Raw genomic sequence first — 57,408 nt, forward strand, 5'->3', positions numbered from 1 at the left:
CCCGGGATGATGACGTTGCCGCTCTGGGGGTCGTTTCGGGACGAGCGCCAGAAGCAGAGCTCCCGCCCGCGCCCGAGCCGCAGCCGCCGCTTGTGGAGTTCGGCGCGGCGCAGCAGCAGGCGAAAGTCGAAATTCACCACGTTCCAGCCGATGACGAGATCGGGATCGTGCAGGCTGAACCAGCCCTCCAGGGCAGCGAGCAGGGCGGGCTCGTCCGCCACCCACTCGACGGGGGTCTCCCAGTCCTGCGAGTCCGGCTCCGGGGCACCAATCATGATGACCCGCGCGTCCTCTTCGCTATGAAGCCCCACCGAGAAGAGAGTGCCATCCATGGCGCACTCCACGTCCAGGGAGACCCAGGAGAGGGTCGGCGTCACCGCCTGCGGCGCACAGCGCGCCTCGTTTACCTCCCAGTAACCCTGCCTGCCCCCCTTGCGCCTCGCCTTGCCGTCAAAGCGCATCCCGGCGGTGATGAAGCGCTCCATGAGAAAGCGCTCGGGCAGGCGGATATCCGCCTCGAAGTGCTCCAATCCGCGGATGAGCAGCAGCTCGATGGCGCGGTGAAAGGCGCTCAGGGTGGCAAAGTAGCAGCCCACCACCCGGCTCCCCTCGAAGGTGTGCATGGGGAGGCGGCGAAAACGCCCCCTCACCCCGGCCCCCTTGAAGAGCTCTGCCGCCTCCTCCAGGTGGCGTTCCGGCAGGAAGAAGACCGGCTCCTGCCCCGGCACCACCACCCGTACCGGTCCCTGTGCGCTCCAGAGCCACATCACGATCTCGGTACGCCCCTGCACATCCCGACCATGGCGGGTCAGGATGAAGCCGTCGAGCGGCGGGGTCACGGGAGGGAGGGGCTGGATGTCGGTCATGCAGGTGGTCGGGCTCAAGAGTGGGATGGGACTATTGTACGTTCATACAGTACCCGGCTGCAATTGCCGGGCTAGGCCCTCAGGGCAGGCGCTGTGCCCCGTCTTTGCCATCCGGCGCCGGATTGGGGCATAGTAACCTCGGCATCACCCACCGGCACCGGGCGAGACGGCATGTCCAACTCCCGGCAGACGCTGCGACCTGCGCGCGCGTGCGCCAACCTTTTCCTCGACAAGGAGCACCCCATGACACAACAGTGGCAACGCATTGCCTCCCGCCTCACCGATGTGGGCGGCATCCCGGTGGCTCGCGCCATCCCGGTCAAGGAGCGGCGCACCATCGGGCCCTGGTGTTTTCTCGATCATATCGGCCCGACCCGCTTTGCCCCCGGCGCCCCCGGCATGGATGTGGGGCCCCACCCCCACATCGCCCTGCAGACCTTCACCTGGATGCTGGAGGGGGAGATCCTCCACCGGGACAGCCTGGGCAGCAAGCAGGTGATCCGTCCGGGCCAGGTGAACCTGATGACCGCAGGACGGGGCATCGCCCACACGGAGGAGTCGGTCCCGAACCAGCCCGATCTGCACGCCGCCCAGCTCTGGATAGCCCTGCCCGAGGCGGATCAGCATACCCCGCCACGCTTCGATCACTACCCGACGCTCCCCCGCTGGCAGCAAGGGGAGATCACCCTCACCCTGCTCATCGGCGAGCACGGCAGCCGGCGCGCCCCCACCCTGCACTTCTCCCCCATTCTGGGGCTGGATCTGCACGCCCCCGAGGGAGGCGAGATCACCCTCCCCCTGGATCCCGCCTTCGAGCACGGCCTCTTTCCCCTCGCGGGGGAGACCATCGTCGCAGGGGAGGCCCTGGCCCCGGAGCAGTTGCTCTATCTGCCCCCCGGCAACCGGGAGGTGGTGCTGACCCTGCGCCCGGGCGCCCGGCTGCTGCTCATCGGCGGCGAGCCCCTGCCCAGACCGCTGCAGATCTGGTGGAACTTCGTGAGCGTCGACAAGGAGGCCATTCGCACCGCCGCCGCCGACTGGGAGAGCGGTCATCCGCGCTTTGGCGAGGTGACGGGTTACCAGGGGCCCCGTCTCAAGGCGCCGCCCCTGACCGGGCTCTGAGCCAGGGTTCCAAAACAAAAGAGCGCCCATGGCGCTCTTGTTGATTGGGATGAAGGCCCGTCAGGACTCCTCTTCCTGCTCCGCCTGCAACCTGGCCCGACGGGCCATGGCCTCCTCCTGGGCACTCTCTATCTCGTGCAGCACGCCATCCAGATCGATGGCCTCCCGGCTCTCTTCGAACAGGCCGGTGAGCTCGGTCTCGGGGCCCAGCTTGCCATCCTCGAACAAGGACCACATCTCCCGGGCATACCGGGTCTTGAGCAGCTCGGGGGCATACATGCCGTAGTAGTTGCGCATGTTGTCGACATCCCGCTCCAGCATGGCCCTGGCCTGGTTGTTGGCGGCGGCATCCACCACCTGGGGCAGGTCGATGATGACGGGCCCCTCTTCGTCCACCAGCACGTTGAACTCCGAGAGATCCCCGTGAATGAGGCCGGCGCAGAGCATGCGCACCACGTAGCGGATCACCTTGCCATGATCCACCAGGGCCTGCTCACGGGTCAGGGCCACGTCGTTGAGACGAGGAGCGACGTTGCCGTCGGCGTCGGTGATGAGCTCCATCAGCAGCACGCCATCGAGGCAGACATAGGGCCTGGGCACCCGCACCCCGGCCGCCGCCAGCTTGAACAGGGCATCCACCTCGGTGTTCTGCCACACCTCTTCGTGCTGCTTGCGACCGTACTTGGAGCCCTTCTCCATGGCGCGGGCATCGCGGCTGCTGCGCACTCGCCGCCCTTCCTGATAGACCACGGCCTGCTTGAAGCTGCGCTTTGACGCCTCTTTGTAGACCTTGGCGCAGCGGATCTCGTCGCCGCAGCGCACCACATAGACGTCGGCCTCTTTGCCGCTCATCAGCCGGCTGATGACATCGTCCACCAGGCCGTCATCAACCAGAGGTTGGATTCGATTTGGAATTTTCATGACCGCCCTTTTACCCTATTTGCACCTTGTTTGCACCTGTTTGCTGGTGGCCTGCCACCCCTGTCAGAAACGGCCCGCAAGGGGGCCGTGTCGATCAAGGTTCCGGTGGCAGCCCCTGGCGGATGCGGCGGATCCCCGCCTCGTAGAGACCGTCTTCGCCCTGATCGTGCTCCTGGGTTTCGAAGATCTTGAGAAACCACATGTACTGCTCGGGGAAGCGGCCAAGCTGCTGCTCCACCATGCGGTTCATCTGGTTGACGTCCGCCACCAGATCCGCGGTGGGATAAGGGTCGAACGGCGCCTCGATCTCCAGCCGGTAGCACCCCTCGTCCTCGTCGTAGCAGGCCAGAATGGGCACGGCGCGGGCACCGGTCAGCTTCACCAGCTTGGGCAGGGCCGGCAGGGTCGCCTTGGGGTGGTTGAAGAAGGGCACGAAGAGGCTCGCCTCCCGGCCGTGATCCTGATCCGGCAGATAGAAGAAGCTGTCGCCGCTGCGCAGGGCCTTGATGGCGGGCTTGATGCCGACGCTGCGCTCGTAGATACGCCCGCCCTTGCTGCGCTCGCGGTTGATGTACCAGTCGAACACCGCATCCTTGGGGCTTTTCATCATGGTGCACATCTTGATCCCCTGGAGGGGGAAGAAGCGGCCAATCATGTCCACCGCCCAGGTGTGGGGCACCACGAAGATCATGGGGCGACCGGCTGCCCGCTCCGCCTCCACGTGCTCCCAGCCGCTCACCTTGACGCGCCCCTTGAGGAAGTCGGGGCTGCGCCAGGTCAGCTCGCCAAAGCCCAGGAAGGTCTTGAGCCCCACCCGGATGGATTTCAGCAGCAGGGCCTGACGGCCCGCCTCGTCGAGATGGGGGAAGCAGATCTTGAGGTTGGTGTCGGCGATGTAGGCCTGCTTCCTGGAGACGCGCAGCAGCAGGGGGGCCAGGTAGTCGGCCAGCTTGTCCCGTGCCCTTGCCGGCACCCAGGCCAGCAGGGAGAGCAGGGCGACGGCCAGCCAGCTGCCCCACAGACGGGGGTGCAGCAGGCGCGGATGAAAAGAGGTATCAAACACCGGATCTTGTGCGGACATGGTCGCCATCGAATCATCAAAACAGACCGTCATTTTAGTGATCCTGACAACTTTTTCTACCCTGCCCTGCACAGCGCCCCCGCGCCAAGTCACTGATCAGACAAGTTAGAAATAAAAAGTGGCCCGCTTGGGGCCACATTTTTGCACCGGGTGAGCGCAAGGCTCAGGGGTGAGGAGCAAGGCCCCGGCGGATGCGCCGGATCCCCTCTTCGTAGAGGCCATCCGGCCCCACCTGATCCTCACGGGTGTCGAAGATCTTGAGGAACCACATGTACTGGCCCGGGTGGCGGCAGAGCTGGCGCTCCACGCTGTCGTTCATGCGGCAGGTATCCGCCATCAGATCCCCGCTCGGGTAGTCGGCGTAGGGAGCCTCGACCTCCAACCGGTAGCCGTGCGCCTGCTCGTCATAGCAGGCCAGCACCGGCAGGGCCCGGGCACCGGTCAGCTTCACCAGCCGTGGCAGGGCCGGCAACGTCGCCTTGGGGTGGTTGAAGAAGGGGGCGAACAGGCTCGCCTCCCGGCCGTGATCCTGATCCGGCAGATAGAAGAAGCTCAGACCGGATTTCACCGCCTTGATCACCGGCTTGATGCCGGCGCTGCGCTCATAGACGCGGCAGCCGTGCCGGACCCGCGCGCCGTTGATGTGCCAGTCGAACACCGGGTTGCGGGCGCTCTTCATCATGGTGCACATGGGCAGGCCCCGCTGGGCGAAGTAGTAGCCCGCCGCGTCGATGGGCCAGCTGTGGGGCACCACCAGGATCACCGGTCGGCCAGCGGCCTGCTCCGCCTCGATATGTTCCCAGCCGCTGACCTGGATCCGCCCCATCACGTGGGCGGGGCTGCGCCAGGTGAACTCGCCAAAGCCCAGCAGGCTCTTGAGGCCGACCCGGATGGAGGTCATCAGGATGGCCTCCCGCTCGGCCTCGCTCTTCTCCTTGAAGCAGATGGCGAGGTTGGTCCTGGCGATGTAGATCTGCTTCTTCGAGATGGCGCATACCAGGGGCGTCAGAGCATCGGCCAGGCGATCCCGCCAGCGCGGGGGCACGAAGGCGAGCACACCGATGGCGCCGAGGGCGAGCCAGCTCAACCAGTAACGGGGGTGCAGCAGACGAGGCTGGAATCGGGCGTCAAACACGGGATCAGATGAGGACATGGGGCACGACAAAACAGTGGGAAGATAAAGTGGCGCGCATCGTGACAGGTATTACCAGTTAACGCCAACTGAATGTCGCCTGTATGGGCAACTATTTAAGCCACTTCACGGATTGACAAAAATAATCTGCTTCATTTGATTCCTCTCTGTGTCACTGCATCACGAACGGCAGACCCCGCACGGGCGGGGTCGATGACGAGGGGGGATGAAAACCTTGTGCCTAGCGGCGTGCGGGCTGCCCCGGCAGGTCATCCTGCACGGCCGGCAGGAAGAACATCAGGTAACGCAGGGCCACGTAACCCACCACCAGGGTGGCCACCCCCAGCTCCAGATAGGCCAGCTGATGGAGCTGCTCGGCATAGCGGGCCGCCTGTGGCCACTGCGACAGCAGGTGACTCACCTTGAACAGGGCGGTGGCCCCGATCACCAGGGGGAAGGTGAAAGCGGCGTAACCCGGCGAGAACGGCAGGCGCAGCAGCTTGATGAAGGCCAGGTAGATGATGCCGGTCATCAGCACGGCGATCCCGAGCAGCACCGCCACCAGCAGCAGGGAGGGATCCTGGCTCACGGTGAGGTAGCCGGCCAGCGACAGGCTCGCCGGGGCGGCCAGGATGGCGATGGTGGGCTTGGCGGCATCCGGCACCTCGTGGCTGAAGATGAGGCGATAGAGCATCAGCGGCAGCATCAGGCCGTAACAGGCCATGCCGAACCAGAGCAGGCCGGTGGCCAGGGATGCGAAGGGACCGCCCGGGTAGGCCACGTCAGCCACGATGATCCCCACCGGCGGCACGAACCAGCTCGGCACCATGTGATGGATTTCAAACGCTCTGGCCCTGTGCCAGACGAAGGTGGCGAGGAAGACGAGGTGGATGATGACCGCAAACAGCCAGAGCCCCTGCCCCAGGGTCGGGGCGAGCAGGCCGACCGCCTTGGAGACCACCATGGTCCCCATGGCGTAGGTGGGCACCACGCTGCCCACCACGGGATGGGCGAGATCCTGCCACAGCAGGCGCGGGTGGATCAGAAACTTGAAGGTCAGGACGAGGAGCAGCACGGCGGCGATGGCGGCCCCTAGCAGTTGCAGACGGCCATCGAACTGACCGGCATTTTCCCAGCACCAGCCGAGGCTGGCGATCCCCAGAGCCAGACCGGCCATGGGGGTCGGGGCGGCGGCCAGGGAGCGGCGGGTTCTTGCGATCATGGCGAATACCCTCTTGATGATGACGATGGGCATAGGATAAAGGGGGTCTATCGTTTACGATATCTAAATGAATTGAACTTAGCGTTTAGGAAAATCAAACGATATGAAGCTCACCCTGCAACAACTCAAGGTGTTTGCCACCATTGCCCGCCACGGCAACCTGGGGGGCGCCGCCAATGAACTCTGCCTGAGCAAGGGGGCCGTCTCCCAGTCGCTGCAGGAGCTGGAGCGCCAGCTCGCCACGCCCCTGTTCGACCGGGTGCACCCGAGGCTCCAGCTCAACAGCGAGGGGCGCCTGCTGCAACCGGCCGCCGAGGAGCTGCTGACCCGAATGCAGGAGATAGAGCAGCTCTTCAGCCCCGATGCCGAGCCGAGCGGCCAGCTGCACCTCGGGGCCAGCCAGACCATCGGCAACTACCTGCTGCCCGCCCTGCTGGCGGAGGGGGCCCAGGAGCTGGGGGCCGCCCCCAGGGTAACCATCGCCAACACCCACCTCCTGTGCCATGCCCTCGCCCACTTCGAGCTGGATCTCGCCCTCATCGAGGGGGAGAACCACCACCCGGACCTGGTGAGCGAACCCTGGCTGGAGGACGAGATGCTCATCATCGCCGCCCCCGGTCACCCCCTGGCGGATCAGCTCGAGCTGCCCCTGCGCCGGCTTGCCGGGGAAACCTGGGTGCTGCGCGAGGCGCAATCCGGCAGCCGCGAGCAGTTCGAGCAGCAGCTCCAGCCCCACCTGCCCCGCTGGCAGGCGGGGATAGAGCTCAATACCCTGGAGGCGGTGATGCTGGCGGTGGAGAAGGGGCTCGGTATCTCCTTCATCTCCCGCCTCGCGGTGGCGGACCGACTGGCACAGGGGCGCCTGGTGGCCCTCACCCCGAGTCGCCGCTTCCCACGCCAGCTCTCCCTCGTCTGGCACAAGCAGAAGTTCCACTCCGCCGCCCTGCGCCGCTTCCTGGCCTTCTGCCGCGCCCAGACCCTGGCGTGAGAACCCCTTCGGATACGACAAGGGCGCCATTGGCGCCCTTGTCGTTCAAGCGATGAGCCCCCCGGCCCTCAGCCCTTCCCCGGCCTCAGCTTGCGAGTCCCCCTTCAATCCAGCCGAGCACCTGCCGGGTCACGGCCTGGGGCACCCAGGGGGAGTCCAGCAGCCGGTGGCGCAGGCAATCGGCGAAGTGATCCGCCTCGTGCTGCATGCCGCCCCCCTCCACCGGCAGGTAGATGTCCGCCGGCCAGATGACGGGGGCAGGCCCCCCTTGCCAGCGAATGTGCTGGGGATTCCACCACTTGCCCTCGATGACCAGGCTCCACCCCTCCCCGGACAAGGACGCTTCCCGCTCGAGATCCTCGATGATGGAGGCCCCGAGTTCGGCCCGAAACGGCTCATCGAACGTGAAGCTGGCGGCGAGATCCACCTCCCCCGGAGCCCGCGTCAGCGTCACCTCGGGGGCGGGGCAGCCCAGCCCCAGCCGATGGCAGAGGGCGGCATGGAGCCAGAGGGGATAGACCCCCACGTCCCAGGCAGCGCCGCCATCCAGCGCCGGATCGAACAGCTTGCCCACCTTCGGCTGGGCCGAACCGAACGCCGCCCGCAGCTCGCGCGGCGGCGGCAGCAGGGACAGGCGCTGCAACAGGGCGCGCATGGCGGGGAAGCACATCACCTTCATGGCCTCGAGCAGCAGCAGGCCCCGTGCGTGGGCGAGCGCCACCAGGGCGTCCCAATCCGCCACCCGGGTCACCGCCGGTTTCTCCACCAGTACGTGCTTGCCCGCCAGCAACATCTGCCTCACCAGGCCCGCGTGCTCCGGGTGGATGACCGCCACATAGACGGCCTCCACCTCGGGGCTGGCGGCCAGGGCCTCATAGCTGCCATAGGCGTGGGGCAGCCCCAGATCCCGGGCGAACTCGTCCGCCCGTCCCTGGTCCCGGGCGGCGATGGCCACCACCTCGGCTCCCCTGGCGTGCCCGTTCACATCGCGGCAAAAACGCCGGGCGATGGCCCCCGCCCCGGCAATGCCAAAGCGCAGGGGCGCCCTTGTCTCGTCGTGCATCGTCTCTCCTTGCTACCCAATGGTGGACCCCGGCATCACGCCGGGCGCGGGCTCCCGGCCAGGCTGCGCAGCCAGCTTATCTCCTCGCCCCAGATGGACTCGTCGATGGTCTCGAGGATAAGCGGGATGCCGTCAAATCGGTCGTCGTTCATGATGTGGTGGAACACCGCCTCGCCGAGGTTGCCCTCCCGCAGGCTGTGGTGACGGTCGACCCGACTACCGAAGGTACACTTGGCGCCGTTGATATGCATCCCCTTGAGGTACTGGAACCCCACGATGCGGTCGAAGTCGGCAAACACCGCCTCGCACCCCTCGGGGGTACGCAGATCGTAACCGGCGGCGAAGGCGTGGCAGGTGTCAAAGCAGACGCCGACCCGACTCTTGTCCTCTACCCCGTCGATGAGGGTGGCCAGATGCTCGAACGACCAGCCGAGGTTGGTGCCCTGACCTGCGGTATTCTCGATCACCGCCGTCACCCCTTCACTGCGCTCCAGCGCCCAGTTGATGGACTCGCTCACCAGCTTGAGGCTCACCGCCTCGGGGATCTGCTTGAGATGGCTGCCCGGGTGGAAGTTCAGGTAGCACAGCCCCAGTTGCTCGCAGCGCTTCATCTCGTCCAGGAACGCATCCCGGGACTTGGCGAGGGCATCGGGGTCGGGATGACCCAGGTTGATGAGGTAGCTGTCGTGGGGCAGGATCTGCTCGGGGCGAAAGCCCTCCTTCTCGCAGGCGGCCTTGAAGGCGCGAATGCTGGCCTCGGAGAGGGGCGCCGCCTGCCATTGGCGCTGATTCTTGGTAAACAGGGCGAAGGCGTTGGCCCCGATGGCTTTGGCCCGGGCGATGGTGTTTTCCACCCCGCCCGCCGCACTGACGTGGGCTCCGATAAATTTCATCTCATCTCCTGTGCACTGTGACCGGGTGCCTGCCGCGCTGGCCACCGCACCCGTTGCCGGGGCGCCATTATGCCCAAGCCAACCCCTTGCGCCAAACCGGGATTGTCGATGGGGGCAATGGAAAAGGCGCCCGAAGGCGCCCAGGGACACTCTCTTCCCTGCCCTCGCCGGGCCTTCGCACTAGCCGGGAGTGAATTCCACCCGGTTGCGGCCTCGCCGTTTCGCGGCGTAGAGGGCATCATCCGCCCGCTTGAGAAGGGTGCTGAGGGCGCCGTCTTCAGGTGAGGAGGATGAATACCCGATGCTCGCGGTCAGCCTGATGGACTCGCCCTCGTACTCGATCACCTGGGCCTCGATGAGGGCGCGAAGGCGGTCGAGCACGGAAAACGGGGGCTCGCTGTCCCCCCCCGTCATGATCATGGCAAATTCCTCTCCCCCGATTCGGGCGAAGATATCCTCCTGCCTCATGTTGCGCTTGACGAGGCTGGCCACCGCCTTCAATGCATGATCCCCGGCGACATGACCATATCGGTCATTGAGACGTTTGAAATGGTCCAGATCCAGAATGGCGATGATAAAAGGGGTGTCCGTCAGCCTGGACAATATCAGCCGCCGTTCCCCCTCATTCATGAAGGCCCGGCGATTGGCGGTCTCCGTCAGATAATCCGTGCAGGCCTGCTGCTCCATGTCGGCGATTTGAAGGTGCAGCTGGATATTGAGGGCCAGCCAGTTCGCCAGACATTGCAATACCATGGCGTGGTCGGCGGTGTAATAGCCCTTCTCGTGGTGGGCGACATTCAGGGTCCCGATACTGACCGTTCCCTGAATCATGGGGGCATCCATGCAGCAGCCCATGCCGTGCCGGGAGAGCATCTCGCAATCGAGATCCGCGGACTGGGCCAGGTCGTCGCATATTCTCAGCATGCCGGTCGAAAATACCCGGCCCACCATGGTCCCTTGAATGGGCACCAGAAAATCCATGGGAATGGCATTGTTGCCCATCACCGAATAGAGCGTCAGGGAGTCTTCATTCTCCTTGATGGTGATGCTGACCCGTTCGGCAGAAAAAAGATGGAATATCCACTTCGCCATCACGTTCAATACATCCTGAAGGGACGCGGCCCTGGTCAGGTCCTGAATAAAGGTGACCGGGATGGTGATTGTCTTGCCGGGCCCCAGGCTGGACAAAAAATCTGGATCAAATATTTTTTCGTTATTGTGATGGTGCATAGCTACCTCGCCCATTTTTATTATTGCCGCCCACGCTGTCCGATATGCCGGCCGCCAGGTGTCCAGATATTATTTGCCAGTGCCCCTCTCATGGGTGCCCAGAGTATAACAACCGGGCTGGTTCTGAAATGCTCCTCATCTGGACCACATACTCTCCCACCAGCAGCGCTGGCCAACAGGCGTGGCCATCACCACCGCCCCATGAAAAAGGCGCCCGAAGGCGCCTTGATGAGAGACAGAACATCCCTGTCCGTCAATAGGCCAGACCGGCCCCGTAGGGATAGAGCGGACTTTGTGAGTCCTTGGCCACGTCCGGGGACTGGGCCAGCACCGCCTGCCAGCTGGAGGGCAGCTCGAAGGGGAGCTTGCCGCGTGCCTTCTGGGTGCCGCTCATGACATCGAACAGGGCCTGATCCAGGGCGCCGAAGTTGGCGAGCAGCACCCGGGCCGCCGGGGCCACCTCGGTCAGGATGGCGGGCCTGTCCAGATAGACGGAGAGCACCAGAGGCACCCCGGCCTGCTCGATGGCCTGGATGGCGGCATAGTCATCCGCGCCGCGGTAGACCCCTTCGTGGGCCGTCTCCTGCACCACCTGATCATTGCTGGCAAAGCCGAGCTGGCCGAAGTGGATGCTGCCAAACGGGAAGCGGGGATCCTGCTCGCCCGGGGCGTTGACCCGCACGATGGCAAGCTCCGCGTCGGCCAGGTTCGTCACCACCGTATAGCCGTTGGCCCTGGCCACCTCGGCGTTGACATTGTGCAGATAGACCCGCTTGCCGTCCGCCTTCAGCGGCAGCAGGGCCCCCTCGTTCTTCAGCAACACGTGAGACGCCGCCTGGGCGGCCTGGGCCTCTTGCTGGAACTCGGTCTTGCCCACCAGGGCCACCGCGGCCTCGGCATCCACATAGGGATTCTCGAAGAGCCCGAGGGCAAACTTCTGGGCCAGGATCCGCTCGGCCGAGGTGGTGATGGCCGCCTCGGTCACCAGGCCGCTCTGCACCGCCGCCAGCAAGGGAGCGGGATCTTCCACGCCACCAAACTGATCCACCCCGGCGTCGATGGCCTTGGCATAACGCTCGGCCTTGGTGAGCTTCTCCACGCCCCAGGACATGCCAAAGGGCACGGTCCAGGGGCTCACCCCGGCATTGACCTCATCCTGGGTCAGCCCCTGCTCGCAACGGCTATCACAGTCGTTGACGATGCCCCAGTCGCTCAGCACCACGCCGTCAAACTTGAAGTGGCCCCGCAACAGATCCGTGATGATCTGGCGGTTGAAGCCAAACCCCACCTCCTCGACGGGCTGCCCATCCTGGGTCAGGCCCAGGGGCATGGCGTAATAGGGCATCACGGCCCCCACCCTGGCCTCGAAGGCGCCCTCGAAGGGCACCAGGTGGTAGGCGAACTGGCCGCCGGGGTAGACCTGCTCCTTGCCCCAGGGGTTGTGGGCATCCAGCCCGTCCTTCTGGGGACCGGCCCCGGCGAAGTGCTTGACCACGGTGACCACGCTCTCCTTGCCTATCCCCTCGCTCCCCTGCTGGAAGCCCTCGATGTAGGCCTTGACCAGGGACTTGGCGAGCAGGTTGTCTTCCCCGAAGGTGCCGTTGATGCGCCCCCAGCGCGGCTCGGTCGCGAGATCCGCCTGGGGCGAGAGGGCCTCGTGGATGCCGACGGCCCGGTACTCCTGACGGGCGATGTCGCCAAAGCGCTGCACCAGGGCGGCATCGCCGATGGCGGCCAGCCCCAGGGTTTCGGGCCACTGGGAGAAGGCCCCGGCACCGATGCTGGTGGCGTTGGGATCATGGGTGAAGTGGTTGCGGGGATCCGTGCTCACCGTCATGGGGATGCCGAATCCCACCCCTTCCAGCAGGGCCTGCAGGGTGTTGTTGTCCGCGGCGATGGCCGCCGGATCACCGGCCATGCGGGTGATGAAGGTGTTGACCCCGTCCTCGCGCAGCATCTTGTCCATGGCCGCGAGGTTCACCCGCCCCGCCCCGTCCAGCACCAGGGTGCCGTGCATCATCAGCCCTGCCTTCTGGGCCAGGGTGAGCCTGCCCACCAGATCCCGGGCTCGCTCGGCGGCGCCGAGGCGCCAGTCCTCGTAGGGGGTCAGGGTGCCGCTGCCATCGAGATCCTTGAATTGCAGGCCGTCCTGCTCGATGAGGGTGACAGTGCGGTGGCCCAGGACGGGCTGCTCGGGCTTGGGGGTGGAGTCGTTGTCGTTGCACCCTGCCAGCAGCAGGGCCCCGATGGCGAGGGCGACACGGGTTCGGGAGAGCGAGTGGTGTTTCATTGTTGTTATCTTCCTTGTGTGTGTAGGAGTCGCCACTCTATGCAAAAGCGGCCCCTCTCACTTGCCCGTCGGGTGCAGGAAGTTGCCGGTTGGGAGCAGGATTGAAAAGTGTGAAAAGGGTTGCAGGGTTACCCTTGGTTACAAATCTGAAACATGAAAGCGGCGCTGGCTCACGGCAATCCGCCGCCGTTGGCCGATGATGGTGGGCCACCGCTGACAAGGATTTTTGCCGTGAAGACCGTCTCCAACCGGATTGCCCTGCACTGCCTCAACCACTGGCAGGCCCGCGGGCGGGATCCTGCTGCCCTCCTGCACCCCTGCGGCATCGCCCACGAAGAGCTGCTGATCCCCCAGGGGCGGCTCGACACCGGGCGCCACTTCCGGCTGCTGGCCGGGGCAGCCCCCCACGTGGATCTGGCCCTCGACTGGACGCCCCCCGCCCTCCCCGGTCTCTTTGCCGATTTCATGTCGCTGGCGAGCCTGTGCTGCAACGCCGCCACCCTGCGCCAGGCCCTGCACTTCTTTCTCGCCTACCGCCCCCTTATCGGCGAGAGCGACGAGATCCGCCTGCAAGAAGAAGAGGGACAGGCCAGGATCAGCTACCACTCGGAGTCCGATCATCCGGACGTCATCACCCTGAGCAGCCTGGCCAACCTCTGCCACCTCTATGCCCTGCTCCAGTTCTACCACCCGGGCCAGGGGCTGCTGGTGCTGCCCACCCCGGTACGCCCCAGACTGTGGCGTGAGCTGGCAGGCTGGCTGGAAGGGCGGTTGCAACAGGGGGCGGCCTTCGAGCTGCGCTTTCCCGCCGCCTTGCTCGATCTCGCCCACGGGCAGTGCAACCTGCCCCTGCAACCCCTGCTGCTCGGGGAGCTCGACCGGCAGATGGCCCAGCTTCGCCCAAGCAGCCGCTACCGGGACAGGGTGATGACACTCATCCGCCAACAGCTGTGGCAAGAGAGCGCCGAGGCCTCCTCTCTGCTCGATGGGGTGTGCGAGCACCTCAAGCTGACCCGCTGGACCCTCAACCGCCATCTGCGGGAGGAAGGGTGCCACTTCTCGGGCCTGCTGGAGCGGGTGCGCCGGGAGGAGGCCTGCCGCCTGTTGCAGGATCCCGCCCTCCCCCTGCAGACAGTGGGGGAGCGCCTGGGTTTTGCCCGCCAGAGCAGCTTTACCCGCTTCTTTCGCGAGGCGTTTGCCCTCTCGCCCCGCGAGTTTCGCTCAAGGCGCAGCCGCCTCTGAGGCGCCCCCGAGATGGGCGGCGAGCAACCCCGCCAGCCAGTGGATGAAGAGCTGGACCCTGGGGGCCAGTTGGCGGCGATGGGCATAGAGGGCGTGGATGGGGAGCGGTGGCGGCTGCCACTGGGGCAGGATGCTCACCAGCTCGCCCCCCGCGAGCAGGGATTCGACCCCCACCCGCGGCATCTGGATGATGCCAAGCCCCGCCAGCGCCGCCGCCAGGTAGGTCTCGCTGTCATTGACCATGAGGGCCCCCGCCATGGGCAGCAGGGCGCGGCGGCCATCTTCCGCCAGGTATTCAAAGCCGGGTTCGCTGCGCCCCTGCCCGGCACCAAACCCGGGACCATAGTGCACCAGCCGGTGGCCCGCCAGATCCCCAAGGGTGCGGGGCACCCCGTGGCGAGCCAGGTAGCCTGCGCTGGCACAGTTGATCTGGCGATAGTGACCAAGGGGCCTGGCCACCAGGCTGGAGGGCTCAAGCGCCCCGACCCGCACCACGCAGTCAAACCCCTCGCGCACCAAATCCACTCGCCTGTCCGTGCTGCTCAGCATCAGTTGCAGGGCGGGATGCTGCGCCAGAAAGTCCGGCAGGGCCGGGATCACCAGGTGGCGGGCCATCCGGCTTGGCATGTCGACCCGCAGTTGTCCCGAGATCTGCCCCCCCTGGCGAAACAGGCCGTCAAACTCCTCCATGTCCCCCAAAAGCTCCCGGCATCTGGCATAGCAGAGCTGGCCGTCCGTGGTGAGCTGCACCCGCCGCGTGGTACGCAGCAGGAGCCGGGTCCCCATGCGCTCCTCCAGCCGGCGGATGGCGGCAGAGAGGGTCGCCTTGGGGATGCCCGTCTGCTCGGCACAGCGGGTAAAACTCTCCAGCTCGGCAACCCGCACGAAGGCTCTCATCGCATCCAGTTGATCCATGGTCTGATTGTCTCGACAAACGGAACAGTGATTCTATTATCACGCTATTTATCCAGTTTAAAAGGAACAATACAGTGATCCGGTCGGCTCGTATCGAGCCTGTGTCAGCCACCCTGACAGGAGTCATACCATGACCAGACCCATCGCCCTCATCACCGGGGCCAGCCGCGGCCTTGGCAAGCACGGGGCCCTGGCCCTCGCCGCCAAAGGCGTCGACCTCATCATCACCTACCGCAGCCAGGCCGCAGAGGCGGAGGCGGTGGTGACCCAGGCCCGCGCCCTCGGCGTCCGGGCCCACGCCCTGGCACTGGACGTGGGCGAGAGCGCCACCTTCGCGGCCTTTGCAGAGGAGGTGACGCAACTGCTCGCCCGAGAGTGGCAGCGCACCCATTTCAACTTCCTGGTCAACAACGCCGGGATCGGCATTCATGCCAGCTTCGAGCAGACCACGGAGCAGCAGTTCGACACCCTGCTCAACATCCACCTCAAGGGGACCTTCTTCCTGACCCAGGCGCTCCTGCCCCTCCTGGCAGACGGCGGTCGCATCCTCAACCTCTCCACCGGTCTCACCCGCTTCGCCATGCCGGGTTATGCCGCCTACGCCGCCATGAAGGGGGGCGTCGAGGTGCTCACCCAGTATCTGGCCAAGGAGCTGGGCCCCAGGGGCATCGCGGTCAACGTGCTGGCCCCCGGCGCCATCGAGACCGATTTTGGCGGCGGCGTGGTGCGCGACAACAAGGGGGTCAACGACTTTCTCGCGAGCCAGACCGCCCTTGGCCGGGTGGGTCAGCCCGACGACATCGGTGGCGCCATCGCCGCCCTGCTCTCCGATGACTGCCGCTGGATCACCGCCCAGCGCATCGAAGCCTCGGGCGGCATGTTTATCTAGGCGGTCATGATTTCCTGCTGCACAAACAAGGAAGGCCCCCTCCGATGAGGGGGCCTTCCGGCATTGGGCAGACGAGGTGCGGCGCACCGGGCCCGTTACAGGGTCTTGCCACCGCTTGCAATGACCTGGCTGTACCAGTGGAAGCTCTCTTTCTTGATGCGACGAAGAGACCCTCCCTGCTCGTCCCTGTCCACGTAGACAAAGCCGTAGCGCTTCTGGTAGCCGTTGAGCCAGCTCAGGATGTCGGTGAAGGACCAGGCGCAATATCCAATCAGCTCGACCCCGTCCTGCATCGCCTCCTGGCACGCCTTGAGGTGGCTGTGCAGATAGGCGATACGGTAGTCGTCGTTCACCTTGTCCCCGGCTTCCAGCTTGTCGAACTCCCCCAGGCCGTTCTCGGTGATCATCAGCGGCAGGGCGTAGCGGGAGGAGAGCCGACGCAGGGCGATGCGCATCCCGGTGGGATCGATGGCCCAGTCCCAGTTGCTGGTCTCAAGGTGCGGATTGGGGGCCGTCTTGTAAAGGCCGGGAATGCCGCTGGAGGGCGTAGTGCCCTTCTTGCCCGTGGTGTTGATGCGCTGCATCGTCTGGCCGCCGAGGGGGTTGTCGGTGAAGGTCAGGGTGTAGTAGTAGTTGACCCCGATGTAGTCGGGGGTGCCTTCGCGCAAGAGCTCGAGATCGCCCGGCAGGATCTCCGGCGCCTCGCCGGTCTCCCGCAGATAGGCGAGCGCCGCCTGGGGGTAACGGCCGAAGCAGTAGGCATCCAGCCACCAGAGGTTGGTGAACTCCTCGGCATTCTCGAACGCCAGCATGTCGCTCGGGGCGCAGGAGGCCGGATAGGCAGGGGAGTACGCAAAGCTCGGCCCGATCAGGCCGTTTGGCACGTGCTGGCGAAACGCCTTGATGACCCGGGCGTTGGCGAGAAACGCGATGTGGTTGGCGGCGAAGAAACGCTTTCTGTCCTGCACGGCGGGAGGATGGGTGCCAAGCTGGTAGGCGTTGGTCAGGTTGTAGTTCTGCTCGTTGAGCGACACCCAGTACTTCACCTTGCCGGCGAAGCGCTGATAGAGGGTCACGCAATAGCGCTCGAAGTCGTCGATGATGCGCCTGTCTTCCCAGCCGCCGTACTCATCCTGCAGGGCCTGGGGGAGATCCCAGTGATAGAGGGTCAGCACCGGCTCGATGCCGTGGGCCAGCAGGGCATCGATGAGCCTGTCATAGAAGGCGAGCCCCGCCTCGTTCACCTCGCCACGCCCCGTCGGGTAGATGCGCGGCCAGCTCACCGAGAAGCGATAGGCCTTGAGCCCCATCTCGGCCATCAGCGCCACGTCCTCTTCCACCCTGTGGTAGTGATCCACCGCCACGTCTCCGTTGCTCCCTTCAAAGGTCTTGCCCGGCAGCTTGGTGAAGCTGTCCCATACCGAGGGGCCCTTGCCCTCCTCGTTCCAGGCTCCTTCCACCTGATAGGCGGCGGAGGCGGCGCCCCAGAGGAAACCGTTCGGGAAGTCATTGAACTTGTGATGATGCATCTGGTGTTGCTCCTTCTGCGCGGATGGCGGGGGCCATCCTGTGATACGTCGGCCCCGTACAGGGGCCCGAAATGAGTTGGCACCAGCATCCAACACTTCTAGAATTCCGTCCAATGACAAATATGGCCACCTATCATTCCTATCTGGAATCAAGCGAGGCACCATGGAGTTGAGAGACCTGAAAGCCTTCGTCACCCTGGGGGAGGTATTGCACTTTGGTCAGGCGGCGGCGCGCCAGCACGTCACCCAGTCGGCCCTGAGCAAGCAGATCCGCCGGCTGGAGGCGGACCTTGGTGGCGAGCTGTTCGAGCGCAACGCCGGCAGCACCCGGCTGACGGTGCTCGGGCGCGCCCTCTACGCCGACGCCTGCACCCTGGTGGCCCAGAGCGAGCAGCTCGCCCGCAGCGCCCGCGACGTGCTGGCGGGCCACGCGGGTACCCTGCGCATCGGCTTCGGGGTCGCCACCAAGCTGCTGGTGCCCGCCGCCATCGCCCGCTTTCGGGCCAGCCGCCCCGGGGTCGCCATCGAGCTCAACGATCTCTCCACCCATCACCAGTTGCTGGCGCTGGCGGAGGGCCGGCTGGATCTCGGCTTCTGCCGCCTGCCCGCCCCCAAGGGCTGGCCGGTACTGCCCGTGGTGCGCGCCCATTTCGTCGCCGTGCTGCCCGCAGGCTATCAGGGGGTGGCAGGGCTCGCCGATCTGCAGGAGAAGCCGCTCGCCATCCTGCGCCGGGACAAGGCCCCCTCTTTTTACGATCAGTTCATCCATTACCTCGCCCAGAGCGGCCTGCGCTTTCAGGACATCCAGTACGTGAACGACTTCGCCGCCGGCATCGCCACCGCGGCGGCCGGCATCGCCTGGACCCTGGTCCCCTCCTCCACCACCATTGAACATCCCGATGTGCTGACCCTGCCCCTCGGGGAGGCCGACGCGAGCTGGATCATCGGGCTCATTCGCCCGCCGGGCAACGACAATCCCCTCGTCGCCCCCTTCTGGCAGACGGTGGCGGAGCTGGCGGATCCCGCCCTCACCGGCCTCATGACGGCAGGGAACGGGGCACCCACCCGGGACACCCCATGAAAGGGAACCATTCGAGAATCACATTAACGATGGCATTGGGCGGACACCCCCCTTAAAATTGCCGCACTGCCCCGACGCCACGACAAGGATCCGTTTCGTTCATGCACTCTCACTGGCTGCTGAGGTTTGATCTGCATCGCCTCATCCTTGCGCTGGCCGTCATCGGCGTGCTGGCAACCTTTGGCAACAGCTTTTACGCCATCTATCAGGCACAAAGACAACTGCTCATCGACAGCACCCTGGAAGCAAACCGGGTCTATGCCACCAAGCTCGCCGCCTCCACCGAGACCATGCTGCGCTCGGCCCAGGGACAGCTGGCCTATGGCGCGGCCCGGCTCGCCCCCTTGCTACAGGGCAACGACCTCCATGGACTCGAGGAGGTGGCAGGCCAGTTGCGCCAACAGACCAACACCTTCAACTCGGTGGCCATCGTGAACACCGATTCCGTCATCGTCGCCGTCTCTCCCGAGGCGTTGCATGTGAAAGGGGTCAAGCTCACCTCGGCCAATGCGAGCCGGACCCTGGCAAGCCAGCAACCCCTCATCGCGGATCCCCTGGTCTCCCTCACTGGCAACTACCTCATCAGCCTCTCCCACCCCATCTTCTCGGCAGACAAGCGCTACCTCGGCTATGTCGCCGGCACCATCTATCTGGAGTCCGCCAGCGTGCTCTCCAGCCTGCTGGGGCAGCACTACTACCAGGATGGTTCTTATCTTTATGTGGTGGACCGCCAGCGCACCCTCATCTACCACCCGAACCCGGAGCGCATCGGCCAGAGGATTGGCAAGAACCGGGTGGTGGATGCGGTGCTCAAGGGACAGGATGGCGCCCAGAGCGTGCTCAACTCCCGGGGCAGCGAGATGCTGGCAGGCTTTGCCCCGGTGGCGGACGCAGGCTGGGGGATAGTGGCCCAGCGCCCCCGCAGCGCCACCCTGGCCGGCCTGGATGAACAGATGCTGGAGATCCTCAAGGGGATGATCCCGGTCACCCTCTTCATTCTCTTCGTCATCTGGCTCTCGGCCACCATCATCGCCAGACCCTTGCGGCAACTGGCCAACCGGGCCGGGCTCATGGATCAGCAGGGGGCCGCCACCAGCATCTCGGGGATCCGCGCCTGGTATTTCGAAGCGGCCCAGTTGAAGCAGGCCATCCTCAAGGGGCTGGGGCTGCTCAACACCAAGATCGACAAGCTGCACACCGACAGCCACACCGACCCCATGACGGGCCTGTTCAACCGCCGGGCCATGCAGCAGATGCTGGACGAGTACGAGGTCGAGCGTCAGCCCCTGACGGTGATTGCCCTGGACATCGATCACTTCAAGGCCATCAACGACCGCTTCGGTCACGACGTGGGGGATGCCGTCATCGTCTCCCTCGCCACCCTGATGCAGCAGGATCTGCGTTCCGATGCCGCCTTGTGTCGAAGCGGCGGCGAGGAGTTCCTGCTGCTGCTGCCCGGGGTCTCCCTTGCACAGGCGCAGAAGATCGCCGAGCGCCTGCGTACCCGGGTGGCGAGCCACGACATGGAGGTAGCTGGCCACATCACCATCTCCCTCGGCGTCGCCCACTGGGGGGCGGATGCCACCAGCATCGCCGCCGTGCTCAAGGAGGCGGACAAGGCGCTCTATGATGCCAAGAGCCAGGGCCGAAACTGCGTGGTGGTGGCCCTGGGCTGATCGGCCCAGGCTTTGCCGGACACCGTTCGGCCATAAAAAACCCCTGCCATGGCAGGGGTCGGACGGTATCCATATGAAGAATCAGAGCGTGACGGCCAGGTTCTCGACCGAGGCGGCGCTCGGGGTCACCAGCACGGGCACCGATTTGGAGGTGGGGGTGAAAGAGCCCTCCCCTATGCTCTCGATGGCCACCAGGGGGTTGGTCTCCGGGTAGTAGGCGGCGATGTTGCCTTTCGGGATCTCGTAGAAGATGACGCTAAAGCCCCGCACCACCCGCTCGCGCCCGTCGTTGCACACCGCACTCATGTCCACCCGCTGCTCCTCGGCGAGCCCCAGCCTCCTGGCATCCTCCTCGTTCATGAAGACCACGTTGCGTCGCCCCTTGATGCCGCGATAGCGGTCATCCATGCCATAGATGGTGGTGTTGTACTGATCGTGGGAGCGCAGGCTCTGAAGCAGCAGCACGGGCTGGTCCACCATCTGCTCCGCGTGGCTGGTGCACTCGGGCAGGATGGAGTCCGGCAAACGGCTCGCCCTGAATTCGGCGCGCCCGCTCGCGGTGTTCCAGCGCAGCAGGGCGGCGCTGTTCTCCAGATGGAAACCGCAGGGCTCCTCGATGCGGCGGTTGAAGTCGCCAAAGCCCGCGATGGTCTCCTCGATGAGATCCCGCAGCAGCCCGTAGTCATCCCGCAGCGCCAGCCAGTCCACCCGATCGCTGCCGAGCGTTGCCTCGGCCATGCGGGCCACGATGTCTATCTCGGAGAGACAGAGCGGCGAGACCGGCTCGTTCATCCCGGTAGAGGCGTGCACCATGCTGAAGGTGTCCTCCACGGTGATCTTCTGCACCCCGGTGCGCTGCTGATCGAGCTCGGTACGGCCCAGGCAGGGGAGGATCAGGGCATCTTTTGACACCATGAGGTGGCTGCGGTTGAGCTTGGTGCTGATCTGCACGTTGAGCTCGCTCCTTCGCATCGCTTCATAGGTGAACTCGGTATCCGGCGCGGCGGCTGCCAGGTTGCCCCCAAGGCAGATGAGCACCTTGCTCTTGCCGCCATGAAGGGCTTTGAGGGCCTCGTAGACGTTGTGCCCCGGCGTGCGCTTGAAGCCCACCGGGAAGCGGCGCTCCAGGCGATCTAGGAAGGCGGCATTGGGTTTCTCGTTGATCCCCATGGTGCGGTTGCCCTGCACGTTGCTGTGACCGCGCACCGGACAAAGTCCGGCCCCCGGCTTGCCAATCTGGCCGCACATCAGGTGCAGGTTGACGATTTCGCGAATGGTGTCGACCGAATGCTTGTGCTGGGTGATCCCCATGGCCCAGCAGCTGATCACGCTCTCGCTGCTTGCGAAGATCTGCGCCGCCCGGGTGATCGCCTCCCGACCGAGGCCGGATTGCGCCTCGATCTGCGTCCACTCCGTGGCCTTCACCTGGGCCAGGTAGTCGTCAAAGTGCGCGGTGTGCTGCTCGATAAAGGCGAGATCGATGCGCCCCCCCTCCTCTTCCAGGATGTATTTCGCCATGCCGCGAATGGCCGCCATGTCACCGCCAAGTTTTGGCGTGAGGTACTGGTGGCTGATGGTGGTGGCCGCCGGGGTCAGTAGCTCCGCCGGGCTCTGGGGGCTCGCGAAGCGCTCGAGGGCCACCTCTTTGAGGTTGTTGAAGGTGACGATCTGGCACCCCTGGCGCGCCGCCTTGCGCAGGGCGTTCATCATGCGCGGGTGGTTGGTGCCCGGGTTCTGGCCAAAGACGAAGATGGCTTTGGCGGCGTCGAAATCATCGAGCACCACGGTGCCCTTGCCTACCCCGACGGACTGGATAAGCCCCACCCCGCTCGCCTCGTGGCACATGTTGGAGCAGTCGGGGAAGTTGTTGGTGCCATAGAGGCGGCCAAACAGCTGATAGAGGTAGGAGGCTTCGTTGCTGGCGCGTCCCGAGGTGTAGAACTCCACCTCGTCGGGGCTGGCCAGGCTCTTGAGTTTGTCGGCGATGAGGGCAAACGCCTGATCCCAGCTCACCGGCTCGTAGTGATCGGTGGCCGGGTTGTAGCGCAGGGGCTCCGTCAGTCGCCCCTGGTATTCGAGCCAGTAGTCACTCTGGGTGGCGAGGCGACGCACCGAATGCTCGGCGAAGAAATCGGCACCCACCGTCTTGCCGGTGGATTCCCAGGCCACCGCCTTGGCGCCGTTCTCGCAAAACTGGAAGGCCCCCTGCTTGTTGTCACCCCAGGCGCAGCCGGGACAGTCAAAGCCGTCGGTCTGGTTGACCCGCAGCAGGTTCTTGATGTTCTGGCGGGTCTTCTGGCTGCGCAGCACCTGCTTGAAGGTGGACTGCAGGGAGGAAAAGCCGCCGGCCTTGGCCGGTTTCTCAATATGACTGGACATGGGAATCTCCAACGTGATCCTGGGCGCGGGGGCTGGCATAGCAGACCGGGGCATCGGATCGGGGCACATGGATCAGGGTCAGGTTGTACTTCAGGGCCAGTCGCACCGCGAGCTGGCTGGGGGAAGCAAGGCTGATGAGGTGAGCGGCGCCAAATTGCACCGCCTTGTGAATGAGTTCGCTGCCGCAACGACTGGTGATGACCAGCGTATCGGCCTGCAACGGCTGGCGCAGCTGCATGCCGATAAGCTTGTCCAGGGCGTTGTGCCGCCCTATGTCCTCCCGGCAGGCCAGGATCTCGCCGCGATCATCCAGCGCCAGGGCGGCATGAAGGGCGCCGCTCTGGCGGGCCTTGCTCTGCCAGGGGACGATGCGCTCCCGCAGGTCCTGCAAAGAGGCGGTGTCGAAGGGGGCGCCCGGGGTCAGCGGGGTGAGCACGGGCAACGCATGTTCGATGGCCTCCACCCCGCAGATGCCACAGCCGCTGGCACCGGCCAGGCGGCGCTTGCGCTGGCCAAGCACAGCCAGACAGCGGTTGGCGATGGTGACATCGAGCACGATGCCGTGCTCGGACGGGGTGCTCTGGATATCGTGTACATCGTGGTTGCCCCCGATGATCCCCTCGCCAAACAGAAAACCGATGGCGAAATCGTCGAGATCGTCCGGGGTGGCCATCATGACGGCATGGTTGATGCCGTTGATGTTGACGGACACGGCCACCTCCTCCACCAGCTCATCCAGACTGGGCAACCGTGAATTGAAAGGGATCATGCGAGACGCTTATAAGCTGTATTCGGGCCTCAAGTTTAGATAAGCCGCCGCGCCAAAACCAATGAAACAAATCTATTCACCAATAGATAACTTCTATTGCCATCGGGATGTCGATTGATTAAATTTGTCGCTCATTGCCTTTGCCTGCTGCCATTACCACGATGAATATCAAGCAGTTGCACTATTTCTACGAGCTGGCCCAGCACCGTCACTTCGCCAAGGCGGCCAAGGCTTGCTTCATCACCCAGCCGACCCTGTCGGCCAGCATCACCGCTCTGGAGAAGTCACTTGGCACCGAACTGGTGGTGCGCAACAGCCAGTTCGTGGCCCTGACCCAGGCGGGGGAAGTGGTGCTGCACCACGCCGAGCGGATGCTGCAAGAGCAGGATGCCATGCGCCAGGAGCTGAGCCTCTTTCGGGGCGGGCTGTCGGGGGCGCTGCGCATCGGCGTCGTGCCCCAGTCGAGCATCGACATCATGCCGCTGCTTAAGGGGTTCAACGACGCCTACCCCAAGGTGGGCCTGCACCTCTGCGTGATGACCCATGCCACCCTGATGGAGCAGCTGGATCTGCATCGCATCGACATCGGGCTCGGCTTTGACGAGTTGCTCACCGAGCATCAACGCAGGGCCCTCGACGTCCAGCTTCGCCACCCCAACCCCATGGCCCTGCTGGGCCCCCTGCCTGCCCACTGCGCCCCGACCGGGCCGCTGACCCTAGCGGACCTGCAAGATCTCCCCCTGATCCTGCCAAGCACCACCATGCAGTTTCGCCGCTACCTGGACGAGGCCGCCGCCCGCCAGCAGATCAGCCTGCGGGTGGTGCTGGAGACCGACTCCCTGTTCCACCTGGTCAACGGGGTGAGCCACGGCCTGGGCTGCGCCGTGGTCAGCGCCGGCATCGCCGCCACCGCCCAGCAGCTCTTCAAACTGCCCTGCCATCCCTTGAGCGATGCGAGCGCAGGCACCATCGCCTTCATCACCCGAAAACACAGTATCACCCCCGCCATGAAGGCGTTTCTCGCCAAGGCTGGGGCATGAAAAAGGCAGCCCATAGGGGCTGCCTGCACTGATCAAGGGGGGAACTTGCCCCTCTCCTCGCGTCAGCCTGCCCCTTGCTGTTTGTCCAGCGCCGCGATGAAGGCGCTCGCCAGGGCGTGGTCGGAGAAGGGATTCTGGCCTGTGATGAGCTCGCGATCGATCACAACGCCAGGCTGCCAGGGTGCCACGAACTGCATGCTGCCACCGGCCTGGGCCATGGCCTTCGCCGGGTAGTAGCGCAGCTTGTCACCCCCAAGGGAGCCTTCAAACACCGCCTCTTCCTTGTCGGAGAAGATGGTCATCCTGTAACCGTCGTAGATCCACTCTCTGGCGCCGTCTGCCTTGCCTGCAATGACCGACTGCTCGGACCCGGCCGGATCCGCCTGCGCCGCCAGCAGCGCGATGGGGCCATGGCAGATGGCGGCCGTGGGTTTGTGGTTGTCATGGAAATGGCGAAGCAGGGTCCCCACCTCGGGATCCTTGGCAAGATCGATGAGGGGTGCGTGGCCGCCGGGAATGAAGAGGCCGGCATAGCGCTCGGGACCGGATGCCAGCACCTCCCTCAGGGAGAGCACCTTGCCGGCGCCAAGCAACCCCTCCACGACGGCGCCGATGCGCACCATCTCCTGCGGGTTGCCACCAAAGTACTGGGGATCGACGGAGTGCGTGTCGACAACGGGCCGGTTCCCTCTCGGGGTCACCGGGGTCAGGGTATAACCGGCCTCCAGCAGGGCGGCGGCAGGCACCCCCAGTTCATTCTGGTAGAAGCCGGTGGTCAGGCTCTTGCCCCCTTGCAGCGGCAGTTCGGTCTCGCTCGAGAGCAGCACCAGGATCTCGCCTTTCGGGGCGGCGCTGGCCGCAGCGGAGGTCGCCAGCAGCAGTGAGGCCAGCACGGCCTTGAGGGTGTTCTTCATCGTGATCTTCCTTTTGATGGCAGTGATCGATCGGGCGGCCACCGGGCCGCCCTCGATGAGCAATTTACTGATTACCCACGGACGAATAAACTCACATCATTGAACTTGATTATTTACATGGATGAACATATGTCCCGTGCCTTCGACCCCGTCCAGCTCGGCACCATAGAGCTCTTTTGCAAGGCAGCCGAACTTGGCAGCTTTACCGCCACGGCTCAGGTACTGGGGGTAACGCCCGCCTCGGTGAGCCGCTCCATCCAGCGTCTCGAGGCCAGGCTCGGCGTCAAACTCTTCCATCGCACCACCCGCAGCGTTCGCCTCACCCATGACGGGGAGCTCTATCGGGAGCAGTGCCAGCAGGCGCTCGAGCAGATCGCCGAGGCCGAGCGGGCCATCACCGGCCGCCAGCGCCACCCCAGAGGAGTGCTGCGCATCAGCGTGGGCACCGTCTATGCCCACCACCGTCTGGTGCCCCTGCTGCCGGGCTTCATGGCGGCCTATCCCGAGGTCGAGCTGGAGCTCAATGTCTCCAACAGGAACATCGACTTCGTGGAGGATGGTTACGATCTGGCCATCCGGCTGGGGGAGCCGCGCGATGGGCGGATCATCGCCCGCAAGCTGGAGGATGCCAGCCTCGGGGTCTTCTGCGCCCCCGATTATGTCGCCCGCCGCCCCGCGCCAACCTCCCTGGAGATGCTGTCGCAACACGAGCTGATCCAGTTCATCACCCCGAGCACGGGTCGCCCCTTCCCCTGGCAGTTCGTGAACGAGCAGGGGGACCCTGTCGACCTTCATGTTCAGAGCAGACAGCGGGTGCTTGACGATGTGCTGGCGGGTCTGGGCTGGGCGGTGGCTGGGGGCGGTCTGTTCCAGATCTACCATTTCGTGGTGGCCGAGGCGCTGTTGCAAGGCAAGCTGATCGAGGTGATGACCCCCTTTGCGGGGCGATCCCGCCCCTTCTACGCCCTCTATCCACAGCACCGTCACCTCTCGGCCCGGGTCCGGGCCTTCGTGGATTATCTGCTGGCAGCGGTGCACCCAGAGGGGTCGCCTGTGCCAGGGGAATATCCCCCTCTTCGTTGACGAGGGCCCCTCATCTGCGTGCCTGCGCCCCCGATACCGGGGGCAAAAAGCAGATGGCACTCTGGACACAATGGTTGCCCAATTAAATAAATATGCATAAAAATCAATACAGGCAGGGCTCGATATATGAACTCTTCTGCTGTTTGTATGAAGCATCGTGCTGCTGAAAATTTTCTGTGAGCCACCTCCCGCCGTTTAATTCAAGAGCCTATAACCTTGACCCGTACAATAAAAACCTGACGTGTTCCGGTTTATTTCACCATGCATCACAAAGGAGTGTCATATGTATAAAAAAGTGAAACTGGCGAGCATTATCAGCACCCTTATTCTCTCGGCCACTGCATATTCTGCAGAGATGACCGTGGGCTTCTCGCAAATTGGTTCTGAATCCGGGTGGCGAGCTGCAGAAACATCGGTCGCCAAGAGCGAAGCCCAAAAACGCGGCATCATCCTGAAAATTGCCGATGCCCAGCAGAAACAGGAGAACCAGATCAAGGCCATTCGCTCCTTTATTGCCCAGGGGGTGGATGCCATCTTTATTGCCCCCGTGGTACAGACTGGCTGGGAGCCGGTATTGCAGGAGGCGAAAGAGGCCGAGATCCCGGTCTTCCTGCTGGATCGCAATATCACGGTAAAAGATGACGGTCTCTTCATGACCGGGGTCGCCGCCGACAGCGTCCACGAAGGGGAAGTGGCAGCCCAGTGGCTCATCAAGCAGCAGGATGGCAAACCGTGCAACGTGGTTGAATTGCAGGGCACGGTGGGTGCCAGCGTGGCGCTGGATCGCAAGAAGGGCTTCCTCGACACCGTCTCGGCCGTGCCCACCATCAAGATCATCCGCACGCAGTCCGGCGATTTCACCCGCAGCAAAGGCAAGGAAGTGATGGAGAGCTTCATCAAGGCGGAAAATAGCGGCAAGAATATTTGTGCCGTCTACGCCCATAACGATGACATGGCCATCGGCGCCATCCAGGCCATTAAAGAGGCTGGGCTGAAACCGGGCAAGGATATCAAGATCATCTCCATCGATGGCGTGCCGGATATTTTCAAGGCGATGATCGCAGGCGAAGCCAATGCCTCGGTGGAGCTCACGCCGAATATGGCGGGACCGGCCTTCGATGCCCTGCTGGCCTATAAGAAAGATGGCACCCTGCCCCCCAAACATATCAAGACGGAGTCCAAACTGTTTGAGCCCGGGAGTGCCGAGGCGCAGCTCGAGCTGAAAAAAGACATGGGTTATTAATCCCGCTCCCCCGCCAGACTGTCACATAGCGCGCCATATAAGTGATTGAACTTGTATGGCGCGCTATATCGGAGAGCCAATGTTCATGTCAGAGAACACTCACGATGTCGTATTGAATGCCCGCGGAATATGCAAGGCGTTTCCCGGAGTACGGGCCCTGCATCAGGTAGACTTCTCCCTGCGCCGGGGAGAGATCATGGCGCTGCTCGGCGAGAACGGGGCCGGCAAGTCCACGTTGATCAAGACCCTCACCGGTGTCTATCAGCGAGACGCCGGCCGTATCGAACTCGATGGCGCCCCCATATCCCCCACGGACACCGCCCATGCCCAGCGTCTGGGGATAGGCACCGTCTATCAGGAGGTCAACCTGCTGCCGAACATGTCGGTGGCGGACAACCTCTTCATCGGCCATGAGCCCCGCCGTTTCGGCTTCATCGACCGGGGCGCCATGACCCGGCAGGCCAGCGCCATCATGGCCAGCCACGGCTTCGAGATGGATGTCACCCTGCCCCTCGACCACTACTCGGTCGCCATGCAGCAGATCGTGGCCATCGCCCGGGCGGTGTCACTCTCCGCCAGGATCCTGATCCTGGACGAGCCCACCGCGAGCCTGGATGCCAGCGAAGTCCAGATGCTCTTCTCCCTCATGACGCGCCTACGGGATCAGGGGGTGAGCCTCATCTTCATCACCCATTTTCTCGATCAGGTCTACGCCATCAGCGATCGCATCACAGTGCTGCGCAACGGCGAGCTGGTCGGCACCCGCGACACCCAGGCACTGCCACAACTGGAGCTGGTCAAAATGATGCTGGGACGCGAGCTGGACGACAATGCCCTCAAGCGGGCGGGCAAGACACTGCGCAGCAACCAGCCCATGGTGTCGTTCAGGGACTATGGCAAGCGGGGAGTCATCGCCCCCTTCAGTCTCGACGTCATGCCCGGGGAGATAGTGGGCCTCGCCGGCCTGCTCGGGTCCGGTCGTACCGAGACCGCCGAGCTGATGTTCGGCATAGTGCCGAGCGACAGCGGCGAGTGCCGGGTGCGGGACAAACCGGTGACCATCCGCTCTGCACGCCAGGCGGCCGCCAACGGCTTTGGTTTCTGCCCGGAGGATCGCAAGAGCGCCGGCATCATCGCCTCGGCCTCGGTGCGGGAGAACATGGTGCTGGCCCTGCAAGCCCAGCGGGGCTGGTTGCATCCCCTGTCTCGCAAGGAACAGGACGAGATCACCGCCCGCCTCATCGAGCAGTTGGCCATCAAGACCCCGGGACCGGAGCAGCCCATCCAGTTTCTCTCCGGGGGCAACCAGCAAAAGGTGCTGCTCGCCCGCTGGCTGCTCACCAAACCCCAGTTCCTGATCCTGGACGAGCCTACCCGTGGCATCGACGTGGGGGCCCACGCAGAGATCATCCGCCTCATCGAATCCCTCTGCGCCAACGGGCTGGCCCTGCTGGTCATCTCCTCCGAGCTCGAGGAGCTGGTGGGCTATGCCGATCGGGTGATCGTCCTTCGTGACAGAAAACAGGTGGCAGAGCTTGCGACGGACGCCCTGAGCGTCCCTGCCATCATGAACGCCATTGCATGTGAGGCCTGATATGACGTCATCCATTCTCCCCCTCGCCAAGGGGTCGCGCGCCCGCAGGGAGTGGCCCAAGGGCTCGGCCCAGTGCGCCGCCCTGGTGTGCGTGCTGCTCATCAATGCCCTGGTCGCCGACAACTTCTTCGCCATCCACATCCAGGATGGGCGGCTGTTTGGCAGCCTCATCGACATCCTCAACCGCTGTGCCCCGGTGGCCCTGCTCTCCCTCGGCATGACGCTGGTGATCGCCACCGGCGGCATCGACCTGTCGGTGGGCGCCGTCATGGCCATCAGCGGGGCCACCATGGCCAGCCTGGCCACCGGCGGTCACAGCCTGCCGGTCATCTTCGCCGCCGTCATCGGGGTGGGCCTTCTGTGTGGCCTGTGGAACGGCCTGCTGGTGGCGGTGTTCAAGATCCAGCCCATCGTCGCCACCCTGATCCTCATGGTGGCGGGCCGGGGCATCGCCCAGCTCATCACCGAGGGGCAGATCATCACCTTCAACAACGACGCCCTCGCCTGGATCGGCAGCGGCTCCCTCTTCTATCTGCCCACCCCGGTCATCATCACCCTGGGCATGGCGCTGCTGCTCTGGCTGCTGACCAAGCGCACCGCCCTCGGTCTCTTCATCGAAGCGGTGGGGATCAACATCAAGGCCGCCAAGAACGCCGGGCTCAACACCCCCATGGTGGTGATCGCCACCTACCTGTTGAGCGGCATGATGGCCGCCGTCGCCGGCATGATAGTCGCCGCCGACATCCGGGGTGCCGATGCCAACAACGCCGGGCTCTGGCTCGAGATGGACGCCATTCTGGCGGTGGTGATAGGAGGCACCTCCCTGATGGGGGGGCGCTTCAACCTCGCCCTCTCCCTGATCGGCATACTGATCATCCAGGGGGTGAACACCGGGATCCTGCTCTCCGGCTACCAGCCCCAGTGGAACCAGATCGTCAAGGCCCTGGTGGTGCTGGCTGTGCTGGTCATGCAGTCACCGGCCCTCAACCACCTCTTCCAGCGAGGGACTCGCCATGTTTAAACGCAACCTCCCCCTGATGGTGACCATCATGGTCTTCGTGCTGGGCTATCTGCTCTGCCTGGCCTCCTTCCCTGCCTTCATGTCCACCCGCATCATCTGCAACATCCTGACGGACAACGCGTTTCTGGGAATAGTGGCGGTGGGCATGACCTTCGTCATCCTCTCGGGGGGCATCGATCTGTCGGTGGGGGCCGTCATCGCCTTCACCGGCGTGCTGCTGGCAACCCTCATCGGGAAGCTGGGGGTCAGCCCCGTGCTGGCCATCCCTCTGGTGCTGGTGCTCGGGGCAGGCTTTGGCGCCCTCATGGGCTGGCTCATCGACACCCTGAAGATCCCCGCCTTCATCATCACCCTGGCGGGCATGTTCTTCCTGCGGGGGGCCAGCTTTCTCATCTCCGAGCAGTCCCTGCCCATCGATCACCCCACCTTCACCTACCTGTCAAGCCTGTCGTGGAAGATACCGGGGGGCGGTCGCCTGAGCCTGCTGGCCCTCATCATGCTGGCGGTGGTGGTCTTCGGCATCCTGCTCGCCAACCGCACCCGCTTTGGCAACAACGTTTACGCCATCGGCGGCAACGCCACCTCGGCGGCCCTGATGGGGATCTCGGTTCGCCACACCACCATTCGCATCTACCTGCTCTCCACCACCCTGGCGACCCTGGCAGGCATCGTGTTCGCGCTCTATACCTCGGCGGGCTACCCGCTTGCCGCCGTCGGGGTGGAGCTCGATGCCATCGCCGCCGTTGTCATCGGCGGCACTCTGCTGAGCGGCGGGGTGGGCACCGTCTTCGGCTCCCTGTTCGGGGTGCTGATCCAGGGGTTGATCCAGACCTACATCAACTTCGACGGCACCCTCAGCTCCTGGTGGACCAAGATCATCATCGGCCTGCTGCTGTTCAGCTTCATCGCCCTGCAGCGCCTGCTGATCCTGGTTTCGGAACACCGCAAGGCCAACAAGCCAGGTCCCTTCAAGCGCCAGGTTGCCGCCCAGCCCGAGTGAGGTATCAGCAAGACTCTGGTGGCAGAAGATAACGCGCAAGGCACACCCGTGCGCCCTCCCCGCCTGGTCATAGCTGGCCCGGCACAGAGGATGGGGAGGCAGCGGGGGCGCTCACGGGGCCCGGCCCTAGCCTCCCGCACGCCCCTTTGAGGGGTGACACCGTCTTTGGAGGGCACTCAGGTCAATCGCGCCACCAGGGGCTGCCCTCATGGGGGCTCAGCACCTCCAGAGGCTCCCCCATGACAGGCGTGGTCAGGGGGATCTGTTGCTCGGCAGCCAGTCGGGCAATCTGCTCAAGCGGGTCGTTCCAGCGGTGCATGGCCAGATCGAAGGTGCCGTTGTGCACCGGATAGAGCCATTTCCCCCCGAGATCGTGAAACGCCTGCGCCGTCTGCGCCGGGAGCATGTGCACCAGCTCCCAGCGCTTGTCGTAGGCCCCGGTCTCGAGAAAGGTCACGTCGAACGGACCGTAGCGCCTGCCAATCTCCTTGAAACCGTCGAAGTAGCCGCTGTCACCGCTGAAGAAGAGGTTGACCCCCTCGCCGCGAATGATCCAGGAGGCCCAGAGGGTCTGGTTGCCGTCCCCGAGGCCACGGCCGGAGAAATGCTGGGCCGGGGTCGCTACCAGGGTGACACCGCCCACCCGGGTCTGCTGCCACCAGTCCAGTTCGCGGATCTTCTCCTTCGCAATCCCCCAGGCCATGAGGCGCGCCCCCACCCCGAGGGGCGTGATGAAGTGACCGACCTTCTCCTGCAGCGCCAGTATGGCCCCGTGATCGAGATGGTCGTAGTGATCATGGGAGAGGATCACCCCCTCGATGGGGGGCAGCGCCTCCAGGGTGATAGGCGGCTGATGCCAGCGCTTGGGGCCGAACCACTGCACCGGCGAGGCCCGCTCGCTGAACACGGGATCCGTCAGCCAGAACGTGCCCTGCAACTTCAGCAGCAGAGTGGAGTGGCCGAGGCGCCACACGCTGTTGTCCGGCGCCGCGATGAGCCCCTCCCGGGTCATGACCTGTACCGGAATGGCGCGATCCGGCACCGTGCCCTCAGGCTTGGCGAACAGGAAGTCCCACCAGAGCCTGGCCCCTTCCCAGAGGCTTCGCGCCTGGGGTGTCACGGCATTGTTGAACCGGCCCCCCTGATATTGCGAGGAGCCCGGGTGTTCGGGCAGGCCCGGTTTGAGTAGAGATGCGATCATGCCAATCATCAGGGCTCCTTTGAGCAACCACAGAAAACGGCGCCCCTCAGGGGCGCGAAAAGAGGCTGACGGGGTCTGCATTCATGCCACGCCTGTCAGCCTGGTCTCTGGTGAGTCGAGAGCAGCCCCTGCACGGGGCCGCACCTTCCATAAAACAGAACGGGAGAGTCGCACGGTATGAAACCGGTTCCCGACATCTCCAATAACGGCAAGATAGCCTGCCCGGGCTCCCGCCACCAGAGGGAGGTCACATTGCCGCGTGGCCCCGGCATGGTGTCGCTGCTACCGGCAGGGCTTCGCCCACTCTGCCTGCGCCAACAACAAAAGGAGGCCACAGATGGTGCAGCCAGGGCTGCGGCTCTATCTCGCCTCCCAACGATCAATTTCATCGAGCATCTGCTCAGGGGTCAGCTGGCGGGTCATCCGCCCTCGCAGCACATGGCGATGGCTGAAGGATTTTGCGCCACGGGCCATCACCCTGGCCTTGAGCGCCGCGATGTGCTCCTCGCCGAAATGGCTGTTGTAGGTGTTGAACAACACCACCTCCTTGCCATCGAAACGGTTGTGCTCGACGAAGGCCCAGATAGGCGGCGCCGGGCTATAGAGCCAGACCGGGGAGCCGAGCCACACAGTATCGAACGGAGTCAGATCGAGGGTGCGCGGCACGATATCGGGCAGGGCCTCTGGCGCACGCTTCAATGCGTTCGCATCGCCGAGGGCCTGCACCAATCCCCCGGGGCCGAGCCGATAGGCGGGGGCATCCAGCGCAAAGAGCCGGGCCCCGAGCCGATTTGCCAGGTGGCGGGCGGCCAGCGCCGTATTACCCGAGCGGGAGAAATAGACCACCGCCGTGCGGGGGCTCGCCACCTGCGGGCTCTCTGCCTCCAGCCCGGCCAGCGCATAAGCCTGCCGACGCTCGATAAAGGAAACCGCCAGCAGCACGACCACCACCGCGGCGGCCAACACACCAAGGGTGATAAAGACCCAGTTCATCATCCTTGACCTCACATTACATAAAGTACGGCTTGTCGCCGTCGCTGCCGGGTTGGTGGATGCCAAGGTTCTCCCCTGCATGCAGCTCGGGCGAGACCAGGATCCGGGTGATGAGATCCCCCACACTCCTGCGCGACACCACAGTGCCCAGGAAGGGTTGCTCTCTGGATGTCAGCTCGTAGTCCACCTCATCCTCATCGGTCAGCCAGGCCGGGCGCAAGATGGTGTAGTCCAGACCCGATGCCTCGATGGCGTCTGCCGCCCGCCGGTAGGGTTTAAGCTCCTCGCCGATGATGCCGCGATTCCACTCGCCGAACTTGCCCGGCACCTCGTCGTAGATCCCAAGGGACAGCACGAAGACCAGGCGCTTCACTCCGGCGGCCTGCATGGCGGCGATGACCGCCTGGGCCTGCTTGTCCAGGTTGTCGCCACTGAGGTTGGCATAGACGATGTCTTGTCCTGCCATCGCCTCCTTGAGCAGTGGCTTGTCCAGCACACTGCCGATCACCACCCTGGCGTTGGCCGGCTCACGGCCGCTCAACTTTTTAGGGTCGCGCAGCAGCAGGGTCTGGCGGATGTCGCCCTGCCCGGCTAGCCCCTTGACCACCCACTGGGCTATCTGGCCGCTGGCGCCGAGGATCAGTACGTTTCGCATATCGGTTTACCTTGTCGCTTGAATGGGCGGGGATGCCCCCAGCGCGGGATCACAGGGTGCGCTGGAAGAAGGGCACCACGCTTGCCATGGCGATGGCCACCGGCTCGGCTTTGTCGTAGAGGTCGTAATGGGACCAGCCTTCGGCCACGACAATGTGCTTGTCGGTGGAGGCGGCGCGGCCGTAGATCTCCCAGCCATCCCGATAGGCGCCAAAGCCCCCTGCCTTGTCGCCGATGACGACCATCAGCGGCTGGGTCAGCAGTACCTCGGCGTGGAGGAAGGCATCCCATCCCATGGCGGCGCCGGTGAAGGACATTAGCTGGCGGGTCGCGCCATGAGGCTGCTGACCGCGCGCCGTCTTGTAGTAGTCGGTGGCTTCCAGCACGTCGATGTCGGTGATGCCTGCCGCTTTGGCCGCCGCCACGGAGTCCGGCAGCAGATCGGCGGACTCCGTGGTGCCCCCTTGTGCCTGCGCAGTGCGCATCCGGGCGATGCCTTGTGCCAGCTCAAGGGGTTTGAACTGGGCGAAGCCTTCGCGGATCAGGCGGCCATAGTTGACCCCAGTGATGGAGACCAGCGCCTTGAGGCGATGATCCGTGATGCCCGCATGGATGGTGTAGGCGCCGCCACCGCACACGCCGATGGCGCCGATGCGATCACTGTCCACATAAGAGAGGGATTGCAGGTAGTCCACCGCGAAGCGGATGTCGGAGACCCGAATCGCCGGATCCTCGATAAAGCGCGGCTCACCGCCGCTGGCACCCTGGAAGCTGGCGTCATGGACCAGTACCACGAATCCCGCTGCGGCTAATCCTTTGGCGTAGACATTGCCGGCGGTCTGCTCCTTGCAGCTGCCGATGGGGTGGGTACTGACGATGGCCGGATAGCGCTGTTGCTCGTCGAAATCGGGCGGCAGGTAGAGGTCGGCCGCCGTCTGCCAGCCCAGGTTCTGATATGTCAGGTTCAATACGTTGCTCATGATGATGCTCCTCGATAAGCGAGAGGGGCCTCCCCCTCTCGCGGGCCAATTAGTTCAGGGTTCGCAGGAAGAAGGGGGCCAGCTGGGCGACGGCCTCGTCGACATAGCGGGGCACATCGTAGAGGGACATGTGATTGGCCCCCTCCACCACATGCAGGGTCTTGTCAGTGCTCGCGGCGCGCGCCAGCAGGTCGTCGCTCATCCACTTGCTGCCGGCCACACTTCCTGCCACCGCCAGAATGGGCTGGGTCAGGAAAGCCTCCGCCTTGTGATAGGCGTCGTAGGTGATGATCTGGTTCAGGTTGCGGGTCAGGGCAAAGCCCGGCGCGTTGGGGTGCTCGCAGCGCGGGGTGTGGTAGTACTCCCAGGCTTCGCGCAGCTCCTCGTTGGGGGCATCCTCTTCACGCAGGGGCGCCAAGGGGATGGTGGCGTAGCCGGCACCGGCCGCATCTGCGGTACGCGCCTGGGAGCCGAACGCCAGATAGCCCATGGCATCGGCATCCTTGACGCTGTTGTCCCAGCCATTGCGGAACATCTGGCCGATGTTGACCGCGCTGACCATGCCGAGCGCCTTGATGCGGCGATCCTGGATGGCGGCATTGGCGCTGTAGCCAGCACCGGCGCAGATGCCCATGGCCCCGATCCGGTTCTGATCGACATAGGGCAGCGTGGTCAGGTAGTCCACCACGGCGCTGACATCTTCGGTGCTGACATGGGGGTTCTCCAGCTGGCGTGGCTCGCCCGAGCTCTCGCCCTGATAGGAGCGGTCAAAGGCGATGGCGATGAGGCCCTGCTCGGCCAGCTTGCTGGCGTACAGGCCCGCAGTCTGCTCCTTCACGCCGCCGCCGGGGTGGGAGACTACGACCGCCGGGTATTGCTTGCGCTCATCGAAGTGCGGCGGGAAGTGAACGATGGCGGCCATGGTGATGCCTTGGCCGTTGCGATTGGGGAAGGTAACGTGGGACATGGTCGGGCTCTCCGTTAGGTTCTAGGTCGTCTTGGTTGACGCGAGTTCAAGCACATAGTAGTAAGTCTATTGAGCTAGATATACGCACCTATCAAGACATGACTGATTAGCCAGGCTAAACAAATGCCCATAGAACCTTCACTCGTCGCGTCACTGACGTGGTTTGCCCACATCGCCCGCCATCGTAGCTTCACCAAGGCCGCCACCGAGATGGGGGTGACGCGCGCCGCTCTCTCCCTACACCTGAAGGGGCTGGAGCAGCAGTTGCAGGTGCGGCTGCTCAACCGCACCACCCGCGACATGTCGCTGACCGAGGAGGGACGGCGCCTGCTGGACGTGCTGCAGCCATCCCTCACGGCCATCGAGCGGGTGGTGAGCGAGCTCAATGACTCCCACCTTGAGCCCTCGGGCCTTATTCGCATCAACAGCTCGCGCATCGCCGCCAGGCTGCTGATCGAGCCGCACATGGGAGAGTTTCTGGCCCGTTACCCCAAGCTGCGGCTGGAGCTGGTGATGGCGGACGGTTTCTCCAACATCATCGCCGACGGGATGGATGCCGGCATTCGCCTGGGGGAGAGCCTGGATGAGCACGTGGTGGCGGTGCCCATCACCCCGCCTTTGACCATGGCCATCGTCGGCGCCCCCGACTATTTCAGGCAGCATGGCATGCCGCAGACCCCGAGCGATCTCACCCGGCACAACTGCCTGGCCTACCGCTTCACCTCCAGCAACACCATAGACCGCTGGTCGTTCACCTCCCCCGATGAGGAGCAGCACACCCAGATCGTCGATCCCAAGGGCAACGCCGTGTTCAACGACGACGACAGCATGCTGCAGGCGGCCCTGCAGGGGGTAGGGTTGGTCAAACACCTGGATCTGCGGGTGCGCCAGCACCTGAGTGACGGCTCACTGGTGCGGGTGCTCGCCCCCTGGTGCCCCCCCTTCCCGGGGTTTTATCTCTATGTACCGTCGCGGGCCCAGATGCCGGCCAAGATCCGAGCGCTGATGGATTTCCTGATCGAGAAGCGAGCACAGCTGGCCTGATGTCACTGCGCCGGTCGTTGCCCGTCAGGCCAGTAAGTGGTTCACGCGCCATCAGTCAAGTGCCTGGGATTGCCGACGGTCTGGTACTTTCTGGGTTTAGGCCTTGGCGCACGGCAAGCTCTTCTCTTTCGAAAAGGGATCGTAATGTGGTGAAAACAAAGAGGATGCAATGGCAATAGAGGCCACGGGAGGTGACTGAGGGAAAGCATGATCTCAAGGGGACAGTGCTGAAGATCAAGAGAAAGTTTGAGCCAGGCGCGGTCTAAAGCCTGATAAACGCCCATAGGGCACAGGCTCACCTTGCGGTAAAGCAAATAGCATGTGAAGAGAGCTGAAAATTCACTTTGAAGACTCCTGATTCATCCACATCAAGTGGATGACCAAGAGGTCTGAAGGGGGTATTAGCTGTAACTTGTTGAATGGCAGAAACAGGTGGTGGCCCTACCAGCCACATCCCGGCACTCGAGTCCCCCGCCTTGGCTGCTACCTTCCGGTCCTGACCAGGTCGACGGGTTATCAATGCGAGCCCAAATAAATCAGGCACTTGGGGATAGAACTGATTGCCATCAACAAGATTTCTAAAATCAAGATGTAACAACTAACCCGACCAAAGTAATCCACATGAAGTGGAGTAGCTATAGGGGCAATTGAGGAGCCCATGATAACTGCCCTCCCCTAATGCTTCAAGCCAATGAAGAACAGACGTAGTAAGCCAACGTAAAACAGCGCCACAGGTGAAAGAAAAGCGGGTAATAGAAGCTCACTGGAAATCCAGTAGTTGGCCTTTGGCTCTGGTATCTAAGGGATGTTGTGAAGAGGATTGAAGCGCACCTGGTTTTCTAGACACTTTGTTGCTGAAAAATAAACTGCCTTTCAAACTCTACCGGCGACAGCCCATCATTGGAACCATGACGCCTGATTGGGTTGTAAAACATCTCGATATAATCAAACACATCGCTGCGGGCTTCGTCTCTTGTCGCGTAAATCCTGCGCTTGATCCGCTCCCGTTTGAGCAACTGAAAGAAGCTCTCGGCGACCGCGTTGTCGTGACAGTTACCCCGTCGGCTCATACTGCAACTCAGGTTGTGGGCCTTCAGAAAGTCTTGCCATTCACCACCGGTAAACTGGCTGCCCTGATCCGAATGCACCAGTACCGGCTGCTTGGGTTTGCGCCGCCAGACGGCCATCAATAACGCATCAACCGCCAAGTCTGCCGTCATGCGTGACTTCATCGCCCAGCCGACGATCTGGCGAGAGAACAGGTCGAGCACCACCGCCAGGTACAGCCACCCTTCTTGAGTGCGAATGTAGGTAATGTCAGTCACCCAGGTGATGTTGGGGGCTGGCACCTTAAACTGACGTGCCAGCGTGTTTGGGGCAGCTTGCGTGCTCTTGCCTCCATAATGCCCCTTGCGGCGTTGATAGCCCGTTTGCGAACGCAGTCCCTCCCGCTTCATTAATTTGGCCACACGGTGCTTGCCGCAGGCTTCCCCTGCGTCACGAAGGTCGCGATGGATCTTGCGATAACCGTAGACAGCACCACTTTCCAGCCAGGATTGCTTGACCAATCCGGTCAGTCGTTCGTCCTCCTGCTGTCGTGGCGATGTGGGCTGTTTCAACCACGCGTAGAAGCCACTTCGGTGAACCCCCAGGGTCTGGCACAGGGTAACGACACTGTACCGGTCGAGTCGGGAGGTTATGAACGCGTACCTTTCCTTGACTCGCTGGCAAAGTACGCGGCGGCCTCCTTTAGAATATTGCGCTCCTCGGTGACCTGGCGCAGTTCAGTTTTCAGGCGGCGGATCTCGGCTTGCAAGGCAGACTCTTCTATCTGCTGGTCAGCAGGCTTACCGTACTGCTTGAGCCATGCATACAGGCTGTGGCTGGATACCCCGATGGCACGTGCAACGTCAGCCACCGGCCGCCCGCGCTCGGTGATTTGTTTAACGGCTTCTATTTTGAATGTTTCTGGATAACGCTGACGGGTCATAACACCTCCAATAGTTGCCTCATTTTAAGGCTGTGAGGTGTCTAGGGAACTGGGGGCGATTCAACCCCATTGATACACACAAAAGACCAGAGCCAACGAGGCCCTACTAAGACGAACAGCAGGACATGCTGAAGACGAATGAGAACAGACGAGCAGTAGGCGGCTAGGAGAGTGGCAGAAGATAGGGGGGACGGGGGATAGTGAGGTGGAGGTAACGCCTTAAAAGTCCTCACGGATTTTTCCAGAATTTACCAATGGAATTCGCAAGATGTCGATTGCGAGCTTCTTGTTGTTGCCCCATCTTCAAACGGGTAACATTAAGCACATTACTTGAGCAATCATACAGGATGCAGAATGCCCAATTCCCTGCGATTTGCGACAACTGTGGAACCGCGTTTCCATCTGGATTTGCTTTTGAAGGTAGTATCCATAATCTTTCTTTATCAGGTAATAAATCTGGTCCTTGTCCAGCTTGCGGTGGGATGGGTAGTGTCCCCGATGGGGTGTTCAATGTCTTGGGAAATGTCATCGAGATAATTGATGCGCCAAGAAAGACTGTTGAACAATTGAGTCGTTACGTAAACATACTCAATAGAGCCCAAAAGGAAAAACTAACAAGAGAGGAAGTTCAGGAACAAATTGAAAAAGAAGCTCCTGAGTTAGCCTACATCAGCGACATTCTTCCAAAAACAAGAATGGAACTTTACACCTTTCTTGGCCTACTTCTCGCTTTCCTGACAACAGTAATGACCGCAATGTCCTTGATGAAAGACGATAAAACGGTCGTCATTGAACAGCAAATCATCCTGGAACAGACAATCAACAACTTTGGCACATCACGTGCGACCCCATCTACTTCTAGGCCAGATCGTAATTACTCGGACAACCGACCCCGTGCGCAGAAAGTGGGAAGAAATGAGCCTTGTCCTTGTGGTAGTGAACTTAAGTACAAAAAATGCTGTTTAAACATGATTTAGCATTAACATGCCGTCCAATCGGCTCAACCATTGCGACACAAGTTCATCATCTCATAGGGGCACACACCGGCCCCTTCTTCTCGCACTCGCTACCCAGCAAGCTTCTACGCTTGTTCATAGCGCCTCTTCGATAGCTGCCTGCAACTTCTCGACTGCCACGCCACCGCCATACCTGTCGTAACTGATCGCCCCGTTGGTATGCCCCAAGATCGCAGCCGCATACTGAAGCGGTACCCCATGATCCTTCAACGCTGTTGCTACGGTATGCCGCAAGCTGTGGAAGTCTTTGTCTACAGGACGATGACGACTGAACCACTGCCCCCAGAGATGGCTGTAACCATCTTGTCGATGAGGTAGCTCAGGGAACAACCGTCCCCCTGCCCTTTCCTGCACAAAGCCGATAAAGCCACCAGCAATCAACGAGGAGTGAATAGGGATCAAGCGAGCACTGTTGGCCGTCTTGAGCTTCTGGTCTGGGCGGTTGTCTCTGATGTTCAGGCACCATACCTCGTCGACCTGCTGCACATCGTCTGCGTACAACTGGCAAATCTCATTGGCTCTCGCTCCGGTATACAAGCCGAGCAACGCTATCCACTTGCGGTATGGATTCTGCTCCTTCGCCCACTGGATCAACCGCTGTTTCTCCGCAGATGTGTACCCACTGCGAGCATTGACCTCTTTGACCCGCTGTAGCTTGAGCCCTGCGAAGTGATTGACGATGCCCTCGTGGTGATTGCCCAGCCAGACGAACAACAGAGAGAGCTTCTGAAGGTACTTGTTGATAGTCGTCGGGCTCTTGCCTGAGTTCAGCAATTCGTCCTTGAACTTGACCACATCGGCCTTGCTGTAAGCGGTGGGAGATCTATCCCCCAGCGACTTGATGAAGTAACCGATGTAGTTCTTCTGGTTACTAAGCTCTTTTGGTGCCCAGGAGAGCGCCTTCTCTTTCAGATAACGGTCACTCAGTTCTGAGAGTACTGGAGATGCAATGGCAGAGGGACCCACAGGGGCAGAACTGGCCGCTGAGGGTGTCTGTTGCTGTAGTCGCTGAGGCTCCGGCAGGGAGCTTGGCTGAGGTTCTGGCTGGACAGTCTCAGGCTTTACCCGAGAACGCGCACAGGCGAGCAACTGAGCCACCTTGTCACGTGCGACCAGCTTGTCCCGAGTACGGAGAGATTTCTTGATGTCCTTGCGGCGTCCACACGAAAGAACGGTCACCTTGCGGTAGTACCAGATACCTTGCGGAGAGAGCCAGAGATTCACGATGAAGACTCCTGATTCATCCACACAAAGTGGATTACCAAGAGGTCTGAAGGGGGTGATTAGCTGTAACTTATTGAATTGCAGAAACAAGTGGTGGCCCTACCAGCCACATCCCGGCACTCGAGTCCCCCGCCTTGGCTGCTACCTTCCGGTCCTGACCAGGTCGACGGGTTATCAATGCGAGAGGACCAATAGGACCACCGGCGAGGAGAATAGGCAAACTGGCCCCTCAATGCAACGGCTTTCTGCCGCTGCACGAGCTGTTCGCCTTATTTTTCAACAATCTGGCCAAGGGTTCAGCTAAAGAGCATGAATTTGGCACCCACCAGCAACATGAGCAGGGCAAAGGCCTGCTTGAGCCGCCGGGGTGACATTCTGTGTGCCAGTCTGGCGCCCAGACGGGCAAATTGGGTGCTGGTGAGCACGATGCCAAGCAGGGCCGGCAGATAGATGAATCCGACGCTCCACTCGGGCAGATCGGCGTCTCCCCAACCCGCATAGAGGTAGCTGAGGCTGCCTGCCAGGGCGATGGGCATGCTGCAGGCAGCGGAGGCGGCCACGGCGTTGCGCATGGGCACCGAATTCCAGGTGAGGTAAGGCACGGTCAGCGAGCCGCCACCGATGCCGAACAAGGCCGACATCCAGCCGATGACGGTGCCCGCGATCCCGGTACCAAGGGGGCCCGGCATGTGTCGCTCCGCTTTTGGCCTCAGATTGAGCCCCATCTGCAGGGCCATGGTCCAGGCGAAGCAGCCGATGATGATGTTGAGGGTACTGGCGCTCAGCAGGTTGGCGGTCATGCCGCCGAGCCAGGCACCGACCAGCATGCCGGCGCCCAGGCGCCGAATCATCCCCCAGTCTACCGCTCCTGCCTCCTGGTGCGCACGCAGGGAGCTGAAACCGGTGAAGATCATGGTGGGCAGCGAGGTGCCGAGGGCCAGATGGGTGATGATCTCCGGCGCCACGCCCTGTGCGTGAAAACTCAGGACCAGCACGGGGACGATGATGAGTCCGCCGCCGATACCGAACAGCCCAGCCAGCATGCCCGCGAAGGCGCCCAACACCAGATAGCCCACAAACAGCATAAACATTCCTTCAATAACGAAACAGCGGTCAACTTGACCGCCATTATCCATAAAAAAGAGATGGTATCTTGCCATCTCTTTATTGTGCCGATTAATGCAGGGGAATGGTACCGTCCATCACCTTGTAGAACGCCAGTACGGCGCAGCCGAGCAGGGCTGCCGTCATCCCCTGCTCCAGCCGATTGAGGCTGCGCAGGCCGTGGTGCTGGCGCGCCTTCCAGTAGATGAAGATCCCCGGGCTGTAGAGCAGCGCCACCAGCAAGAGGTACTCCACCCCGGCGGCATAGACCAGCCAGCAGCCATAGACGGTGGCCACCAGGGCCAGCAGCAGGTCGCGCTTGCGCTGATGGGGCTGGCCCGCGTAGGTCTCCCCTTTCAACGCCAGCTTGAGGCCGTAAGCACCGGAGAAGACATAGGGCACCAGGGCAGCCGAGGTGGCGATGTTCACCAACGCCAGATAGGTGCTGTTCTGGAAGTAGATGATGATGAGGAAGATCTGCACCAGGCAGGTGGAGCACCAGAGCGACACCTTGGGGGAGCCGTTCTTGTTCTCCTTGGCGAACCAGGCCGGGAAGACCCCGGTCTTGCCCGCGATGTAGGGCACTTCCGCCGCCAGCACGGTCCAGCTCAGCAGGGCCCCCATCACCGAGATCACCAGGCCGATGTTGATGAGCCAGGCGCCCCAGGGGCCGACCACGGCTTCCAGGATCATGGCGGTGGAGGGGTTCTTGAGGGCCGCCAGTTGCGGCTGGTTCATGACCCCCAGGGAGAACAGGGTCACCATGACGTAGAGCGCCAGGGCGCCGAGCAGCGCCAGCACGGTGGCGCGGCCCACGTCCTTGCGATGGCGGGCACGGGCGGAGACCACCACGGCCCCCTCGATGCCGATGAAGACCCATAGGGTCACCTTCATGGTGGACTTCACCTGATCCATCACGGAGCCGAGCTCGGGACTCCCCTGCCCCCAGAGATCCAGGGTGAAGGTCTCCATGTTGAAAGCGAGCAGGATGGCTACGCAGAAGACGATGAGGGGCACCATCTTGGCGATGGTGGTGACGATGTTCACCAGCGCCGCCACCTGGATGCCGCGCAGCACCAGGGCATGCACCGACCAGATGAGCAGGGAAGCGAGCGTGATGGCGACCGGAGTATTGCCGTCACCGAAGATGACATTGTCCGGCGTGTCGAAGAAGTAGCTCAGCGCACTGAACACCACGATGGCGTAGGAGACGTTGGCCAGCAGCTGGCACAGCCAGTAACCCCAGGCGGCGTTGAAGCCGACGAAATCCCCGAACCCTGCCTTGGCGTAGCTGAAGATGCCGCCATCGAGATCCGGTCGACGCATGGAGAGATTCTGGTAGACCAGGGCGAGGCAGATCATGCCGATCCCCGTGATGGCCCATCCCAGGGCGACGGCCCCGGCACTGGCGTGCGCTGCGATGTTTTGCGGCAGACTGAAAACCCCGGCACCGACCATGGAGCCGATCACCAGCGAAATGAGGGCACCCAGCCCCAGTTTCTTGTCCATCTCAAACCTGTTTTATTAGGCGGCGGCTGAGCATCCGTATTCATACAGCGCGCGACATGGGAGGGGCTAGAAATCCATACCCCGTGAAAAAGGCGGCAACTATATTGCATGACTATTCCGGCCGCAATCCCTCTTGCCGTCAATCATGAGCCGCCTTGACCGCGCGCAATTTTACAGCACTGACCCGGGGTGCCTGTGAGCTGGTTCAAATTAAGAAAGACCCGTTGATATTTCACGACTTTTCATGATGCCGCCCCGCTTTTCAAAAGCCGGACCTGCATGGCTATGCACCCTTGCACTGGGGCCTTTCCCCTGCAAAAACGCCCCTGCAGGAGGGACGTCAGAGAGGGTATATGCAGGGGGGACTAGAGCCTCAAGCCGCCGTCCAGCTCGATCATCCGCCCCGACAGATAGTCGTTGGCAAGGATGAACTGCACCGTCTGGGCCAACTGCGCCGCCTGCCCCAGGGTGCCCACCGGGATGGCCTGTTGCATGCGGGCCATGGCTTCGGGCTTCATCGCCGCCGTCATGTCGGTGGCAAAGACGCCGGGGGCGATGCCCATCACCCGGATGCCGTGACGGGCCAGCTCCTTCCCCCAGGTGACCACCAGAGAGGCCACCCCCGCCTTGCTGGCGGCATAGTTGCTCTGGCCCATGTTGCCGGCCCGGGCGATGGAGGAGATGTTGATGATGACGCCCCCCTCCCCGCCGGTGGCCATCAGCGCCGCCCCCTCGCGCCCGCACAGGAAGGTGCCGGTGAGATTGACGTCGATGACGCTCTGCCACTGGGCCAGGCTCATCTTCTCCGTCAGTGCCCCCTCCTTCACCTTGATCAGCATGCCGTCGCGCAGGATGCCGGCACAGTTGACGAGACCGTGCAGGGCACCGAACTGATCCTTGATGGCGGCGAAGGTCGCCTCGACCTCCGGCTCGCTTGCCACGTTGCAGACGAACAGGGCGCAGCGGCCGTCACGGCTGCGTACCTCCGCCTCGGTCACCTCCAGATCGGTGCGGTTGACGTCGATGAGCGCAAGCACGGCCCCCTGCTCCGCCAGACTCAGGGCGATGGCGCGGCCCAGCCCCCTGCCCGCCCCCGTGATGGCGATGACTTTCCGTGTGATATCCATAAATGCTCCTGATGAGATGGCCGCTGACTGTCGAGTAAAAAATGTCGAGTCAAAGACTATCGGGTAAATAGGTAGATAGCGGCCCTTAACCCGGCGCTGTCTTGTCCCGATAGAGCTCGAGTATGCTGGAAAAATCCTTGTTCTCCTGGCCCAGGCTCCCGTGCAGGTTGAAGAGGTTGCGGGCCAGGGCCCCCATGGGCACGGCGCTGTGGGCATGTTCCGCCAACGCCATGGCGAGCCCCAAATCCTTGACCATCAGCCGGGTCATAAAGCCCCCTGTATACCCACGGGATGCCGGCACGTTCTCCATCACCCCGGGCCAGGGGTTGTAGCGCTCAAGGCTCCAGTTGTTGCCCGAACTCTTGCCCATGATGGTGGAGAGCACGGCGGGATCCAGCCCCTCCTTGACCCCGAGCGCCAGCGCCTCGGCGGTGCCGGCCATGTGGATGGCGAGCAGCATGTTGTTGCACATCTTGGCGATCTGGCCAGCGCCAAGCGCCCCGGCGTGAAACAGGTTCTGCCCCATGCAGGCGAGCACGGGTCTGGCCGCTTCAAAATCCGCTTGTTCGCCGCCGACGATGAAAGTGAGCGTACCCGCCGCCGCACCGGCCACGCCCCCCGAGACGGGGGCATCGAGAAAACGGATGCCGCTCGCCTTCGCCGCCGCCCCCACCTGACGGGCCGAGGCCACGTCTATGGTGGAGCAGTCGATGACCAGGGCGCCGGGCAACAGGGCCGCCAGCAGATCCTGGCCACCCCGCTCACCGGCACTCTCGCCCAGCCAGAGGCTGCGCACGTGCTCCCCCGCCGGCAGCATGCTGATGACCAGCTCGCAGCCGCTCACCGCTTCCCGGGCATTCCCGGCGGCAATGCAGCCAGCCTCGATGGCCCGGCTCAGGCTCTCGGGCACCAAATCAAACACCTGTACCCTGTGCCCCGCCCTGGCCAGGTTGGCGGCCATGGGCCCCCCCATATTGCCAAGCCCGATAAACCCAATCCTTGTCATGGTGTGCTCCTTGTGTGTGATCCCGCGTCAGCCGAGGCGCAAGGGGTTGTCCCCCTCGGGCCAGCGATAGAAGGCATCCAGCCAGGCCTCACCCGTCTGCGGGGCCTGCCAGCGGGGGGATTTGTCCTTGTCGATGAGCAGGGCCCGCACCCCTTCCACGAAGTCCCCTCTGAGCACGCAATTGACCGAGAGGGTCAGCTCGTCGGCAAACACCTCGGCCAGGGACTGGCGCCGTGCCTGCCAGAACTGGCGCCAGAGAATGGCGCGGCTGATAGGGCTGCCGCGAAGGCAGGTCTCCCGTCCCTGAGCCAGCGCCGGTTCGTCCAGCTCGGCGCCCTCGAGGCGTGCCAGCACCCCTTGCAGGGAGCGGCCGGTCAACAGCGCATCGATGCGGGCCTGGTGGGGCAGCAGTACGGGAGGCGGCAATGCCTGGCCAAGGGATCGCTGCAAACCGGTGAGCAGCGCCTCGATCTGCTCGCCGGGGTCGCCTGCGGACCAGTCGAGGGCGGCGAGGCGCGCCGGCAGCTCGGCCCGCTCGCGGCTCCCCATGGCGTGATCCGCGAGCCCCAGGCCGATGGCGTCCGCCCCGTTGAAGCGGGCACCGGTGAGGCCGAGCCAGAGCCCGAGCCGCCCCGGCATCCGGCTCAAAAACCAGCTGGCCCCCACATCCGGATAGAGGCCTATGGTTACCTCCGGCATGGCGAACAGGCTCTTTTCGGTCACCACCCGAAAACCGGCCCCGGCAAAGAGACCGATGCCGCCCCCCATGCAGATGCCGTCCGCCACGCAGACAAGGGGCTTGCCGTAGCAGTGGATGTGGTGATCGAGCCGGTACTCCTGCAGAAAGAAGTCGCGGGCATAGCCAAACAGTGCCGACTCGTTCCCCTCCTGCTTGCGGTAATAAAAGGAGCGGATGTCGCCACCGGCGCAGAATGCCTTCTCGCCGGCCCCTTGCAACAACACGCAGACGATGGCCGGATCCTGCTCCCAGCGGGTCAACGCCCCCTGCAACAACTGGATCATCTCAAGGCTCAGGGCATTGAGGGAGGCGGGGCTGTCCAGAGTCAGCATGCCGATGTGGCGGCCATCCGCCGTGGGGCGGGTCTCGATGCGCACGGGCTCACTCATGGGCAGCCCCCGCAGACCGGGTATCTGCCCCTGCGACATGGCGGGTCGCCATCAATACCTCATTCATCCTTCGCTCCCTCACTCTTTCGGTTTGAATTGGTAGTAACGCCAGCGCGGGGCCCGCTTCTCCAGGAAGGCCGCCACCCCTTCGCGCTGGTTGGCATCGTCAAACAGGGCGAGAAAGAGGCTGCGCTCGAGTGGCAGCGCCGCGTCCCTGTGGGTGCTTCGCCCCTGATTGATGAGCTGTTTGCAGGCGCGCAGGGCGCTCGGGCTCTGTCGCTCCACCAGCTGGGCCATCTGCTGCGCCGCCTCCCAGGCGTGCCCCTCGGTCACCACCTCCTCCACCAGCCCCATCTCGTAGGCCAGGGTGGCGCTCACCTTCTCGCCGCAGAGGATCATCCGCTTGGCCCAGCCCGGCCCCACCAGCTCGGTGAGGCGCTGGGTGCCGCCGGCACAGGGCAGCAAGCCCACCGAGGCCTCCGGCAACCCCAGCTTGGCCTGCTGCTCGGCGATGCGGATGTCGCAGGCCAGTGCGACTTCGAGCCCCCCTCCCATGGCATAGCCGTTGATGGCGGCGATGCTGACCCCGTGAAAGCGGGCCAGCGCCTCGAAGGCGTGGCCAAAGGCCTCGGCCACCTCGCGGGCATGCGCCAGGCTGCCGTCGGCGAACATCTTGAGATCGGCGCCGGCGCAGAAGAATTTCTCTCCAGCACCGCGGATCACCAGGGCCACCACGTCGGGGCGACCATCCAGCTCCACCATCATCTGCAAGAAGGCTTTCAGGCTGGCGAGCGTCCAGGTGTTGGCGGGTGGGTGATCGAGGGTGATGTAGGCCACGTGGCCGTGATATTCGAGCCTGATCCTTGTCATTGCGTTGTCCTTGTCAAAAAACTGCCCCATGATGACAGGGTTGAATGGAGCCAACCTGCACCTGGCTCACAAAGCCTGAGGACGCGCCGACTGCGTCCTCAGAGCAGGCCCCTCCCGCTACTCCAGCGACAGGCCAGGGTCGGCCAGCAGGCGGCGGGCGATGATGAGCCGCATCACTTCATTCGTCCCTTCCAGAATGCGGTGCACCCGGGTGTCGCGCAGATAGCGCTCGAGCGGATACTCGCGGATATAACCATAGCCGCCAAAGAGTTGCAGGGCGTCGTCGCAGATGCGGTGCCCCACGTCGGTGGCAAAACGCTTGGCCATGGCGCACCAGGCACTTTTGTCCGGGCTGCCCTCATCGAGTTTGGCGGCCGCCTGGCGCACCAGCAGGCGGGCGGCGGCGAGCTCGGTGGCCATGTCGGCCAGGCGAAACTGCACGCTCTGGAATTCGCTGATCGGGTGTCCAAATTGCTGGCGCTGCTGCACATGGGCCAGGGCATCGTTGAGAGCCTGCTGGGCGGTGCCCAGCGAACAGCTCGCGATGTTGATGCGCCCCCCATCGAGCGCCTGCATGGCGAACCTGAACCCTTCCCCCTCCTCCCCCAACCGGTAACGGGCGGGAATGCGCACGGCATTGAAGTTCACCTCCCGGGTCGGCTGGCTGTTCCAGCCCATTTTTTCCTCCGCCTTGCCGTAGCTCACGCCGGGGGTCTGGGCCGGCACCATGAAGGCGGAGATCCCCTTGGCCCCCTCACCACCGGTGCGGGCCATCACCACCAGCACGTCTGTGCTGCCAGCGCCCGAGATGAACACCTTGCTGCCGTCGAGGAGGTAATCCGCGCCATCGCGCACGGCGCGGGTCTTGAGGGCCGCCGCGTCGGAGCCCGCCCCCGGCTCGGTGAGGCAGTAGGAGCCCAGCAGTTCGCCGCTGGCGAGCCTGGGTACCCACTCCGCGGCCACCTCGGCAGGCAGCCAGCTGCCCAGCATCCAGCTCACCATGTTGTGGATGGTGAGATAGGCGGTGGTGGAGGTGCAGCCCATGGCGAGGCGTTCGAAGATGAGGCTGGCATCGAGCCGGCTCAGGCCCAGACCGTCATACTGCTCCGGGGTATAGAGGCCACACAGGCCCAGCGCCGCCGCCTGCTTGATGGTGGGGATGGGGAACTCGTGCTCCCTGTCCCAGCGCGCGGCGTGGGGTTTGAGCGCCAGATCGGCGAAGGCGCCGGCCGACTCGACACAGGCCCGTTGGGATTCGGTCAGGGTAAAATCCATCTTGTTCGCTTCCTTTGTACTTGTTCCGTCGATCCGTTGCTGTCAATGGGGGCGCCCGGGCAAAGTGGGCAACCTGCCATCAGCGCAGCTGGATGGTCATATTGGGGCCGCAGGGAATGTCTTCGTCGAACCAGCGCTCCGTCACCGTCTTGGTCTCGGTGTAAAAACGCACCGCCTGCTTGCCGTAGGCATGCAGATCCCCGTAGAAGGAGCCACGCCAGCCGGTGAAGGAGAAGAACGGCAGCGGCACCGGGATGGGCACGTTGATCCCCACCTGGCCCACCGCCACCTCGTGGCGGAACTTGCGAGCGGCGGCGCCACAACCGGTGAAGAGGGAGGTGCCGTTGCCATAGGGGTTGGCGTTGATGAGGGCAAGCGCCTCGTCGAGGCTCCCCACCTCGAGGCAGGCCAGCACGGGCCCGAAGATCTCCTCCTTGTAGATGCGCATCTCGGGGGTCACGCCGCGAAACAGGGTCGGCCCCACCCAGTTGCCCACCGGGTAGCCGGGGACGTCGCAAAAACGGCCGTCCAGCAGGCACTCGGCTCCCTCGGCAATCCCTGCCTCGATAAGCCCCTCCACCCTGACTTTCGCCTCCGGGCTGATGAGGGGGCCATAAGCCGCCTCGGGATCGTGCCAGACGCCGGGTTTCACCTTGGCGAACTCGGCGGCGAGCTCGGGGATCCACTCCCGGGCGCTCCCCACGAACACCGCCACGCTGATGGCCATGCAGCGCTGACCGGCGGCGCCGACTCCGGCTCCCACGAGGTTGCCGAGCACCTGCGCCTTGTTGGCATCCGGCATGATCACCATGTGATTCTTGGCGCCGACAAAACACTGGGCCCGCTTGAGTTGCGACGTGGCGCTGCGATAGACGTGGCCGCCGACCCGGGCCGAGCCCACGAAACTGACTGCCTTGACATCGGGATGGGCCAGCAGCGCATCCACCTGCTCGGCGCCGCCGTGCACCACCGACAGAATGCCCCTGGGGGCCCCCGCCTCGGTAAACAGCTCGGCCAGGCGCATGGGGGTGAGAGGATCCTGCTCGGAGGGCTTGAGCACGAAGCCGTTGCCGCAGGCCACCGCCAGCGGGAACATCCAGAGCGGGATCATGGCCGGAAAGTTGAACGGCGTGATGCCGACGCAGACCCCGAGGGGCTGCACCCAGGAGTGGCCGTCGACCCGGCGCGCCACGTTGCCCATGGTCTCCCCCAGGGTCTGGCTTGCAATGGCGCAGGCCTGCTCCACCACCTCGATGCCGCGCCACACATCCCCCTTGGCATCCGCCAGGTTCTTGCCGGTTTCCTGGGCCAGCAGGGTCGCCAGCTCGTCGTGGTGCACTTTCAACAGATGCTGGTAGTTGAACATGACCCGGGCCCGCTCGGGGGCCGGCACCTCCCGCCACTGCAGGTAGGCGTCGTGAGCGGTGCGCACCGCCAGCTCAATTTCCGCAGAGGTAGCTTTCGGCACCCGCGCCAGCAGACTCTGATCCGCCGGGTTGGTCACCTCTATCCACTCGTCACTTGCGGACGGACACGCCTCGCCACCGATGTAGAGCGGCAGATCCCCGTACTGGGTGTGATGCTGGCTCATGCCCCCCTCCTAGCCCGTTGGCAGGCGATGGCAGGCCACCCTGGGCCGGCCACATCCATGTTGCTGTTGCACATCCTGTTCACTCCTTGCGCTCATCTACCCGGGTAGCCCTTGCGACGGGCTGCCATCGAATTTACCTTAGACTAACAACACACTTACGTTTACGCTAACGTAAACTTGAATCACGAATGGACTGACCAGTCATCACCCTGATGGCAGGGGAAATCGGCAGTCCACTGCACCAAGGAGAGCACGGATGCATGCCCTGATGGATGAAACCCTCCAGGCCCTGACCGAACAGGTCGAGGCCTTCTGCCAGAAAGTGATCGCACCGCGCGCCAGCGAGATCGATCAGAGCAACGCTTTCCCCCGGGATCTCTGGCCCCAGATGGGTGAGCTGGGGCTGCACGGCATCACGGTGGCGGAGGAGTATGACGGGGTGAACCTCGGCTATCTGGCCCATGTGCTGGTGATGGAGCAGGTGAGCCGCGCCAGCGCCTCGGTCGGCCTCTCCTACGGCGCCCACTCCAACCTCTGCATCAACCAGATCCACCGCCACGGCACCCCTGATCAGAAGGCGAGATATCTGCCTGATCTGATCAGCGGCAAACACGTGGGGGCGCTGGCCATGAGCGAGCCGGGCGCTGGCTCCGACGTGGTGAGCATGCGCCTCACCGCGGTGCGCGAGGGGGATCACTTCGTGCTGAACGGCAACAAGATGTGGATCACAAACGGGCCCGATGCCGACACCTTCGTCATCTATGCCAAGACCGATGCCGCTGCCGGGCCCAAAGGGATTTCCGCCTTTATCGTCGAGGCGGGTACTCCCAGTTTTTCCACCGCCCAGAAGCTCGACAAGCTCGGCATGCGCGGCTCCAGTACCTGCGAGCTGGTGTTCGACAACTGCCGGGTGAAGCAGGAGAACCTGCTGGGCCCCCTGCACGGCGGGGTCAAGGTACTGATGAGCGGTCTGGACTACGAGCGGGTGGTGCTGGCGGCCGGGCCCCTTGGCATCATGCAGGCCTGCATGGACGTGGTGCTCCCCTATGTGCGCGAGCGCAAGCAGTTCGGTCAGGCCATCGGCGAGTTTCAGCTGGTGCAGGGCAAGCTCGCCGACATGTATACCCGCCTCGCCAGCAGCCGGGCGCTGGTCTATTCGGTGGCGAGCGCCTGCGATCAGGGCCGCACCAGCCGCAAGGATTGCGCCGCCGCCATCCTGTTTGCCGCCGAGAACGCCACCCAGATGGCCCTCGATGCCATCCAGCTGCTCGGCGGCAACGGCTACATCAACGAATACCCCACCGGCCGCCTGCTGCGGGACGCCAAGCTCTACGAAATCGGCGCCGGCACCTCGGAGATCCGCCGCTGGCTCATCGGCCGCGAGCTGATGGGAGAGCGCGCATGAGCAGGATCCACTCCCGCCTAGACACCGCGAGCCCCGACTATGAGGCCAATCGGGCCGCCATGCAGGCACTGGTCGACGATCTGAATACCCGCCTGGAGGAGATAGCCCAGGGCGGGGGCGCGGCCAACAACGCCCGCCACCAGGCCCGTGGCAAGCTGCTGCCCCGGGAGCGCATCGACCAGCTGCTGGACCCGGGTTCCCCCTTTCTCGAACTGTCGGCGCTGGCGGGCTGGCAGGTCTATGACGAGCCGGTGCCCGCCGCCGGCATCCTCACCGGCATCGGCCGGGTCTCGGGGCGCTTGTGCATGCTGGTGGTGAATGACGCCACCGTGAAGGGCGGCACCTACTACCCCCTCACGGTGAAAAAGCACCTGCGCGCCCAGGCCATTGCCGAGCGACTGCGCCTCCCATGCCTCTATCTGGTGGATTCCGGCGGTGCCTTCCTGCCCATGCAGGACGAGGTGTTCCCCGACCGGGAGCATTTTGGCCGCATCTTCTACAATCAGGCCCGCATGTCGGCCCAGAGCATCCCCCAGCTGGCGGTGGTGATGGGGCTCTGTACCGCCGGGGGTGCCTACGTGCCCGCCATGGCGGACGAGTCAGTCATGGTCAGGGAACAGGCCACCCTCTTTCTGGCGGGCCCGCCCCTGGTCAAGGCCGCCACCGGCGAGGAGATCAGCGCAGAAGCCTTGGGCGGCGCCGAGGTGCACTGCGTCCACTCCGGGGTGGCGGATCACATGGCCCGGGACGATGCCCATGCCTTGGCCATCACCCGCACCCTGGTAAGCAACCTGGGGGACAACCAGACGGCGGCGTCACCCGCCCCATCCGCTCCCTCCTATGATGAGCCGCACTACCCCATCGAGGAGCTCTACGGCCTGGTGGGCACCAGTCTCAAGCGCCCCTATGACGCACGAGAATTGATCGCCCGACTGGTGGATGGCTCTGTGTTTGACGAATTCAAGGCGTTGTTCGGCACTACCTTGGTGACGGGTTTTTCCCGCATTGAGGGCATGCAGGTGGGGATCCTCGCCAACAACGGCGTGCTGCACAGCGACAGCGCCCAGAAGGGGGCCCACTTCATCCAGCTCTGCAACCAGCGGGGGATCCCGCTGCTGTTTCTGCAAAACATCACCGGCTTTATGGTGGGGAGTACGGCGGAGAAAGAGGGGATCGCCAAGCACGGCGCCAAGCTGGTGACCGCCGTGGCCTGCAGCCGGGTGCCCAAGATCACCCTGATCGTCGGCGGCAGCTTCGGTGCCGGCAACTACGGCATGTGCGGGCGCGCCTATGAACCGGATTTTCTGTTCAGCTGGCCCAACAGCCGCATCTCCGTCATGGGGGGCGAGCAGGCGGCCGGGGTGCTGGTGCAGGTGCGCCGGGACAAGCTGGCCGCCGAGGGCAAGACTCTGGGCGAGTCGGAGGCGGCCGCCATTCGCGCCCCGGTGATAGCGCAGTACGAGCGCCAGGGTCACCCCTATTACGCCAGTGCTCGCCTGTGGGATGACGGCGTCATCGACCCGGTCCAGAGCCGCACCGTGCTGGCCCTGGCGCTGGCGGCCTGCCAGGGGGCCGAGCCGGGCCCCGGGCAGTACGGCATCTTCCGGATGTAAGGAGTTCATATGTCAGACCCGCTCTTCAACGATCCCCTTGCCCATTTTCGCCTGGAGCGCCACGGCCCGGTGATCGAGCTGGTGCTCGCCCGCCCGGCCCGTCACAACGCCCTTGATGCCGACCTGATGCAGGGGCTGCTCGACTGCCTCGACGAGCTGGCCCACGGCCAGCCGCTGGCCGACCGCCCCCACGTGCTGCTGCTGCGCGCCGAGGGGCCGCATTTTTGCGCGGGCGCCGATCTCGAGTGGATGCGCAAGATGGCAGGGGAGGCGTTCGACCCCCGCGCCTTTGACAAGAATCGCGAGGACGCCCGGGTGCTGGCCCACCTGATGCAGGCACTGGACGAGCTGCCCTTCCCCACGGTGGCCCTGGTGCAGGGGGCCGCCTACGGCGGAGCCTTAGGCCTTGTCTGCGCCTGCGACATCGTGCTGGCCAGCGAAAATGCCCGCTTCTGCCTCTCCGAGGTGACCCTGGGACTGGTGCCTGCGGTGATCAGCCCCTACGTGGTGCGCGCCATGGGGATGCGCCAGGCCCGCCGCTACATGCTGAGCGCGGAGCCTTTCGATGCCATCACCGCCTGCCGACTCAACGTGGTGCACAGGCTCAGCCAGCCTGATCAGTTGCTGGCGGAGGGACGCGCCATGGCCCTGCGGTTATGTCGCAACGGCCCCCAGGCGATGAAGGAGACCAAGCGGCTGCTGGCCGCCCTCGAAGGGCGCCCAGGCCACCAGCACGAAGAGCAGACCGTCGAGACCATCGCCCGGGTACGGGTCGGTCTCGAGGCCCAGGAGGGGATCCAGGCCTTCTTCGACAAACGCCCCCCAACATGGCGCCCCCGTTTCAAGGACGAAGCATGACTCAATACCACCCCATCAAGCGCCGGCTGATCGCCAACTTTGGTCAATATAACGGGAGTGTGGATCAACACGCTTCGCACTTGTGCACCTTGAACAGCAGGGAGCCAGCATGACCCATCACACTCCCATCAAGCGCCTGCTGATCGCCAATCGCGGTGAAATCGCCGTGCGCATCATCAAGACAGCACGACGCCTCGGCATTCACACCATCGCCCTCTACTCGGACGCCGACGCCCGCGCCATGCACGTGCGCGAAGCCGACGAGGCCAGGCATCTGGGGCCGGCCCCCGCCCGGGAGAGCTACCTCGACACTGGCAAGGTGCTCAAGATTGCCAAAGAGGCGAATGCCGACGCCATCCACCCGGGCTACGGTTTCCTCTCCGAGAACAGCGACTTTGCCACCGCCTGCGAGCAGCGGGGCGTGCGCTTTGTCGGCCCAAGCGGCGCCGCCATCCTCGCCATGGGGGACAAGTCGGGGGCCAAAGGGCTGATGCAGGCAGCCGGCGTCCCCGTGCTGCCCGGTTATCACGGCGCGGATCAGCACCCCGGCTTTTTGCGCGATCAGGCGAGCCAGGTGGGCTTCCCGCTCCTTATCAAGGCGGCCAGTGGCGGCGGTGGCAAGGGGATGCGCCGGGTCGATCAGCTGGCCGACTTTGACGCAGCCCTGGCGGCGGTCAAGCGGGAGGCGAGTGCCGCCTTTGGCGACGACCATGTGCTGCTGGAGCGCTATCTCCCCCGCGCCCGTCACGTGGAGGTGCAGGTCTTTGCCGATGCCCTCGGCAACGCCATCTATCTGGGGGACAGGGACTGCTCGTTGCAGCGCCGCCACCAGAAGGTGATCGAAGAGGCCCCCGCCCCCGATATCTCCCCTGCCCTGCGCCGCGCCATGGGCGAGGCGGCCGTGGCGGCGGCCAAGGCCATCGCCTATCGGGGGGCCGGCACCATCGAGTTTCTGCTCTGCAAGGAGGAGTTCTTCTTCATGGAGATGAACACCCGGTTGCAGGTCGAGCACCCGGTTACCGAAGCCATCACAGGCCAGGATCTGGTGGCCTGGCAGTTGGCGGTGGCCGAGGGCAAACCGCTGCCCCTCACCCAGGAGCAGGTGGTGCTGCGTGGCCACGCGGTGGAGGCGCGCCTCTACGCCGAGGACGTGGCCGCCGGTTTTCTGCCCGCGAGCGGCCCCATCCACTGGCTCACCTGGCCCAAGGGGGTGCGCATCGACACCGGCGTCACCGCCGGCGATGAGGTGAGCCCCTATTACGACCCCATGATCGCCAAGCTCGTCGCCCACGCACCGAGCCGCAGCGAGGCCTTTGCCACCCTGGCCGATGCCCTGGCGACACTGGAACTCGGCCCCTTGGTGCACAACGGCCCGCTCCTGCAACGCCTGTGCGAAGCGCCAGAGGTGCTGGCGATGCGCCACCACACCCAGTGGCCCATTCCCACCGACACCCTGCCCGTTCCGGCGCTCGCCTGGCCCCTCGCCACCCTCTGGCTCGCCACTTGCGAGCGCGATGCCTCCCCCTGGCAGCAGGCCGCAGGCTTTCGGCTGGGCCCCACCCGCCGCTTTTGCGCCACGGTGCGCATCGGCGAGGAGACCCGCACTCTCACCCTCGCCGAGCGAGGGGGCGCCCTGCTCTGGCAGGGCGAGCAGATCCCGTTTGAACTCGGGTCAGATCAGATCCGCCTGTGCCAGAGTGGACATTGGCAGCGCTATCCGGTGCAGCCCCTCGGCGAGGGTGCCTATTTGCTGCACCTGGCGGGCAGACGCATCCGCTTCTCGCTCGATGATCAGCATCATCAGCTCCACCATGATCACGAAACGATCCATGTCCCGGGCATCCTGGCCCCCATGCACGGCATCGTGGTGACGTTGCAGGTCGAGGCCGGCCAGCCGGTCAGCAAGGGGCAACCCCTTCTGGTGCTGGAGGCGATGAAGATGGAGCACGTCCTCAAGGCCGACCGGGACGGGGTGATTGAGGCCCTGCAGTGCCGCCAGGGGGAACAGGTGAGCCAGGGCGCCGTGCTGGTGCGCTTTGCCGAGGACCATACCGCGCAGGAGGAGCGCTCATGAGCCACACGCACGAGAGCCGGGACGACAAGGTCAGCCTGGTGGAGATGGGGCCGCGGGACGGCCTGCAAAATGAGACCGCCACCCTCTCCCTGGCGCAGCGGCTGGCGCTCATCGCCCGCCTGGCCGAGAGCGGGTTGCAGCGCATCGAGGTGGGGGCCTTCGTGTCGCCCAAGAAGGTGCCGCAGATGGCGGATTCCGCCGCACTCTTCAACGCCCTGCCGCGCAGGGGGCCGACCCGCTATGGCGCCCTGGTGCCCAATCTGCAGGGTCTGCAGGCCGCCATCGCCGCACGCGCCGACGAGATAGGCCTCTTCACCGCCTGCTCGGATGGCTTCACCCGGGCCAACATCGGCATCAGCGTGGAGGAGTCCCTGGTGCGCTTTGCCCCCCTGGTGCAGGAGGCGCGTAGCCTCGGCATCAAGGTGCGCGGCTACCTCTCCACCGTCATCGCCTGCCCGTTCGACGGCCCGACCCGCCCGAAACGGGTCGCCGCCCTTGCCGAGCGGCTGCTGGATCTGGGCTGCCACGAGATATCCCTCGGCGACACCATCGGCGTCGGCACCCCGGGCACCGTGGCTCCCATGCTGGATGCGGTG

At 63.9% G+C, this 57,408-nt stretch carries 48 protein-coding genes and 2 other RNA genes (2 of these 50 cut by a window edge); 19 read left to right on the plus strand and 31 right to left on the minus strand.

Features of this window, described 5'->3' with window-relative positions; genetic code table 11:
* Positions 1–866, minus strand: partial view of a DNA polymerase II gene (locus I6L48_RS14810; RefSeq protein WP_216987386.1) — the start only. Its footprint begins 1,537 nt before the window's first position; only the first 866 of its 2,403 coding nucleotides appear in the window; its start codon is at positions 864–866; its stop codon lies beyond the left edge, outside the window.
* Between the two features lie 243 nt (positions 867–1,109).
* On the opposite strand from I6L48_RS14810, the gene I6L48_RS14815 reads away from it, so the two are divergent.
* Entirely contained in the window at positions 1,110–1,988 is an 879-nt protein-coding gene (locus I6L48_RS14815; protein ID WP_216987387.1) for a pirin family protein, read from the plus strand.
* Positions 1,989–2,048: 60 nt separating this feature from the next.
* On the opposite strand, the gene I6L48_RS14820 is transcribed toward I6L48_RS14815, so the two are convergent.
* The 4 genes from I6L48_RS14820 to I6L48_RS14835 form a co-directional block, all read right to left on the minus strand.
* Positions 2,049–2,909: a PA4780 family RIO1-like protein kinase gene (locus tag I6L48_RS14820; protein WP_029314478.1), complete on the minus strand. Its 861-nt coding sequence runs from the start codon at positions 2,907–2,909 to the stop codon at positions 2,049–2,051.
* 94 nt (positions 2,910–3,003) lie between these two features.
* Entirely contained in the window at positions 3,004–3,999 is a 996-nt protein-coding gene (locus tag I6L48_RS14825) for a lauroyl-Kdo(2)-lipid IV(A) myristoyltransferase (RefSeq protein WP_216988082.1), read from the minus strand.
* A 154-nt stretch (positions 4,000–4,153) separates the two neighbouring features.
* Positions 4,154–5,143 carry a lipid A biosynthesis (KDO)2-(lauroyl)-lipid IVA acyltransferase gene (locus I6L48_RS14830; protein WP_042863819.1) on the minus strand — a complete coding sequence of 330 codons (990 nt, stop codon included), beginning with the start codon at positions 5,141–5,143 and terminating at the stop codon, positions 4,154–4,156.
* A gap of 220 nt (positions 5,144–5,363) precedes the next feature.
* Positions 5,364–6,344, minus strand: coding sequence for a TDT family transporter (locus tag I6L48_RS14835; RefSeq protein WP_039039171.1), 981 nt, complete (start codon positions 6,342–6,344; stop codon positions 5,364–5,366).
* Positions 6,345–6,447: 103 nt separating this feature from the next.
* Between I6L48_RS14835 and I6L48_RS14840 the strand changes: the two genes are divergently transcribed.
* The gene (locus I6L48_RS14840) at positions 6,448–7,332 is read left to right on the plus strand and encodes a LysR substrate-binding domain-containing protein (protein ID WP_039039086.1); all 885 of its coding nucleotides are present in this window, start codon (positions 6,448–6,450) and stop codon (positions 7,330–7,332) included.
* Between the two features lie 85 nt (positions 7,333–7,417).
* Here I6L48_RS14840 and I6L48_RS14845 read toward each other — a convergent pair whose 3' ends face one another.
* The 4 genes from I6L48_RS14845 to I6L48_RS14860 all read right to left on the minus strand — a co-directional run bounded on the left by I6L48_RS14845 (position 7,418) and on the right by I6L48_RS14860 (position 12,808).
* Positions 7,418–8,395, minus strand: coding sequence for a Gfo/Idh/MocA family protein (locus I6L48_RS14845; protein ID WP_216987388.1), 978 nt, complete (start codon positions 8,393–8,395; stop codon positions 7,418–7,420).
* A 35-nt stretch (positions 8,396–8,430) separates the two neighbouring features.
* Positions 8,431–9,288: a deoxyribonuclease IV gene (gene nfo / locus I6L48_RS14850; RefSeq protein ID WP_042880583.1), complete on the minus strand. Its 858-nt coding sequence runs from the start codon at positions 9,286–9,288 to the stop codon at positions 8,431–8,433.
* A gap of 180 nt (positions 9,289–9,468) precedes the next feature.
* On the minus strand, positions 9,469–10,380 hold the full coding sequence (locus tag I6L48_RS14855; protein WP_216987389.1) for a sensor domain-containing diguanylate cyclase: 912 nt from the start codon (positions 10,378–10,380) through the stop codon (positions 9,469–9,471).
* Between the two features lie 391 nt (positions 10,381–10,771).
* Positions 10,772–12,808 (minus strand): glycoside hydrolase family 3 protein, encoded by a 2,037-nt coding sequence (locus I6L48_RS14860; RefSeq protein WP_216987390.1) that lies wholly within the window; start codon positions 12,806–12,808, stop codon positions 10,772–10,774.
* A 231-nt stretch (positions 12,809–13,039) separates the two neighbouring features.
* On the opposite strand from I6L48_RS14860, the gene I6L48_RS14865 reads away from it, so the two are divergent.
* Positions 13,040–14,050: an AraC family transcriptional regulator gene (locus tag I6L48_RS14865; protein WP_216987391.1), complete on the plus strand. Its 1,011-nt coding sequence runs from the start codon at positions 13,040–13,042 to the stop codon at positions 14,048–14,050.
* On the opposite strand, the gene I6L48_RS14870 is transcribed toward I6L48_RS14865, so the two are convergent.
* Complete coding sequence (locus I6L48_RS14870) at positions 14,030–14,965, minus strand: LysR family transcriptional regulator (protein ID WP_216987392.1); 936 nt, start codon at positions 14,963–14,965, stop codon at positions 14,030–14,032. The genes I6L48_RS14865 and I6L48_RS14870 overlap by 21 nt on opposite strands.
* Before the next feature lie 130 nt (positions 14,966–15,095).
* On the opposite strand from I6L48_RS14870, the gene I6L48_RS14875 reads away from it, so the two are divergent.
* A complete protein-coding gene (locus I6L48_RS14875) occupies positions 15,096–15,854 on the plus strand; it encodes an SDR family NAD(P)-dependent oxidoreductase (protein ID WP_010674615.1) in 759 nt (252 codons plus the stop codon).
* A gap of 95 nt (positions 15,855–15,949) precedes the next feature.
* Here I6L48_RS14875 and I6L48_RS14880 read toward each other — a convergent pair whose 3' ends face one another.
* A complete protein-coding gene (locus I6L48_RS14880; RefSeq protein ID WP_041215229.1) occupies positions 15,950–17,383 on the minus strand; it encodes a glycoside hydrolase family 1 protein in 1,434 nt (477 codons plus the stop codon).
* A 163-nt stretch (positions 17,384–17,546) separates the two neighbouring features.
* Here I6L48_RS14880 and I6L48_RS14885 point away from each other — a divergent pair, with 163 nt between their 5' ends.
* Positions 17,547–18,464 carry a LysR family transcriptional regulator gene (locus I6L48_RS14885; RefSeq protein WP_113070319.1) on the plus strand — a complete coding sequence of 306 codons (918 nt, stop codon included), beginning with the start codon at positions 17,547–17,549 and terminating at the stop codon, positions 18,462–18,464.
* Positions 18,465–18,565: 101 nt separating this feature from the next.
* Positions 18,566–20,140, plus strand: a complete 1,575-nt coding sequence (locus I6L48_RS14890; protein WP_042863814.1) for a diguanylate cyclase — start codon at positions 18,566–18,568, stop codon at positions 20,138–20,140.
* A gap of 81 nt (positions 20,141–20,221) precedes the next feature.
* On the opposite strand, the gene I6L48_RS14895 is transcribed toward I6L48_RS14890, so the two are convergent.
* Together I6L48_RS14895 and fdhD are read right to left on the minus strand one after the other, a co-directional pair.
* Positions 20,222–22,519: an FdhF/YdeP family oxidoreductase gene (locus I6L48_RS14895; RefSeq protein WP_113070320.1), complete on the minus strand. Its 2,298-nt coding sequence runs from the start codon at positions 22,517–22,519 to the stop codon at positions 20,222–20,224.
* Entirely contained in the window at positions 22,503–23,288 is a 786-nt protein-coding gene (fdhD, locus tag I6L48_RS14900; protein ID WP_113070321.1) for a formate dehydrogenase accessory sulfurtransferase FdhD, read from the minus strand. Before fdhD ends, I6L48_RS14895 begins: the two co-directional genes overlap by 17 nt.
* A gap of 161 nt (positions 23,289–23,449) precedes the next feature.
* Between fdhD and I6L48_RS14905 the strand changes: the two genes are divergently transcribed.
* Complete coding sequence (locus tag I6L48_RS14905) at positions 23,450–24,328, plus strand: LysR family transcriptional regulator (protein ID WP_069651446.1); 879 nt, start codon at positions 23,450–23,452, stop codon at positions 24,326–24,328.
* A gap of 62 nt (positions 24,329–24,390) precedes the next feature.
* Here I6L48_RS14905 and I6L48_RS14910 read toward each other — a convergent pair whose 3' ends face one another.
* Complete coding sequence (locus I6L48_RS14910; RefSeq protein WP_113070654.1) at positions 24,391–25,242, minus strand: type 1 glutamine amidotransferase domain-containing protein; 852 nt, start codon at positions 25,240–25,242, stop codon at positions 24,391–24,393.
* A gap of 129 nt (positions 25,243–25,371) precedes the next feature.
* Between I6L48_RS14910 and I6L48_RS14915 the strand changes: the two genes are divergently transcribed.
* The 5 genes from I6L48_RS14915 to yjfF all read left to right on the plus strand — a co-directional run bounded on the left by I6L48_RS14915 (position 25,372) and on the right by yjfF (position 31,183).
* Positions 25,372–26,325, plus strand: a complete 954-nt coding sequence (locus I6L48_RS14915; RefSeq protein ID WP_113070322.1) for a LysR family transcriptional regulator — start codon at positions 25,372–25,374, stop codon at positions 26,323–26,325.
* A 283-nt stretch (positions 26,326–26,608) separates the two neighbouring features.
* A complete protein-coding gene (gene ytfQ / locus I6L48_RS14920) occupies positions 26,609–27,568 on the plus strand; it encodes a galactofuranose ABC transporter, galactofuranose-binding protein YtfQ (protein WP_010674607.1) in 960 nt (319 codons plus the stop codon).
* Positions 27,569–27,653: 85 nt separating this feature from the next.
* The gene (gene ytfR / locus I6L48_RS14925; RefSeq protein WP_113070655.1) at positions 27,654–29,162 is read left to right on the plus strand and encodes a galactofuranose ABC transporter, ATP-binding protein YtfR; all 1,509 of its coding nucleotides are present in this window, start codon (positions 27,654–27,656) and stop codon (positions 29,160–29,162) included.
* Position 29,163: 1 nt separating this feature from the next.
* Positions 29,164–30,183 (plus strand): galactofuranose ABC transporter, ATP-binding protein YtfT, encoded by a 1,020-nt coding sequence (ytfT, locus tag I6L48_RS14930; RefSeq protein WP_113070323.1) that lies wholly within the window; start codon positions 29,164–29,166, stop codon positions 30,181–30,183.
* The gene (gene yjfF, locus I6L48_RS14935) at positions 30,176–31,183 is read left to right on the plus strand and encodes a galactofuranose ABC transporter, permease protein YjfF (protein ID WP_010674604.1); all 1,008 of its coding nucleotides are present in this window, start codon (positions 30,176–30,178) and stop codon (positions 31,181–31,183) included. The genes ytfT and yjfF overlap by 8 nt, the downstream gene beginning before the upstream one ends.
* Positions 31,184–31,364: 181 nt before the next feature.
* Here yjfF and I6L48_RS14940 read toward each other — a convergent pair whose 3' ends face one another.
* The 5 genes from I6L48_RS14940 to I6L48_RS14960 form a co-directional block, all read right to left on the minus strand.
* Positions 31,365–32,384, minus strand: a complete 1,020-nt coding sequence (locus I6L48_RS14940; RefSeq protein ID WP_235671986.1) for an MBL fold metallo-hydrolase — start codon at positions 32,382–32,384, stop codon at positions 31,365–31,367.
* Between the two features lie 360 nt (positions 32,385–32,744).
* Entirely contained in the window at positions 32,745–33,377 is a 633-nt protein-coding gene (locus I6L48_RS14945) for a flavodoxin (protein WP_216987393.1), read from the minus strand.
* Positions 33,378–33,393: 16 nt separating this feature from the next.
* Positions 33,394–34,032 carry an SDR family oxidoreductase gene (locus tag I6L48_RS14950; protein ID WP_113070326.1) on the minus strand — a complete coding sequence of 213 codons (639 nt, stop codon included), beginning with the start codon at positions 34,030–34,032 and terminating at the stop codon, positions 33,394–33,396.
* Between the two features lie 49 nt (positions 34,033–34,081).
* Complete coding sequence (locus tag I6L48_RS14955; protein ID WP_113070327.1) at positions 34,082–35,011, minus strand: alpha/beta hydrolase; 930 nt, start codon at positions 35,009–35,011, stop codon at positions 34,082–34,084.
* Between the two features lie 49 nt (positions 35,012–35,060).
* Entirely contained in the window at positions 35,061–35,978 is a 918-nt protein-coding gene (locus tag I6L48_RS14960) for an alpha/beta hydrolase (protein ID WP_113070328.1), read from the minus strand.
* A 123-nt stretch (positions 35,979–36,101) separates the two neighbouring features.
* On the opposite strand from I6L48_RS14960, the gene I6L48_RS14965 reads away from it, so the two are divergent.
* Positions 36,102–37,022, plus strand: a complete 921-nt coding sequence (locus I6L48_RS14965; RefSeq protein WP_113070329.1) for a LysR family transcriptional regulator — start codon at positions 36,102–36,104, stop codon at positions 37,020–37,022.
* A 439-nt stretch (positions 37,023–37,461) separates the two neighbouring features.
* Here the strand turns inward: I6L48_RS14965 and ffs (I6L48_RS14970) are convergent.
* An RNA gene (gene ffs / locus I6L48_RS14970) (signal recognition particle sRNA small type) lies at positions 37,462–37,555 on the minus strand.
* A gap of 306 nt (positions 37,556–37,861) precedes the next feature.
* Positions 37,862–39,012 (minus strand): IS3 family transposase gene (locus tag I6L48_RS14975; RefSeq protein ID WP_111736006.1). Its coding sequence is split into 2 segments (ribosomal slippage): positions 37,862–38,775 and positions 38,775–39,012, totalling 1,152 coding nucleotides; the frame shifts between segments, so codons are not numbered across the junction.
* 347 nt (positions 39,013–39,359) lie between these two features.
* On the opposite strand from I6L48_RS14975, the gene I6L48_RS14980 reads away from it, so the two are divergent.
* On the plus strand, positions 39,360–39,989 hold the full coding sequence (locus tag I6L48_RS14980) for an SEC-C metal-binding domain-containing protein (protein ID WP_216987394.1): 630 nt from the start codon (positions 39,360–39,362) through the stop codon (positions 39,987–39,989).
* 114 nt (positions 39,990–40,103) lie between these two features.
* Here I6L48_RS14980 and I6L48_RS14985 read toward each other — a convergent pair whose 3' ends face one another.
* The 10 genes from I6L48_RS14985 to I6L48_RS15030 all read right to left on the minus strand — a co-directional run bounded on the left by I6L48_RS14985 (position 40,104) and on the right by I6L48_RS15030 (position 50,862).
* Positions 40,104–41,252 carry a site-specific integrase gene (locus I6L48_RS14985; protein WP_216987395.1) on the minus strand — a complete coding sequence of 383 codons (1,149 nt, stop codon included), beginning with the start codon at positions 41,250–41,252 and terminating at the stop codon, positions 40,104–40,106.
* Positions 41,253–41,349: 97 nt separating this feature from the next.
* Positions 41,350–41,446: signal recognition particle sRNA small type (ffs, locus tag I6L48_RS14990), an RNA gene on the minus strand.
* A gap of 102 nt (positions 41,447–41,548) precedes the next feature.
* Positions 41,549–42,337: a sulfite exporter TauE/SafE family protein gene (locus I6L48_RS14995; RefSeq protein ID WP_042014760.1), complete on the minus strand. Its 789-nt coding sequence runs from the start codon at positions 42,335–42,337 to the stop codon at positions 41,549–41,551.
* 91 nt (positions 42,338–42,428) lie between these two features.
* On the minus strand, positions 42,429–43,865 hold the full coding sequence (arcD, locus tag I6L48_RS15000) for an arginine-ornithine antiporter (RefSeq protein WP_010674600.1): 1,437 nt from the start codon (positions 43,863–43,865) through the stop codon (positions 42,429–42,431).
* A gap of 365 nt (positions 43,866–44,230) precedes the next feature.
* Complete coding sequence (locus I6L48_RS15005; RefSeq protein ID WP_010674599.1) at positions 44,231–44,992, minus strand: SDR family oxidoreductase; 762 nt, start codon at positions 44,990–44,992, stop codon at positions 44,231–44,233.
* Between the two features lie 85 nt (positions 44,993–45,077).
* Entirely contained in the window at positions 45,078–45,998 is a 921-nt protein-coding gene (mmsB, locus tag I6L48_RS15010; protein ID WP_216987396.1) for a 3-hydroxyisobutyrate dehydrogenase, read from the minus strand.
* A gap of 27 nt (positions 45,999–46,025) precedes the next feature.
* The gene (locus I6L48_RS15015; protein ID WP_216987397.1) at positions 46,026–47,126 is read right to left on the minus strand and encodes an enoyl-CoA hydratase/isomerase family protein; all 1,101 of its coding nucleotides are present in this window, start codon (positions 47,124–47,126) and stop codon (positions 46,026–46,028) included.
* Positions 47,127–47,204: 78 nt separating this feature from the next.
* Positions 47,205–47,996, minus strand: coding sequence for an enoyl-CoA hydratase (locus I6L48_RS15020; protein ID WP_216987398.1), 792 nt, complete (start codon positions 47,994–47,996; stop codon positions 47,205–47,207).
* Between the two features lie 117 nt (positions 47,997–48,113).
* A complete protein-coding gene (locus I6L48_RS15025; RefSeq protein WP_216987399.1) occupies positions 48,114–49,271 on the minus strand; it encodes an acyl-CoA dehydrogenase family protein in 1,158 nt (385 codons plus the stop codon).
* A gap of 79 nt (positions 49,272–49,350) precedes the next feature.
* The gene (locus I6L48_RS15030) at positions 49,351–50,862 is read right to left on the minus strand and encodes a CoA-acylating methylmalonate-semialdehyde dehydrogenase (RefSeq protein WP_216987400.1); all 1,512 of its coding nucleotides are present in this window, start codon (positions 50,860–50,862) and stop codon (positions 49,351–49,353) included.
* A 256-nt stretch (positions 50,863–51,118) separates the two neighbouring features.
* Here I6L48_RS15030 and I6L48_RS15035 point away from each other — a divergent pair, with 256 nt between their 5' ends.
* The 5 genes from I6L48_RS15035 to I6L48_RS15055 all read left to right on the plus strand — a co-directional run.
* Positions 51,119–52,267, plus strand: coding sequence for an isovaleryl-CoA dehydrogenase (locus I6L48_RS15035; protein ID WP_216987401.1), 1,149 nt, complete (start codon positions 51,119–51,121; stop codon positions 52,265–52,267).
* The gene (locus I6L48_RS15040; RefSeq protein ID WP_216987402.1) at positions 52,264–53,880 is read left to right on the plus strand and encodes a carboxyl transferase domain-containing protein; all 1,617 of its coding nucleotides are present in this window, start codon (positions 52,264–52,266) and stop codon (positions 53,878–53,880) included. Before I6L48_RS15035 ends, I6L48_RS15040 begins: the two co-directional genes overlap by 4 nt.
* Before the next feature lie 9 nt (positions 53,881–53,889).
* On the plus strand, positions 53,890–54,738 hold the full coding sequence (locus I6L48_RS15045; RefSeq protein WP_042878770.1) for an enoyl-CoA hydratase-related protein: 849 nt from the start codon (positions 53,890–53,892) through the stop codon (positions 54,736–54,738).
* A 109-nt stretch (positions 54,739–54,847) separates the two neighbouring features.
* A complete protein-coding gene (locus tag I6L48_RS15050; RefSeq protein ID WP_216987403.1) occupies positions 54,848–56,812 on the plus strand; it encodes a biotin carboxylase N-terminal domain-containing protein in 1,965 nt (654 codons plus the stop codon).
* Positions 56,809–57,408, plus strand: partial view of a hydroxymethylglutaryl-CoA lyase gene (locus tag I6L48_RS15055; protein WP_216987404.1) — the 5' portion only. Its footprint extends 372 nt past the window's final position; 600 of the gene's 972 nt are visible here — the first part of the coding sequence; the start codon lies at positions 56,809–56,811; the stop codon falls past the right edge of the window. Before I6L48_RS15050 ends, I6L48_RS15055 begins: the two co-directional genes overlap by 4 nt.

The organism is Aeromonas sp. FDAARGOS 1418 (assembly GCF_019048585.1).
Classification (GTDB): domain Bacteria; phylum Pseudomonadota; class Gammaproteobacteria; order Enterobacterales; family Aeromonadaceae; genus Aeromonas; species Aeromonas caviae.

Bases quoted from the DNA above. Each gene is read 5' to 3' on its own strand.
- arcD (WP_010674600.1), bottom strand. From the start codon at position 43,865: ATGGACAAGAAACTGGGGCTGGGTGCCCTCATTTCGCTGGTGATCGGC.
- I6L48_RS14825 (WP_216988082.1), bottom strand. From the start codon at position 3,999: ATGGCGACCATGTCCGCACAAGATCCGGTGTTTGATACCTCTTTTCAT.
- nfo (WP_042880583.1), bottom strand. From the start codon at position 9,288: ATGAAATTTATCGGAGCCCACGTCAGTGCGGCGGGCGGGGTGGAAAAC.
- I6L48_RS14830 (WP_042863819.1), bottom strand. From the start codon at position 5,143: ATGTCCTCATCTGATCCCGTGTTTGACGCCCGATTCCAGCCTCGTCTG.
- I6L48_RS14980 (WP_216987394.1), top strand. From the start codon at position 39,360: ATGCAGAATGCCCAATTCCCTGCGATTTGCGACAACTGTGGAACCGCG.
- yjfF (WP_010674604.1), top strand. From the start codon at position 30,176: ATGTTTAAACGCAACCTCCCCCTGATGGTGACCATCATGGTCTTCGTG.
- ytfR (WP_113070655.1), top strand. From the start codon at position 27,654: ATGTCAGAGAACACTCACGATGTCGTATTGAATGCCCGCGGAATATGC.
- I6L48_RS15040 (WP_216987402.1), top strand. From the start codon at position 52,264: ATGAGCAGGATCCACTCCCGCCTAGACACCGCGAGCCCCGACTATGAG.
- I6L48_RS14950 (WP_113070326.1), bottom strand. From the start codon at position 34,032: ATGCGAAACGTACTGATCCTCGGCGCCAGCGGCCAGATAGCCCAGTGG.
- I6L48_RS15050 (WP_216987403.1), top strand. From the start codon at position 54,848: ATGACCCATCACACTCCCATCAAGCGCCTGCTGATCGCCAATCGCGGT.
- I6L48_RS15005 (WP_010674599.1), bottom strand. From the start codon at position 44,992: ATGGATATCACACGGAAAGTCATCGCCATCACGGGGGCGGGCAGGGGG.
- I6L48_RS14840 (WP_039039086.1), top strand. From the start codon at position 6,448: ATGAAGCTCACCCTGCAACAACTCAAGGTGTTTGCCACCATTGCCCGC.
- I6L48_RS15045 (WP_042878770.1), top strand. From the start codon at position 53,890: ATGTCAGACCCGCTCTTCAACGATCCCCTTGCCCATTTTCGCCTGGAG.
- I6L48_RS14915 (WP_113070322.1), top strand. From the start codon at position 25,372: ATGTCCCGTGCCTTCGACCCCGTCCAGCTCGGCACCATAGAGCTCTTT.
- I6L48_RS14960 (WP_113070328.1), bottom strand. From the start codon at position 35,978: ATGTCCCACGTTACCTTCCCCAATCGCAACGGCCAAGGCATCACCATG.
- mmsB (WP_216987396.1), bottom strand. From the start codon at position 45,998: ATGACAAGGATTGGGTTTATCGGGCTTGGCAATATGGGGGGGCCCATG.
- fdhD (WP_113070321.1), bottom strand. From the start codon at position 23,288: ATGATCCCTTTCAATTCACGGTTGCCCAGTCTGGATGAGCTGGTGGAG.
- I6L48_RS14945 (WP_216987393.1), bottom strand. From the start codon at position 33,377: ATGAACTGGGTCTTTATCACCCTTGGTGTGTTGGCCGCCGCGGTGGTG.
- I6L48_RS14965 (WP_113070329.1), top strand. From the start codon at position 36,102: ATGCCCATAGAACCTTCACTCGTCGCGTCACTGACGTGGTTTGCCCAC.
- I6L48_RS14995 (WP_042014760.1), bottom strand. From the start codon at position 42,337: ATGCTGTTTGTGGGCTATCTGGTGTTGGGCGCCTTCGCGGGCATGCTG.
- I6L48_RS14880 (WP_041215229.1), bottom strand. From the start codon at position 17,383: ATGCATCATCACAAGTTCAATGACTTCCCGAACGGTTTCCTCTGGGGC.
- I6L48_RS14845 (WP_216987388.1), bottom strand. From the start codon at position 8,395: ATGCACGACGAGACAAGGGCGCCCCTGCGCTTTGGCATTGCCGGGGCG.
- I6L48_RS14835 (WP_039039171.1), bottom strand. From the start codon at position 6,344: ATGATCGCAAGAACCCGCCGCTCCCTGGCCGCCGCCCCGACCCCCATG.
- I6L48_RS14940 (WP_235671986.1), bottom strand. From the start codon at position 32,384: ATGATCGCATCTCTACTCAAACCGGGCCTGCCCGAACACCCGGGCTCC.
- I6L48_RS14820 (WP_029314478.1), bottom strand. From the start codon at position 2,909: ATGAAAATTCCAAATCGAATCCAACCTCTGGTTGATGACGGCCTGGTG.
- I6L48_RS14910 (WP_113070654.1), bottom strand. From the start codon at position 25,242: ATGAAGAACACCCTCAAGGCCGTGCTGGCCTCACTGCTGCTGGCGACC.
- I6L48_RS15025 (WP_216987399.1), bottom strand. From the start codon at position 49,271: ATGGATTTTACCCTGACCGAATCCCAACGGGCCTGTGTCGAGTCGGCC.
- I6L48_RS14870 (WP_216987392.1), bottom strand. From the start codon at position 14,965: ATGGATCAACTGGATGCGATGAGAGCCTTCGTGCGGGTTGCCGAGCTG.
- I6L48_RS14890 (WP_042863814.1), top strand. From the start codon at position 18,566: ATGCACTCTCACTGGCTGCTGAGGTTTGATCTGCATCGCCTCATCCTT.
- I6L48_RS15015 (WP_216987397.1), bottom strand. From the start codon at position 47,126: ATGAGTGAGCCCGTGCGCATCGAGACCCGCCCCACGGCGGATGGCCGC.
- I6L48_RS14815 (WP_216987387.1), top strand. From the start codon at position 1,110: ATGACACAACAGTGGCAACGCATTGCCTCCCGCCTCACCGATGTGGGC.
- I6L48_RS15035 (WP_216987401.1), top strand. From the start codon at position 51,119: ATGCATGCCCTGATGGATGAAACCCTCCAGGCCCTGACCGAACAGGTC.
- I6L48_RS14895 (WP_113070320.1), bottom strand. From the start codon at position 22,519: ATGTCCAGTCATATTGAGAAACCGGCCAAGGCCGGCGGCTTTTCCTCC.
- I6L48_RS14905 (WP_069651446.1), top strand. From the start codon at position 23,450: ATGAATATCAAGCAGTTGCACTATTTCTACGAGCTGGCCCAGCACCGT.
- I6L48_RS15020 (WP_216987398.1), bottom strand. From the start codon at position 47,996: ATGACAAGGATCAGGCTCGAATATCACGGCCACGTGGCCTACATCACC.
- I6L48_RS14855 (WP_216987389.1), bottom strand. From the start codon at position 10,380: ATGGCGAAGTGGATATTCCATCTTTTTTCTGCCGAACGGGTCAGCATC.
- ytfQ (WP_010674607.1), top strand. From the start codon at position 26,609: ATGTATAAAAAAGTGAAACTGGCGAGCATTATCAGCACCCTTATTCTC.
- I6L48_RS14875 (WP_010674615.1), top strand. From the start codon at position 15,096: ATGACCAGACCCATCGCCCTCATCACCGGGGCCAGCCGCGGCCTTGGC.
- I6L48_RS14885 (WP_113070319.1), top strand. From the start codon at position 17,547: ATGGAGTTGAGAGACCTGAAAGCCTTCGTCACCCTGGGGGAGGTATTG.
- I6L48_RS14860 (WP_216987390.1), bottom strand. From the start codon at position 12,808: ATGAAACACCACTCGCTCTCCCGAACCCGTGTCGCCCTCGCCATCGGG.
- I6L48_RS15030 (WP_216987400.1), bottom strand. From the start codon at position 50,862: ATGAGCCAGCATCACACCCAGTACGGGGATCTGCCGCTCTACATCGGT.
- ytfT (WP_113070323.1), top strand. From the start codon at position 29,164: ATGACGTCATCCATTCTCCCCCTCGCCAAGGGGTCGCGCGCCCGCAGG.
- I6L48_RS14955 (WP_113070327.1), bottom strand. From the start codon at position 35,011: ATGAGCAACGTATTGAACCTGACATATCAGAACCTGGGCTGGCAGACG.